Below are 54,941 nucleotides of genomic sequence, written 5' to 3' on the forward strand. Positions count from 1 at the left end.
CGGCGTGTCGGGGGCTTTTGCGTCTGGTCGCGAGGGAACGGGGTCAGGCCCACCTAGTCGATGACGGCGGCTTCCTTGCGCTCGGTGATCGGCCTGGCCAGCTCCTGCTCGTCGCAGATGCGTTGCAGCTTGTCCAGCGTCTCGTCCAGGCCGGCGCCGACGCGTCGGCCTGGCGTGAAGGTGGCCGGCAGCTTCCGCATCCCCTGGATGACGCCGATGGTCTCGTAGTGGACGGTCCCCTCGGGGTCGCACGTGTAGTCGGGCATCCGGTCCAGGACCGCGGTCAGCATCGACTTGAACACCGTGCGCGCCACGTTCGATCCGGCGCAGCGGTGCACACCGAGCCCAAAGCTGAAGTGCCGGTTGCCTTTGCGGTCGAGGATGATCTCGTCCGGGTCGTGGAACACCGCGGGGTCGCGGTTGGCCATGGCCCACGAAATCCACAGCCGCTCGCCCTCTTTGAAGCTGGTGCCGTCGAGCTCGACGTCATCGGAGAAGGTCCTGCCGTCGCCAGGGGCGGGGGTGAAGTAGCGCAGGAACTCTTCGGTCGCGGGATCGAGCAGCGTCTCACGCTGCTTGCTGAGCAGCTCGCGCTGATCGGGATGCTGTGAGAGCCATTCCAGCGAATGGGCCGTCAGCGCCGTGGTGGTGTCGAAGCCACCGCCGATGATCAACCCGAGATTCCCGATGATTTCCAGATCCGGCGCGGGCTCTCCGTCGATCCGCATCTCGAGCAGGGCATTGACCAGGCCGGGCCGCGGATTTTCGCGGATCTCGATCATGTTGTTGATCAGATCGATTCCCATCTGCCGGTGCATCTCGGTGACCTGCTGAATGTCAGGCGAATGCTCCGGGGTGTACACCGCGGCGTGCGTGGGCTCGCTGTACATCTGCCAGTTCTTCAGCGGGATGCCCATCATCGCCAGCGTCAGCACGGCAGGCACGATGTTGGCCAGGTCGTCGACGAAGTCGATGCGGCCTTCCTCGATCTTCTCGTCGAGGCAGGCGCGCGTCACGTCGTCGATGAACGGCTCCCAGCGCTTGACCGCGGCGGGCGACAGGTAGGGGTTGAGCACGGCCCGGTAGGTTTTGTGCTCAGGGTTGTCCATCTCCAGGATGCCGCCCCGAATGCCGTTGATGCGGCTCGCGGTCGGGATCGAAATGCCTTTGTAGCCGCGGCGTTCGTTGTTCACATCGTGGTCGTTGGACACCGCCGGGCAGCGGGCGAGCTCGAAGACCTCATGGCTGCCGGCCGCCACCCAATGTCCGCCGTAGGTGTCGCTCCAGGCCATCGGGCACCGGGCGTGCATCTCCTCGGTGATGTCTTTGAACCGCGAACGGTACTCCGGGGAGTGCCGATCGAAGTGATACCGGTTCCGCTTGCGGTCGCTGTCGCTGACCTGGTCATCAACGCTGTCGTCGACGCTCAAGGCGCTGTCTCCCTTTACGTTTCATCCGTGATGATGATGGCCTGCTCCGGGCAGGAGTGGGCGGCTTCGCGGACCTGATCCTCCTTGTCGGCCGGCACCACCTCGTCGATCGCCGACGAACTGCCGTCGATGTCGCTGAGCTGGAACGAATCCGGCGCGATCATCGCGCAGAGGGTGTGGCCCTGGCAGCGTTCCGAATCGACCCAGACCTTCACGGTGTCTCCTTGCGAGTTGTCTTAATTCTCGTAGTCGTACCACTTGAGGTAGCCACCGGCATCGACGCGCAACTGCACGCCGGTGACGTAGCGCGCCTCGTCGGAGGCCAACCACAGGACGGCGTTGCTGATGTCCTCGGGTTCGACGTAGGGGATTTTCATCGCCTGCTGCACGCCGAAAACCGGCTCGGCGTCGGCGCGCGTCGGGCGCTCCAGGTCCGGCCGGAACGAGCGGTACATCGGCTCGCTCTGCAGCATCGGGGTGTTGGTGTTGGTTGGGTGGATCACGTTGGCGCGGATGCCCAACGGCGCCAGCTCCGTTGCCAGGTCGTGAACATAATGCGACAGCGCCCGCTTGGAGTGGATGTAGGCCATGCCGCCCGGGTCGGTGCCGGGGTTGTCCTTCTTGGCGGTGTCCATCAGCGCCGCGGTGGATCCGGTGGCGACGATCGAGGCGCCCTCGCGCAGGTGCGGCAACGCGACCTGGATGGCGTTGATGGTGCCGATCAGGTTGGTGTTGATGACGTCGCACCACGCCTGCAGGGGCGGCTCGCCCTTCATGCCGGCGACTCCGGCCTGCGCCACGACGATGTCGAGCCTGCCGAACTCCGCGACCCCGTGCTCCAGGGCCGCGCTCAGTTGCCCGGCGTCGCGCACGTCGGCCTGGGCGATCACCGCGCCCTGTCCGGTCTTCTCGATGAGCCGGGCTGTCTCCTCGAGGTCCTCGGGTGCCGCCATGGGGTAACCGATGGTGTCGAGGTCACGGCACAGGTCGACCGCGATGATGTCGGCGCCCTCCTCGGCCAGCCGCACCGCGTGGCTGCGGCCCTGTCCACGCGCCGCGCCGGTGACGAAGGCGACCTTCCCCTTAACGCGCCCTGATGCGCCGTCTCCCACACTCTCTCCTTTTGTATCGATGCTCAGGTATTACGGCCGCCGTTGACGCCCAGTATCTGGCCGGTGATGTAGCCGGCCTCCTCGGAAATCAGAAAAGCGCACGCGGCCGCGATGTCTTCCGGCCTGCCCATCCGGCGCACCGGGGTCCGGGCGATGGTCGCCTCGATGTCGCCGAGGTGTCCGTGTTGTTCCGCGGCGCGCAGCATCGGCGTGTCGATGAACCCCGGCGGTACGGCATTCACGGTGATGCCGTTGGGCCCGTACTCGAGTGCCAGCGATTTGGTGAGGCCATTGACCGCGGACTTGGCAGCCACGTAGTGGCTCATGTAGGGCGCACCGGAATGGGTGCTCGACGACGAGATGTTGACGATCCGTCCCCACCCGGCCTCAACCATGTCGGGCAGCACCGCCTGGGTCACGTGAAAGACGCCGTTGAGGTTGACGTCGACCACCCGCCGCCACTCCTCGAAGGTGATGTTGGTGAAGCGCTTGAAGCCGTCCAGCCCGGCCGCGTTGACCAGGACCGTCACGGGCCCCAGTTGGGCGCGGATGGCCGCCAGCGCGGCATCCACCTGCGGCCGGTCGGTGACGTCGGCGGTGAAAGCGAAATCGGCTTCCGACGGCCTGAGGTCGATCGTGGCGACGTCAAGGCCGTCGGCTCGCAGGCGCTGCGCGACCGCTTGACCGATGCCGGATCCGCCGCCGGTGACCACCGCGGTCTTCACGTCGAGACCTCATCTCCAAATGGGCTCGTCTCAGCCACAAAGAATCTCCCTTACAATTATGAGAACCTTACTCTCGCCGCGAAGCGGCATGCAACATGGTCGTTAAACCTCGCGCGGCCTGCGCCAAGCGGCCCGTTACCCCGACATGTGCGCAATAACGCCGCTGGTCGGCGGCCTGGTCCCATTCCTGAGACTTTCTTGAATTATCGAGACCCGAATGTAAGATTCGCCGGGGAAGAGAATGAAATTTTCGTGACCGTCACCACATGAGGGAGTAGGGGATGCCAGTGCAGGACACGGCAGAGACCACCGCCGCGCCCGAGTCACAGGTTGATCGCCGACTGCTGATTGACGGCCGGCTCGTCACCGCCGACAAGACGTTCCCCTCGATCAACCCCGCCACGGGCGCGGTCATCGGGCACGCCCCGGACGCCCGCGTCGAGCAGGCCGAAGCGGCGATCTCGGCGGCCCGGCACGCCTTCGACACGACCGACTGGTCGACGAACGTGGCGCTGCGGATCCGCTGCCTCGACCAGTTGCACACGGCGCTCGTCGAGCACGCGGAGGAGCTGCGTGAGCTGACCATCGCCGAAGTCGGCGCGACGCGGGCGCTCACCCAGGGCGCTCAGCTCGACGACCCGATCAAGATCGTGCGCTTCTACGCCGACCTGCTGCGCACCTATCAGTTCTCCGAGGATCTCGGCGAGATCGAATCGCGGGGCATGCTGCACCACCGCTGGGTGGAGAAGGAAGCCGCGGGCGTGGTGGCGGCCATCATCGCCTACAACTATCCGAACCAGCTCGCGTTGGCCAAGCTGGCCCCGGCGCTGGCCGCCGGATGCACCGTGGTGCTGAAGGGGGCGCCGGACACCCCGCTGGTCACGCTGGCGCTCGGCGAGTTGATCGCCAACCACACCGACATCCCGCCCGGCGTGGTGAACGTCCTTACTTCCTCGGACGCGGCCACCGGGGTCGCGTTGACCACCAGCCCCGACGTCGACGTGGTGACCTTCACCGGATCGACGGCCGTCGGGCGCAAGATCATGGCCGCCGCGAGCGAGACCGTCAAACGCGTCTTCCTGGAGCTGGGCGGCAAGTCGGCCGTGATCATGCTCGACGACGCGGACTTCACAGGAGCAAGCATGTTCGCGGCGTTCAGCATGGTCACGCACGCCGGCCAGGGCTGCGCGCTCACCTCTCGGCTGTTGGTGCCCAGGTCGCATCATGACGAGATCGTCGAGCTGATCGCGCAGAACTTCGCCAAGGTGCGCCACGGCGACCCGGCCGATCCGAAGACGCTCATGGGGCCGCTCATCAACGAGCGCCAGCGCGACAAGGTCGACGGCATGGTCCAGCGGGCCGTCGCCGGGGGCGCGACCTTGGTCACCGGCGGTAAGCGGTTGGATCCCGGCTACTTCTATGCGCCCACGCTGCTCACCAACGTCGACCCGGACAGCGAGATCGCGCAGGACGAGGTCTTCGGCCCGGTGCTGGTGGTCATCGCGTTCGAGGACGACGACGACGCGGTGCGGATCGCCAACAACTCGATCTACGGGTTGGCCGGCGCGGTCTTCAGCCGCGACCAGGACCGCGCCCTGGCGGTGGCCCGTCGGATCCGCACCGGGTCGTTCTCCATCAACGGCGGCAACTACTTTGCCGCCGACAGCCCGTTCGGGGGCTTCAAGCAGTCCGGCGTTGGCCGTGAGATGGGCGTCGCCGGGCTAGAGGAGTCCTTGGAAGGCAAGACTTTTGCGGTTCCCGTTGTCGGGACGCCCGCATGAGGCCGCTGGAGGGCATCCGCGTTCTGGAGGTCGCCATGTACGGGTTCGTCCCATCGGCGGGCGCCGTGCTCGCGGAGTGGGGCGCCGACGTGGTCAAGGTCGAGCACGCCGTGACGGGCGACCCGCAGCGGGGGCTGCGCCAGACCGGCATGTTGCGCGTCGACGGCGACCCGAACCCCAACATCGAACACGCCAACCGTGGGAAGCGCAGCATCGGACTCGACATGTCCGTGCCCGAGGGCAAAGAGGTGCTTTACGAGCTGGCCCGCCGGTCTGATGTGTTCTTGACGAGTTTTCTTCCCGCTCACCGGAAGAAGTTCGGCATCGACGTCGAGGACATTCGTACGGTCAACCCGAAGATCGTCTACGCCCGCGGCAGCGCGCTCGGTCCGCGCGGCCCCGAGTCAGAAAAGGGCGGCTACGACATGACCGCTTTCTGGTGCCGGGCCGGAACCGCCGCGACCATCACGCCGGCAGGGATGCCCGGCATGATCGCGCCCCCCGGACCGGCCTACGGCGACACCATCTCCGGCACCAACCTCGCCGGCGGCATCGCGGCCGCGTTGCTCAAGCGCGAGCGCACCGGCGAGCCGTCGGTCGTCGATGTGTCGTTGCTGGGCAGTGGCTTCTGGGCAATGGGACACACGGTCGCGCTGACCAAGCATCTGGGTCAGCGGCTGGAAGCGCCGCCGCCCGGGGTGCATGGTGCGCCCAACAACCCGTTGGTGGGGCTGTACACCACGTCCGACGGACGCTACATCTCCTTCGTGATGATGCAGCCCACCAAGTTCTGGGCCGACGTTTGCCGGCACGTCGAGCTGCCGGAGCTGGCCGACGATCCCCGCTTCGCGACTGTCGAAGAAATCGCCGCAAATACACCGGAAGCCGTCGAGATCTTGACCAAGGTGATCGCAACCCGCACGCTTGCCGAGTGGAGCGAGCGCTTTGCCACGCTTGCCGGGCCGTGGGCGCCCGTGCAGGACACGTTGCAGGCGGTCGACGACGCCCAAATCCGTGCCAACGAGTACCTGGTTCGCGCAGGCGAACTCGATCTGGTTGCCAACCCGGTCCAGTTCGATGTCGCCCGGCCGCACACCGGCCCGGCGCCCGGATTCGCCGAACAGACCGAAGAAATCCTGATGGAAATCGGACTCGATTGGGACCGCATCATCGAGCTCAAGACGGCCGGCGCGGTCACTTGAGTGCTACAGGGACCGGAGCTGTGAGAAATGTGTGAGCCGAACGCCGCTTGTCATCCGATGGGCTGTCCGATAACGGTTTTGAATTTTCCATTCCGCCTGGACACCGCATGAGTCATAATCGCCGGACGCTTCAAGACACGAGGCCCCTCGTTTTGAAGCGCCAACTCACGCGACAGAACGGAGGAGTGGCGTGAGGATGGTAGTGGCAGCGACGCCGGAGGCGAATGCCGGAATGTGGCTGCCCGCTACGCATTTCGACTGTTCCAGCGCACGTTTGTGGCCGTCGGTCCAGCCAAATCTACAGCTTTCCGTTCAGCCGAACAAGACCATCGGTCTCGAAAATGCCGGAAGGAACTGAGGCCGATGGCGATTAAGCGTGCGGGCCCGGAGCGCTGGACCGGGGGCATATCGCTCGGCCGCGGCTCCAAGCCCATGGAAGCCGTCGGTGGCTTGTTCGCGATGTCGGCCGACGCGATCAAGTTCGTGTTCCGCCGGCCCTTCCAATGGCGGGAGTTCTTGGAGCAGTCGTGGTTCGTCGCGCGGGTGGCGCTCGCTCCCACCCTGCTGGTCGCCATTCCTTTCACGGTGCTGGTCAGCTTCACGCTCAACATCCTGCTGCGCGAACTGGGCGCAGCGGACCTGTCCGGCGCGGGTGCGGCCTTCGGCGCGGTGACCCAGGTGGGCCCGCTGGTGACCGTGTTGATCGTGGCCGGCGCCGGTTCCACGGCGATGTGCGCCGACCTGGGATCGAGAACGATCCGCGAAGAGATCGACGCGATGGAAGTGCTGGGCATCAACCCCGTTCAGCGCCTGGTGACCCCCCGCATGCTGGCCGCGGGTCTGGTGGCGCTGCTGCTGAACAGCTTGGTGGTCATCATCGGCATCGTGGGCGGCTACGTCTTCTCGGTGTTCGTCCAGGACGTCAACCCCGGGGCGTTCGCCGCCGGCATCACCCTGCTGACCGGCGTGCCCGAGGTGGTCATTTCCTGCGTCAAGGCAGCGCTTTTCGGCCTGATCGCCGGGCTGGTCGCGTGCTACCGGGGACTGACGGTGTCCGGCGGCGGCGCCAAGGCGGTCGGCAACGCCGTCAACGAGACGGTGGTGTACGCGTTCATGTCGCTGTTCGTCGTGAATGTGGTTGTCACGGCTATCGGTATCCGCATGTCGGCCAAGGGTCACTGAGGAGGTGTAGGGGCGAACCGTGATGACGCTGAGAGCCACGTACCCGCGACTGACGCGGCAGCTCGAAAAGCCGGTCGGCACCCTGAGCCGGATCGGCGATCACACGCTGTTCTACGGCAAGGCGCTTGCCGGCGTCCCCTTCGCGGTCCGCCACTATCGGCGAGAGGTCATCCGCCTGATCGCCGAAATCAGCATGGGTGCGGGAACTTTGGCCATGATCGGCGGCACGCTGGTGATCGTCGGCTTCCTGACGCTGGCTGCCGGCGGCACCCTGGCCGTGCAAGGCTATAGCTCACTGGGCAACATCGGCATCGAGGCGTTGACCGGGTTCCTGGCGGCCTTCATCAACGTGCGCATCGCCGCGCCGATCGTCGCCGGGATCGGTCTCGCGGCCACCTTCGGCGCGGGCGTCACCGCGCAGCTGGGTGCCATGCGGATCAACGAAGAGATCGATGCGTTGGAGTCCATGGCCATTCGGCCGGTTTCGTATCTGGTGTCCACCAGGATCGCGGCCGGAATGATGGCGATCACGCCGCTGTATTCCATCGCCGTCATCCTGTCGTTCTTCGCCAGCCAATTCACCACGGTGGTCCTGTTCGGCCAATCGGGCGGCTTGTATCAGCACTACTTCTCGACGTTCCTCAACCCGATCGACCTGTTGTGGTCGTTTTTGCAGGCCGTCCTCATGGCGATCACGATCTTGTTGATTCACACCTACTTCGGCTACTTTGCTTCGGGCGGACCGGCCGGTGTCGGCGTCGCGACCGGCAACGCGGTGCGAACCTCGTTGATCGTGGTCGTGTCGGTGACGCTGCTCGTCTCGCTGTCCATCTACGGCACCAACGGCAACTTCAACCTGTCGGGCTAGGAAGGTGGTGACAGGACAGTGACGCGTGACTTCGGTCCGGGCCCCATTCACCGGTCCGAAACCACCAGTGCCGCACGGCCCGTCGCGGCCTCGCCCGGGCGGCACTTCGGCGCGCAGTCGTACGCGCGGCCCCTGGCCGGCCTGGCGACCATCGTCCTCATCGGCCTGGTCTTCGCCGTCGCGATAGGCCTGTTCCGGGGTGACTTCACCACGAGCGTGCCCGTCACCGTCGTCTCACCGCGCGCCGGACTGGTGATGAACCCGGATGCCAAGGTGAAGATGCGCGGCGTCGAGGTGGGCAAGGTCGACTCAATCGACGTGCGGCCCAACGGCGAAGCCGTCCTGCACCTGGCGATGCAACCGTCGCAGATGCACCTCATCCCGGCCAACGTGCTCGTCGACATCGCGTCGACGACGGTGTTCGGCGCGAAGTTCATCGAGCTGGTACCGCCCGCCGAGCCGTCGCCGCAGTCACTGCGTGCGGGTCAGGTGCTGGAGGGCAAGCACGTCACCGTCGAAATCAACACGGTGTTCCAGCAACTCACGTCACTGCTGTCGACGATCGATCCCGCCAAACTCAACGAGACCCTGGGCGGCATAGCCTCTGCGGTCAACGGCCGGGGCCACAAGATCGGCCAAATGCTGCACGATCTCGACTCATTCCTGGCCACCCAGGAACCGAGCCTGCCTGCGCTGAGCCATGACCTCGAAGCCCTGCCCGTGGTGAGCAACGCCTATGGCGACTCGGCACAGGACCTGCTCGCCACCGCCGATAACGCGGTCCGAATCAGCAAGACGATCGTTGACGAGCAACAAAATCTGGATGCCTTCCTGATCAGCTCGATTGGCTTGGCGGACATGGGCAATGACGTGGTGGGCGGCAATCGGCAAGCGCTGACGGACGACCTGCACCTGCTGGTGCCGACCACCGATCTGCTCAACCAGTACCACCAGGCGCTGTACTGCGGCATCGCCGGATCACTGGGCAACCTGCACGCTCCGGACCTGCCCGAGCCGATGGTCAAGGTGACCGTCGTGATCGGCCTCGGCGCGGAGCGTTACCGCTACCCGTCCAACCTGCCCAAGGTGGCGGCGACCGGTGGGCCGCAATGCCAAAACCTTCCGGTGGTGCCCTTCGACGTTGCGCCGCCGTTCCTTGTGACCGACAACGGCTCCAACCCCACGGCGTACGGCAACCAGCAATTGCTGCTCAACTCCGATGCGCTCAAGCAGCTGCTGTACGGGCCGATCGATGGTCCGCCGCGCAACACCATGCAAATCGGGATGCCCGGATGACCGGCTCGCGCGGGATGATCATCAAGTTCGGGGCGTTCGCCACCGTGATGATCGTGCTGACCGTGTTCTTGTTCTTCATCTTCGGGCAGTACACCACCGGTTCGACGAACGGGTATTCGGCACTCTTCACCGACGTGTCGCGGCTGAAGACCGGGGAGACCGTGCGCGTCGCCGGCATCCGGGTCGGCACGGTCAACAGCGTCAAGCTACGCGCAGACAAGAAGGTCGAGGTGAAGTTCGACGCCGACCGCAGCGTCGTGCTGACCACCGGCACCCGCGCGGTGGTGCGCTACCTGAACCTGGTCGGTGATCGCTACCTCGAGCTGACCGACGGCCCGGGATCCACCAAGGTGCTGCCGGCCGGGTCGCAGATCCCGCTCGATCGCACGGCACCCGCCCTCGACATCGATCTACTGCTGGGCGGGCTGAAACCCGTTACCCAGGGCCTCAACCCGCAAGACGTCAACGCGCTGAGCGCGGCGCTCATTCAGGTGTTCCAGGGCGAGGGCGGAACCCTGCAGTCGCTGCTGTCGAAGACGTCGTCGTTCTCCAACACGTTGGCCGACAACAACCAGACGGTGCAGGAGCTGATCGACAACCTCAACACCGTGGTGGCCACCGTCGACAAGGACGGCACTAAGTTCTCCGGCGCCATTGACCGCCTCGAGAAATTGGTCAGTGGATTCGACCAGGACCGCGACACCATCGGGACCGCGATAACCGCCCTGGACAACGGGACCGCTTCGATCGCGGATCTGCTCACCCGCGCCCGCCCGCCGCTGGCCGCGACGGTGGACCAAGCGAATCGGCTGGCGCCGCTGCTCGATAAGGACAAGAACCTCCTCGACATCTCGCTGCAGAAGTTGCCGCACGACTACCGCAAATTGCTCAGGCTTGGCTCCTACGGCGCGTGGTTCCCCTACTACCTGTGCGGGCTGGCGCTACGGGTGTCCGACTTGCAGTACCGGACGGTGGAAGTGGGCATCAAACACCAGATCACCGGGCGGTGCACGGAACCGAAGGACCCCGATGAATAAGTACCGCGGAGCGGGCCTCATCAAGGCCGGATTCATCGGGGCCGTGCTCATCGCCCTGGTCATCGCCGTGGGGTTGAACCCCGATCAGCTGGTCCAGCGGGCCACCACGGTCCGCTACCAGGCGCTGTTCACCGACGCTGGCGGCCTCGCGCTGGGCAACGACGTGACGATCTCGGGGATCAAGGTCGGCAGCGTGACGGGCATGGAGCTGCAACACGGCGACGTGCTGGTGACGTTCACCGCCAAGGGGAACATCCTGCTCGGCTCGGCCAGCACCGCACACATCAAGACCGGGTCGCTGCTGGGCCAGCGGGTGCTCACGGTCGACTCCGCTGGCAGCGGCAACCTGCATCCGATGGCGGTCATCCCGGTGTCGCGCACCTCCTCGCCGTACTCGCTGTCCGAGGCCGTCAACGACCTGACGACCGACCTGCAGGGCACCAACACCGAGTCGCTCAACCAGTCCCTGGACACGCTGTCGGCGACCCTGAATCAGGTTGCGCCGCAACTGGGTCCCGCGTTCGACGGGGTCAGCCGGCTGTCCCAGACCCTCAACGCCCGCAACCAGACCCTCGGGCAGCTACTCAAGGGCGCCGCCGACGTCACCAGCGTCCTCGGGCAACGCAGCCAGCAACTCAACACGTTGATCCTCAACGCCAACGATTTGTTGTCGATGCTGGTGGCGCGGCGCCAGGCGATCGTGCGGCTGCTGGCCAGTACGTCCGCGGTGGCCAGGCAGCTCTCCGGCGTGGTGCATGACAACGAGGCGAAGCTGGCGCCGACGCTGGAGAAGCTGAACTCGGTGACGGCGGTGCTGGAAAAGAACCGCGACAACCTCGCCAAGGCGCTTCCGGGACTGGCGAAATACGAGCTGACGCAAGGGGAGACGGTTTCAAGCGGTTATTACTACAACCCGTTCATTCCCAACCTTTTCCAGCTGGAATTCTTCCAGTGGTTGTTCGACTACGCCTTCGGGTTCCGCGCTTACGGCGCGCCCGGCCAACCGCCGGACACCGCCGGGCCGCGCGCGTTCTTCCCGTGGCCGTTCAACCAGGACCCGGGAGGACGGCCATGACGGGGCTCGGGGCGATTCCGCGCAACAAGCTCAAGGTGGGGCTGGCGATCGTGCTGGCGGGCCTCGTCGTTGTCGGTGCGGCGATCGCCATCCGCAATACCTTCTTTCGCCCGACGACGATCACCGCCTACTTCCCCACGGCCACCGCGATCTATCCGGGCGACGACGTGCGCGTGTCCGGCATGAAGGTGGGAACCATCTCGTCCATTCAGCCGCAGGGGACCCGGGCGAAGCTGGTGATGCACGTCGATCGCAACATACCCATTCCGGCGGACGCGAAGGCGGTGATCGTCGCGCAAAACCTGGTGGCGGCGCGCTATGTGCAGCTCACGCCGGCCTACCGGTCGAGTGGTCCCACCATGCGCGACGGCGGGGTGATACCGATCGAACGGACGGCGGTGCCCGTCGAATGGGACCAGGTCAAAGACCAATTAATGCGCCTCGCAACGGAATTGGGCCCGAACAGCAAGGTGTCCACGCCGTCGGTGGCGCGGTTCATCGACAGCGCCGCCGACGCGCTGGGCGACGGCAACGGCGAGAAGCTGCACCAGACGCTGGCCCAACTGTCCGGCGTCGCCCGCGTGTTCGCCGAAGGCAGCGGCAACCTCGTCGACATCATCAAGAACCTGCAGGCCTTCATCGGGGCCCTGCGCGAAAGCAACGTCCAGATCGTGCAGTTCGACAACCGCCTGGCCACGCTGACCAGTGTGCTCGACGACAACAGGTCGGATTTGGACGCGGCGCTGACGGACCTGGCGAACGCGGTCGGCGAGGTGCAGCGGTTCATCGCCGGCAGTCGTGATGCGACCTCCGAACAGATTTCGCGGTTGGCCGACCTGACGCAGATACTCGTCGACCAAAAGATGGCGTTGAAAAACGTGCTGCACATCTCGCCGACCGCGCTCGCGAACGCCTACAACGCCTACGACCCGGACTCCGGCAACATCCGCGGCGGCGTCGGCCTGCAGAACTTTTCCAACCCGACGTTCGCCTGGTGCGCGGGCATCGGGGCCATCGAAAACGTCACCGCCGTCGAGACGGGCAAGCTGTGCGGCTTGTATCTGAGCCCGGCGTTGAAGGTGTTCAACCCGAACTTCCTCGTCAACTTCAACTACCTCCCGATTCCGGTCAACCCGATCCTGGCCCCGTCGTTCGCGCCGCAAAACGTTATCTACAGCGAGGATCGGCTGAAGCCCGGCGGGGAGGGTCCCAGGCCGGGGCCGCCTCTGCTGCCGCCGGCCGTTTCCGCGTACACCGGGCTACCGGGTGACCCCGTTGGGCCGCCGGGTTCGGTGCCGCTAGGCCGGATCCCCGGCGCGGCGATGCCGCAGCCCCCGCCGACGGAACCGCCGCCCGTCCCACCACCACCGGCGTCGCCGGCGCCGGCCGCCCCGGCGAACGTTCAGGACATGCTGCTCCCGGGTGACGGGGGGCAACCGTGACCGCCCGGATCGCGATGAGGCGCGTGCTCGGCATCGCCTGCTGCGTCATGCTCGCCGTGAGCGGATGCGCGTTCAACGGCCTGAACTCGCTGCCGCTGCCGGGCGCGGTCGGACGTGGTCCGGGTGCCACCACTTACCACGTGGAACTCGCCAACGTCGTTACGATGGAACCGAATTCGCCGGTGATGATCGACGACGTCATCGTCGGCAGCATCAGCAAGATGACGGTGCGGGGATGGCACGCGGACGTCGAAATCTCGGTGCGGCCCGGCACGGTGATCCCCGCCAACGCGGTGGCCAGTGTCGGCCAGACGAGCCTGCTCGGTTCCATGCATCTGGCGTTGAATCCGCCGCTGGGCCAACAGGGCGTCGGCCGGCTGCAACCGGGCGCCACGATCCCGCTGAACCGGTCGTCCACCTATCCGTCGACCGAACAGACCCTGTCGTCGCTATCGGTCATCCTGAACGCCGGGGGGCTGGGGCAGTTCGGGGACATCATCCACAACTTCAACGCCGCGCTATCCGGAAACGAAGGCGCCGTAAGGGATCTGCTCGAGCGCCTCGACCGGTTCGTGGGAACCCTCGATCAACAGCGCGACAACCTCGTCGCGTCGATCCGCGCTCTCAATCGCCTCGCCGGCACGTTCGCCGCCCAACGCGACGTGATCACCCAGGCGCTGTACAAGATTCCCCCCGCACTGGACGTGCTGATCAAGGAGCGCCCCCGCATCACGACCGCGCTGAACAAGCTCGGGACATTCAGCAACACCGCGACCAGACTCGTCAACGACGCGGGCGACGACTTGGTGAAGAACTTGACGAATCTCGCGCCGGCACTCGGTGCGCTCGCCGACATCGGCCCGGATCTGGACGCCGCCATCGCGTACGCGCCGACGTTCCCGTTCACCCAGGGCTTCATCGACCGGTACATCCGTGGTGACTACGTCAACGGCTACTTCATCATCGATTTGACGAACGCCGGTCTCCGCAAGGGCATCCTCCGCGGTACCCACTGGGAGCGGATCGGCGCCGAGGCCGTGCCCGGCCCCGCGGATCCGGAATACCTGCAATTCCGGTACGGGGCACCGCCCGGGGCGCCTGGGGCGCTGAGCAAGCCCGGCCCACGAGGGGAACCGGCACCGTTCGGGCCACCGCCACCCTGGGGGCGGCCGCTGCCGGGGCCGCCGCCGTCCGCGGCGCCGGGGCCGGTGAACCAGCAGTCGGGAGACACACCACCGTCCGCGCCCGCGCCACCGCCGCCGGTGTCGCCGTTGATCGCGGGCCTGACGTGGCTCGGCCCGGATGCGCAGAAGTCGCCCACAGCGACGCTGCCCGGACCGCCGCCGGCTGGGGCCGTGCCGCCGGCCGACCAGGGCGCCCCGGTGCCGGGCGCGACGCCGACGACCAGCCAGACGGACGGGGGCTCGTAGATGCTGACCCGATTTGTCCGCATCCAGTTGGCGATCTTCACGATCGTCGGGATCGCCGGTGTGGTGATCATGGCGCTGTGGTACGTCCAGGCGCCGACCCTGCTCGGCATCGGCAAGATGACGGTCACGCTGAAACTGCCCGCCACCGGCGGCCTCTACCGCTTCAGCAACGTGACCTACCGCGGGGTACAGATCGGCAAGGTGACCGCCGTGGGGCTGACCCCCGAGGGTGCGAAAGCCACGCTGTCCCTTGATACTTCGCCGAAGATACCGGCGGACTTGAAGGCGGAGGTGCTGAGCATCTCCGCGGTTGGCGAGTATTACGTCGATCTGCGGCCCCGCAACGACTCGCCGCCCTACCTGCACGACGGCTCGGTCATCGCGATGAACGACGCGACGATTCCCCAGCCGATCGGCCCCGTGCTGGACCAGTCCAGCAAGTTGATCAACAGCATCCCCAAGGGCAAGCTCGGTCAATTGCTCGACGAGTCGTACCAGGCGTTCAACGGCTCCGGTTACGATTTCGGATCGCTGTTCGACAGTTCGTCACGGCTCTCGGGTGACCTCAACGGCGTCGCCGACCAGACACGGAACCTGACCGAAGACACCGGGCCCTTCCTTGATGCGCAAGCCCAGACCGCGGATTCGATCCGAACGTGGGCACGCAGCCTCGCCGGATTCAGCGGCCAGCTGGCGAAGGACGACCCAGAATTTCGCACCCTGCTGCAACGGGGGCCTGGAGCCCTCAACGAGGCGTCCCGGCTGCTCGACCAGATCAAACCGACGCTGCCGGTGCTGCTTGCGAACCTGACCACGATCGGCCAAATCGGCGTGACCTATCACGCGTCGATCGAACAGCTCCTGGTCTTGCTGCCACCGTTCACCGCGGCGGTTCAGTCGTTCATCGGCAACAAGTCCCCAACGGGATTGGCCACGGGCGCCTTCAATCTCATCGTCAGTGACCCGCCCGCATGCACGGTCGGCTTCCTGCCGCCCAGCCAATGGCGTTCCCCCGCCGACACCCGCACCATCGACACGCCCGACGGGCTGTACTGCAAACTGCCCCAGGATTCGCCCATCGCGGTGCGCGGCGCCCGAAACTACCCCTGCATGGGACAGCCCGGAAAACGCGCGCCGACCGTCGAAATCTGCGAGAGCGACAAGCCTTTCCAGCCGCTGGCGATGAGACAGCACGTCTTCGGCACCTACCCGCTGGACCCGAACCTCATCGCGCAGGGCATCCCGCCCGACGACCGGATGAACTGGTACCGAGACAGGATCTTCGGGCCGGTTGAGGGAACGCCGCTGCCGCCGGGCGCGGTTCCGCGGGGAACGCCGCCTGCATCAGCGTTGCCGCCGCCCGCGGCGCCGCTCAGCCCGTTGGCGCAGATGGGGGACGTTTCACCGATAGCGCCGATCGACGTTCCCGCCGCCCCTGCCGCTGCGGCGCCCCCAGCGGCCAGCGCTCCGCCGGCCGAGCCACCGGCAGGCCCGTCGGCGGCGCCAAGTGCGTTCGGGCACAGCGAGACTCAGGCCGGTCCATCGGTGGCGATCGCCCAGTACAACCCGCGCACCGGCACTTACGTGACCCCGGATGGCCAGGTTTACCGACAGTCGGATCTGGTCAAGCCCACGTCGCCCAAGGCGCCGAAGACGTGGAAGGACCTGTTCGCCACCTGATGCCCGCGCGGGGCCATCGTCAGATGAACCGGGTCAGCTGATTTTGTCCAGCCTGAATGGCTGGTCGATGTACAGCGGCTTGTTGGTGCCGCAGGCACCGCTGGGGCCGGACGTCTGCTCCCGTCCGGCCAGGACCGGCGACCCAAACACTTTCTCGCCGGTCTCCGGGTTGGCGGGATAGAATTTGATGACGTCGTGGCCGACGTATGAGGTGCCGTCGGGACAGGTTGTCCAATTGGGAATGTCGCGTTTGACGAACCAGGTGGTTCCGTCGTTCATGAATATCGGTGCGGTCCAGCCCTGGTCGCTGACGACGGTGCCGTCGCACCGGTAGGCCGTGGAGCACGACGTCGTGATGGTCCACGTGCTGCGCACCACCGGCTCCTGGTGGAAAATCTCGTTGGTGCGGGCCCAGTCGCCGACCACGGTGGCGGTGTACGTCCCGTTGATGGCGGGGTCGTAGGCCCATGCCGACGGGGCCACGCCGACGCCGCCCGCCACGCCGACCGCTGCCACGGTTGCGCTTATCGCCATATTTGTCGGACGCATCACGTGCTCCTCGAGGCGTTAAATACCGCCAATTCCAAGCGAATCGAATTCACAGACTAACACCGCCCTGGCATCTCACGGAATGGTTTAGGTGGGGCGTTCAAGGACATCGAATTTATCGATTAGCCACGACCCATTGACCTTTGCCATCTCCACCTTCAGGCTGCTCGACGTCACCACAGGTTCCGGCTTCGCCTTGCTGGTGGTCTTCTGCCTTATGAAGACAAGCACCACAGCCGAATTCGGGTGCAGTTCCGACACCGCGGCCTTGACCACGCTGGCGGTCGTCGTGACCTCACCGCGTTGCGCCGACGGCCCAACGACCTGGTCGGCAAATCGTTGGTAGTAGGCCAGATAGTCCTCGGTGAGCCGGGATTTGGCGTTGGCGAAATCGCGATCAAGCGTTTCCGGCGAGTAGGACAGCAACGCCACCGCACCGTCACTGGCTGCACTGATTACCTGGTGCGCCGCGGCGCGGTCGGTCTGCAAATCCGGACGGTAATCGAAGTAAAAAATCCGGGCCGCGTTGCCGAGGGCGGCAATAAGCAGAAGCGTCAACAGGATTGACCGCCACCGCGCCAGGCAACGCCGCGTCCAGCGCCCGATCGCGCCGCCGCGGCGGGCGGGCGCCCGCTCCTCGTGCGCAGCGCTGTCGACCGTCACCGGACGAACTCGAGTCTGGAAATCTTGAGCTGCCCGGCATCGCGTTGAACGGTGACGACGATCCGCAGCTGGCGCGATTCCGGCTTAGTCTCACCGGGTTTGGTGATCTCGGATTTCGCCGCGATCAGCACAATCGCTGAATCCTGGGTCATGGACTGCACGGCGGCCGCTTGTACCGAGCCCTTGGAGACGACCTTGGACTCCTCCACCGCCTTCACGGCATCCTCGCCGCCCATCAAGATGCTGATTTTGAACGTCCCGGTTGTGTCGTCGGCGAAACGCTGCAGATCTTCCCTCGCCTTGGTCGGATCGATCGTCATCATCGTCACGATGGCGTTGCGGGCGGCCGCGGCGAACTCCGCGCTGCGACGCTTTTCCTGGTCGACGCCACGGTGATGCCACACCAGGTACCCGCTGCCCGCCAGCGAGGCGCAGCTGACCACAACCGCTGCGATCGCCGCCATGGCCTTCCGGCTCGGGCGACGGGGACGCAGCCGCCGCCGGCGCGACGGCGCCGCCTCGGGCTCCACGGTGTCGGCGCGTTTGTCGAGGTCGCCGGACGCCGCCTCGGCTTGTTCGCGCAACCGCAGGGCGCGGGCCCGAGCGGCGGCGGCGCGGGCGTCCGCCTCGGCGATCTCTGCGGCCACCGCAACTTCCGGAGACGAAGTTGACGGCGACGTGGATAGGGCCCCAATTCGTCGATTTTCGGCGACGGTCGCCCCAGCGGGATGCTTGCGCCGAGGCACTGGATCACCTCCTCGTCGCGCCTACAGGAGAGCCACATTATCACTGCCACGCGGGCGGCCCGGCGTCGGAGATCGCGGCTTTAGATGCAAGCCTTCTCCAAGTGAGAGAATTCTATTCCCACCGGTGGGCGAAGTAATTTAAAGTAATCCCGTGCGATTCATAGTGGCAGCGATCGCCGTGCTTTTGGGCCTCTCGCAGGGCCTGGGTGTCGCCGTGGCGCCGCAGGCCACCGCAGCGCCGGTTAATTGCGATTACCCGGATTGCACGCCGGGCATCATGCCGCACCAGGTGCTCGGCGCGCCGTGCGACAACACTACGTACTACGTATTTGGGACCGCCGACTATTACGTGTCTTTCGCCACGCAGCCGGGACGCCTGATGTTCTGCGGCTCGCCCAGGAGGTACGAGCCCCGCTGGTTCCGGTCGCCCCCGATGGCCGGTGTCAAGGTCGAGGGCTCGTCTTGCGTCGATTTCCCGGAGTACTACGTCGCGCAGGCGCCGGACGGCCTTTTCCTCGTCTGCAATGCGCATGACGGAACACAGATTTGGGAGCGCGGCGACACTTAGGCCGAGTCGGCTCGAATCACGGCCGGGTGTTCGGGATCTCCGGCCAATCTTGGAAGGGACTGGGTCCCCAGTAGTCGAAGTTATGGACCGTGCCGTCCATGTCGCGATGGTGCGCGTCGTGGCACGTGGTCGGGTCCCACTGCGGTCCCCACGACGGATCGAACATCTGGCCCGGGCACCAGTGATAGCCCACGAACGGCCACGGCGGATTGTCGGCGTGAGCGACCGTCGCGGTGCCCAAGCCGGCGCTGACCATGATCGCCGCGGCGGCGACACGCGCGACTTTGCTCATGGGAGAACCGTACCCGAGCGACCGCCGAACCGGACCAAAAAATTCCGTGGAAGTGCCGCGATCAGTCGCCCGCGTCGATCAGCCGGCGAGTAATGCGCCCCAGCTGCGTGCGCAGGGTGTCGTCGTCGATGTCGGCCACCAGAGGCGACACGACCCCGACCGCGATCGCACCCGAGAGCACGGCCGCCGACACCCGCGCGTCCTCGGCCGGATCGTCCAGCAGCACGCTGTAGAGCCGCTGGATGAATTGCTGGAAGGGTTCGTGTTCGCCCAGCAGTCGCACGACGACGGGGTCGAATTGCAGGGTGCTTGCGGCGCCGCGACGTTCGACGGCGAGGTCGATCACCCGGTCCAGCAGCAGCTCCCGTGCGGTGGACCGGTGATCGTGTGCCTCGGCCGCCTCCAAGGCCTCCTCGAGGCCGCCGAGTTCCCGCTCGGTCAACGCGATGACGATCTGCTCCTTGGTCTTGAACTGGTGGTAGACGGCCGCTTTCGTGACCCCGATGGCGTCGGCGATCATTTGCAGCGATGTTCCGCCGACACCGTGCTCGGCGATCAACTGCAGCGCGGCATCGAGGATTCGGGTCTGCGCGGCGCTGCGCGTGATGAAGCGGAACCGGCTCCTGGTCTGCGGGGAAACCACACCGGAAGCGTAGCCGATCGGCTATTGACCCGGGGATAGCCGATCGGCTAGTTTCGCTGACAACGGGGTATTGATTCATGCCGTCACAGCGAAGGAGTCAGGCGATGTCCGACGTCGGCGACAACGACGCAGCGGGCCGCCACTCGTCGCGAACCGCGTTGCGGCGTACCGACGGTGAGCTGATCTTGCTGTGGACGTTGCCGGTTACGGTGATCATCTGGATCGCGTGCTTTTTCCTGTTTCCGGGGTTCAATCCGCCGATGTCACCCAGCATGTCGGCCGAGCAGGTGGCCGCGTTCTATCGCGATCCCGCGCACCTGCCGCAGATCCGCTACAGCATGATCGTGTTCAACTGGTTCGGGGTCTGCCTCGTCCCGGTCCTGACTTTGATCGTGCTTCAGATCCGCAGAATGGCGCATCGGACGCCGATCTTCTCCTACGCGATGTTGGGTTGCGTGGCCGGCGGGCCGACGCTGTTTCTCGTCGCCAACGTCTGCTGGCTGCTGGCCGCCTTCCGCCCCGAGAGAAGCCCGGATCTGACCCAGCTGCTCAACGACTTTGGCTGGATCACATTCACCATCGTGGTCCCGTTCCTGATCGGGCAAAGCGTAATCCTGGCCATGGCAATCTATTTCGATGATCAGCCGCAGCCGATATTCAGCCGTTGGGTGGCTCACTTCAACCTTCTGGTGGCGGCTGCCCTGGTGCCCGCCGCCTTCGTCGGTGTGTCGTTGACCGGACCGCTCGCGTGGGACGGCTTCCTGACGTTCTGGGTGAAAAACGTCGCCATCGCCGTGTGGATCATCGTGATGGGCGTGGTTCTCGGCCAAGCCATCTACCGGGAGCGCGCCGAGAGCCTTGGGCGCGGCAACGAACTGGTCAGCGCATGAGTGCCCCAGCCGCACAGGCCGTTTCGCCGGAAACACCGCCCTCGGGACCGCTGCACCACCGGATCGCCTGGCACTTGCGGCACGGCCCTAAACGCGAGCTTTGGCTGGCGTGGGGAGCGCTGGTCGTCTTCTACAACGTCTTCTTCCCGGTGTTCTTCATCGTCGCGCAGGTCCAGCCGCCGCCGCAGCCCACCTGGGATCTCGCTACCCAGGCGCACTGGTTCGGTGAACGCCACCTCGGGATACCTATTGGATTCGGCGTCATCTTCGCCATCAGCGGCCTGATCGCGACCAACAACGCCCTGATCGCCTATTCGATGCGACGAATGTCGGTGAGCCGTGCGTTCGCGTACTCGTATCTGCTCATCTATACGTTCAGTGCGGTTCCCGGGATGCTGCTGCTCAACATCGCGCTGGTCGTTGGGGCGCTGCGACCGCAGCGAAACCACGAAGCGATCGGTTGGCTCTACGACTTCGCCTTCCTGTCCTTTGACGGAACCATGGGAGTCTTCCTGATCGGCTCGCTGATGTGGATGCTCGCGATTCTGCTCGATAAGAATCGGGTGTTCCCAAAGTGGTTCGGCTATCTCAACCTGTGCAACGCGCTGACCGAGGTAGTCGTGGCGCCGTGCTGGATCTTTCGCCGCGGCGTGCTGGCGTGGAACGGCCAGATCGCCTGGTGGCTGGACATGGTGGTGTTCGGTGTCTACCAAGTCACTTTCATCGTCATGCTGTTTCGGATGATCCAGCGCGAGGACTTCGGCGACGGCCCGTTGCCAGACCGCGTGAAGGCGTCGCAATGACCGCGCCGACAGACAAGCGCGTCAGGTTCGTGCCCGGCCAACCCGACATGTGGGCGTTCGTGTTGTTCGAGACGCTGGTCTTCACAGGCTATTTCGGCTTCTATCTGTTCTACCGCGCCCGAAGCCCCGAGCTCTTCCTGCACTCCCAGGCGCAGCTGGACCTGCGCATCGGGGTCTTCAACACGCTCGTCCTGCTGCTGAGCTCGTGGTCGGTGGCGCGGTGCGTCCAGTCGTCCCGCGCCGGCACCTACCGGGCGGCGCTGCGGGACGCCTTCATCACCGCCGGGTTCGCCGCAGTGTTCCTTTGTTTCAAGGTGTTCGAGTGGGTGCGGTTGGTCCGCATGGGAAATGGGTTGGACAGCAACGACTTCTTCACCTATTACTTCTTCCTCACCGGAATCCATTTCGTGCACCTGCTGATCGGCTTCGTCGTGCTCGGCGTTATCGTCTACCAACTTCGGAGTCGGGCGAGGCGATCCCAGGAGTTGGTCGAAACTTGCGCCACCTACTGGCACACCGTCGACTTCCTGTGGGTGCTCATCTTCGCGCTGCTGTACGTGGTGAGGTGATCGACATCAAATTCAACAAGAGGCTGCTGATCGTCTGGCTCGTGCTGGCGTCGTTGACGCTCGCCTACCTATGGATAGATCACTCGCTGGACGGAACGCTGAAGGCCAGCGCGGTGGTCACCTCGGCCGTCATCGTGATCGCACTCGTCAAGGTGCGCATCATCTTTCGGGAGTTCATGGAGGTCCGTCAGGCCCCCGCCCTGCTGTGCCGACTCACGGACGCCTGGGTCGTGCTGATGGCCGTCGCGCTGCTCGGCTGCTACTTCATCGGCAGGACGCTCGCCTGATAATTCGGACGCCACTGTCAATTGGCTTGACGTGAACACGCGTGGTGTCATGCAAATATACGCCTTGCATAACGGTTGGATAACGGTTGTCTGGTGGCGCCTTTGGCGTTTCGGCCACGCTCAATAGCATCGGCCAGATCTCGTAATACGCCGACGATCGGGTGGCGCCATGACGTTTCTCATTGCCGCGCCGGCGACGGTGGCCGCGGCGGCCACGGAGCTGGCGGGCATCGGTTCGACACTGACCGCGGCCCATGCGCTCGCGGCCGCCGGAACCACCGCGGTGCTGCCCGCCGCCGGCGATGAGGTGTCGGCCGCGATCGCGTCGCTGTTCTCCGGCTACGCCCGGGCCTATCAGTCGCTGAACACCCGTGCGGCGGCCTTCAGCCAGTGGTTCGTCCAGGCGTTGAACGCCGCGGGGAATGCCTACGTCGCTGCGGATGCTGCCAACGCCTCGCCGTTGCAGGCCCTGGAGGCGGACGTGCTGGGTCTGATCAACGCACCCACCAACGCGATGCTGGGTCGCCCGCTGATCGGCAACGGGGCCGACGGGGCACCGGGAACCGGGCAGCCCGGCGCCCCCGGCGGACTGCTGGCCGGCAACGGCGGCAACGGCGGATCCGGCGCCGCGGGAAAACCCGGCGGCCGAGGCGGTGACGCCGGCCTGCTCGGCAACGGCGGCCGGGGCGGCGCCGGCGGCCCGGGCACGGCCGGTGCCGCCGGCTCGCCAGGTGTGAACGGCGGCAACGGGGGAACGGGCGGCGCGGGCGGCCACGGAGGCCTGTTTGCCGGCGATGGCGGCGCCGGTGGCAACGGCGGTGACGGCGGTGACGGTGCCGTCGGCGGGATCGGCGGCGCGGGCGGTGCGGGCGGCCAAGGGTCGGCGATGTCCGGCCATCCGGGCGCCGACGGTGGCAAGGGCCACGACGGGACCAGCCTCGGCGGCGGCACCGGCGATCCCGGCAACGGTGGCCCCGGCACCGGCGGCACTGGTTCGGGCATCTACTCGCCCTACGTGGACATCACGCTCTGGCCCGACCCTAACGGATACGACTTTGCGACGGCCGCCCACAACGGAGTCAAAAACGCCACGCTTGCCTTCATCAACGCCGACCCGAACGGCAATGCCTCCTGGGGTGGCTATTCGGCGTACGACGTAACGGGCGGCACCCAAAGCGCTTTCATCGATAACCAAATCGCCAACATGAAAGCCGCCGGCATCAACGGGACCATCTCGTTCGGCGGCGCGTTCGGCACCGATCTCTCTGCCGTCAACGGCCAGACTCCAACCGCGTTGGCGCAGCAGTACGCGTCGATTGTGAACACCTACAAGATCTACAACCTCGACTTCGACGTCGAAGGTGCGTTGCAGGGCAACACTCAAGCGATGAACACCCAATCGAAGGCCATCGCCATCTTGCAGCAGCAGGAGGCGGCCAACGGCACGCCCGTGACCGTCTCGTATACGCTGCCGGTGCTGCCTACGGGCCTGGTCGAGGGGCAGGGGGGCGGGCTGAACGTCCTGCAGATCGCCGCGACCAATGGCGTGACCGTATCCCGAGTGAACATCATGGCCATGGACTACGGCAACGGTTTCGACCAGACCGGCAACCCCGGCATGGGCGCGTACGCGATGGATGCCGCGACGGCCACCCATACCCAGTTGATGACGCTCTACCCGTCGCTGACCAGCCAGCAGGCCTGGCACATGCTCGGGGTGACGCCCTTGATCGGAATCAACGACGACCCCAGCGAAATCTTCAGCCTCGCCGACGCGCAACAGCTGACCACCTTTGCCCAGCAGCACAACATCGGCGAGCTGTCGATGTGGGAACTCCCCCGCGACCTCACGGGCACGTTGGGCGCGGTGGACGCCGTCGACGGCAGCGGAATTGCGCAAACCCCGTTCCAGTTCTCCGGAATCTTCGAGCAGATCGAGACCGCACCGCAACCCTGACGTCCGCCCGGTTGGGCGAGCAGTCGCAAAAGCCCCAATTTTGTTGCGAAATGGGGCTTTTGCGACTGTTCGGCGGTTGGGCCGGCACCGCCCTTACCCGTTCGGGGTGAAGGTGAGGTGGAGTTCGCTGAGTCCGCGCAGGATATACGTCGGCTCATAGGTGTAGCGGCGATCGTCGGCCGGGCCGTGCTTGGCCTCGCTGATCGCGATGTCGCTCATCCGGTCCAGGATGCGTTCGATGGAGACGCGGCCCTCCACCCGGGCGAGCGGCCCGCCCGGACACGAGTGCACGCCGCGCGCGAAAGCCATGTGCTCGCGCACATTCTTGCGGCGCAGATCGAACTCGTGCGGGTTCTCGAACCGGCGTGGGTCGCGGTTGGCGGCGCCGGGCAACACCATGACGACGGTGCCGGCGGGGATGTCGACGCCGCCGACCGTGGTGGCCCTGCGGGCCAGCCGGGAGTCGCTCTTGACGGGGCTGTCCATCCGCAGCGATTCCTCGATGAACCCGGGGATCAGGCTGCGGTCGTCGCGCAGCTGCTGCTGGATGTCGGGCCGCTCGCCGATCACCTGCAGCGCGGCACTGAGCAGCTTGGCCGTGGTTTCCTGTCCGGCGGCGAAAAGGAATGTGGCGGAACGAACTACCTCGATGACCTCGGGCGTGGACCCGTCGGGATATTTCGCCGTGGCCAGGGAGGTCAGGACGTCGCTGCGCGGCTCGCGGCGCCGGTCCTCGATGTAGGCGCAGAACTTGTCGTCGAGCCACTCCAGTGGGTTGATGCCAACCGACTCGTGGTCCAAGGCGCCCACCCGCGCATCGGGACGGTCGGCGCCCAACACGACGCGGAACTCTTTGTGGTCCTCCTCGGGAACGCCGAGCAGGTCGGCAATCACCAACGTGGCGAACGGCTTTGAGTACTCGCTGATGAACTCACACTCGCCGTTGGTCAGAAACTCGTCGAGCTGACGGTCGGCGAGGCGCCACATGAACTCCTCGTTCTGCTTCAGTCTGCTCGGGGTCAGCAGCTTGCTCAGCACCGAGCGCGCCCGGGTGTGTTCCGGTGGATCCATCGTCACCATGTGCTCGAACATCGGGAAGTAACTGCGGTGCTGGTCGATCTGGGGGCTGATGTCGTCGCCCTCGGGCTGGAAAGGCAGCGGCGGGAACGGGCCGCCGAGCGCGACGATGTTCGAGAACGTGTCGGGGTCCTTATAGACCTCGCAGGCCTCCTCGTAGCCGGTGACGGCGACGACCCCGTGGTGCGGCAGCCGCAGCACCGGGTTTTGGCTGCGCAGGTAGTCGAAGTAGGGGTGCGGATCGGGCACCAGAGATTGATCGGTGAAGAAGTCGATCGTGTCGAAGGTGGTCATAGGACTGCGTCTCCCTGGGCTGGTCTACCGGTGAGGTTCGGCGGCAAGCGGCACCGCCGCCCAATTCCGAAAGCCAAAATGTGCTGAGCACCTGCTTAGCATGGCGGTATTGTCAGGGTCAAGGTCGCAACGCGGTGCCGCGATACGATCCGTGTGGTCGGCACCAACGCAGAAATACGGAGCAGGGATATGACTTCGGCCCGCAGAATCGGGGCGCCGGACGCGAAGAATCGCGCCCTGCTGCTCGACGCGGCCGAGCGGCTCATGATCGAAGAAGGCTACGCCGCGGTGACGTCGCGCCGTCTGGCGAGCAAAGCGGGTTTGAAACCACAGCTGGTGCACTACTACTTCCGGACCATGGACGAGTTGTTCCTCGAGGTCTTCCGCCGCCGTGCCGAAGAAGCCCTCGAGGTGCACGCGCAGCTGATGAAGTCGCCGCAGCCGCTCTGGGCGCTGTGGAGATTCGGCACCGATCCCGCGTTCACCCGCATCTCAATGGAATTCATGGCGCTGGCCAACCATCGCAAGGAAATGCGAGCCGAAATCGCTTATTACGCCGAGCGTTTGCGGGAAGGCGAGCGACAAGCGGTGACGACTGCGCTCCAGCGGTATGGAGTGGCAAGAGACGAGATGCCGCCGGCGGTGGTTGCCGTGCTCATGTCGAGCTTGTCGAGATTCCTGGTGCTCGAGCAGGCGGTCGGAATTTCCGGCGGCCACGCCGAAACCTTAGAGCTGGTCGAAAGTTACCTGCGCCGCCTGGAAGGCGAGCCGCAGCCCATCGAGGGCGTGCCGCAAAGCTGGATGGTTCACCAGGTCCGCAGCGAACAGAGCGCGCCCTTGGGGCCGATGTTGGAGACCACGACCTTGCCGTCCACCGACAGGTCGCACTGAATGCCGCCCTGCGCCAAGGGTTCACGACCGGTGGTGGCGGTGACCATCGCCCACTGATCGGGGTTCAACAGGTTCACCGGCTGGACCCACGGCTTACCCGGGGCGACGTCGGCGTGCACCTGCGGGGTGAATGAGTAGTTGTTGTGGCTGTAGTCGGAGAAGAGCGTCGGATCCTGATCCTGGTAGAAGATGTCGACGTAGGCCGGGCTCTTGGCCGAGACGATGTACACGACCTGATGCCAGACCGGGTCGGCATGTGCGCGTCCAGGGCTGACCAACGGACCCGTCAGCCCCAGCAACATCGCCGAGCCGACGCCCAACAGTTTCTTCGCGGTGCTGATCATGTCGCTCCTTCGGCTGCCGGGCGCGGACTGGCGGTGCGGTTCATCACCCGCTCTGCGGCCTGCCAGTGGGCGTCGGCAACCCACAGCCGTGCAAAGGATGCTATCGCTTCGTCCGGGGTAACGCCGCTGATTACGCGCTTTATCTCGGCCGCCGGGTGGCGGGCCAGCGACGTGGCGATCGATCGCCAGCCCTCGTCGAAGGAGGCGCGCGGAATCACCAAGTCCACCAAACCGATCCGCTCCGCTTCGGCGGCGTCGAGAGCGGTTCCGGTGCCCGCCAACAGCAACGCCTTGCTCTTGCCGACGATCGCGGCCAGCCGTTCGGCGCCGCCCCAGGCCGGCATGATCTCCAACGCCACCTGATTGAAGGCGATCTTGATGTCGTCGGCGGCCACCCGGATGTCGGCCGCCACCGCGACTTCGGCGCCGCCCCCGAAGGCGTGGCCGTTCAGGACGGCGACGACGGGGGCGGGGAACGCGGCGAGCTGATCGCAGATGGACCGCATCCGTTTCGCCATCGCCGCGGCGTCTTCTTCGGTCCGCAGGGCGCTCAGCTCCTTGAGGTCACCGCCGGAGACGAACGCCCGGTCGCCGGCGCCCTTGATGACCAGGGTTCGTGCGCCGGCCGCGGCATCGATCGCCTTCTCCAGCTGCCCCATGGTGTCGGGCGCGATGGCGTTGCGTGCGTGGGGGCGATCGATGGTGAGCACCGCAAGCCCATCATCGAACTCCAGGTCCACCATGGGTTATCGCTCCAATAAAAGGACAGCCGAAAAGCCGATATTGGCATTCTCTTTCGGGGAGAATAACATCATCGCAGCAGGTCCAGAAGCTCGTCGCCCAGGATCGAGGTGGCCCAGTGGGTAACCGAATGGTGGTCGTCGCCGTTGCCGCGCTCGCCGTCGCCGGCCTCGGCGCCTGCAGCCCCAAGGCGCAAACCCAGCTCTCCAGCACCGCGTCGGTGACCGTCAACGGAAACGACGCGAAGATCAACGTCGTCAAGTGCAGCCAGTTGGAGTGGTACCGCACGATCGACATCGGCGGCGACTTCGCCGGGGCCAAGGTCGTCATCGACCAACGAGCGCAGCCGCTGACCGCCCAATCGGTGCGCATCCAAAATCTGGGTGGCTTCACCGGCATGTATTCGAAGGACGACGGTGGCAACGCGGACATGAGCTTGAGCGGCGAGAAATTCACGATCACGGGCAAGGCAAACGGCTTCAAGACCGACAAGCCGAACGAACCGGCTTCCGCCACGTTCAAGATCATCGCCAACTGCTGACCGCGCAGGACAGAGCGCCCCAAGAGGGGGCACGTTGCCAACGGGCGCCTCGAGAGAATAGTATTCTCGCAAATTGCGAAGGAGGATCTCATGGGCCAGTTGTCACATCGGGAGGACGTCCCGTTTCCGATCTTTGACGCGGATAACCATCTCTACGAGCCGCCGGAGGCGCTGACCAAGTTCCTCCCCAAGGCCTACAAGGACTACGTCCAGTACGTGCAGATCAATGGGCGCACCAAGATCGCCATCCGCGGCCACATCAGCAACTACATTCCCAACCCGACGTTCGAGGTGGTCGCCCGGCCGGGTGCCTGGGAGGAGTACTTCAAGTACGGCAACCCGGACGGCAAGAGCAAGCGCGAGCTGTTCGGCGAGCCGATGCGCGCGATCCCGGCGTTCTTCGAGCCCGGCCCGCGCCTGGAGAAGATGAACGAGCTGGGGTTGGACCGCACCCTGATGTTCCCGACCCTGGCCAGCCTGCTCGAGGAGAGGCTGCGCGACGACCCGGTCGCCATCCACGTGCTGATCCACGCGCTGAACGAGTGGCTCGACGAGGTCTGGGGCTTCAACTACCAGAACCGGATCTTCACCACCCCGGTCATCACCCTGCCAATCGTCGAGAAGGCGATCGAGGAACTGGAATGGGCCGTCAAGCGCGGGGCCCGCTGCATCCTGATCCGCCCGGCCCCGGTCCCCGGCTTCCGTGGCCCGCGGTCGTTCGCGCTGCCCGAGTTCGACCCGTTCTGGGAGCGGGTCGTCGAGCACGACGTGCTGGTCGGCATGCACTCCAGTGACAGCGGCTACTCCCGCTACACCTCCGAGTGGGACGGCGCCGAACAGGAGATGTTGCCGTTCCAGACCAACGCGATGGGCATCCTCAACGAGTGGCGACCGATCCAGGACGCGGTGGGCTCGTGGGTGATCCACGGCGCGCTGTACCGCCACCCGAAGCTGAAGGTCGCGATCGTCGAGGCCGGTTCGAAGTGGATGACCCCGCTGCTGGACGGCCTGGCCGAGGTCTTCCGCAAGGCCCCGGAGGCGTTCCCGAGCGACCCGGTCGAGATGGTCAAGAACCGAATCCACGTCAGCCCCTTCTTCGAGGACGGCATCGACGATCTGGTCAACCTCGTCGGCGTGGACCGGGTGCTGTACGGCTCGGACTGGCCGCACCCGGAAGGGCTGGCGGAGCCGACCTTCTACGTCAACGCGCTGTCACACCTGCCCGTCGAGGATCAGGCAAAGATCATGGGCGGCAACCTCGGTCGGCTCGTCACGGTGTGACGCCGGCCGACCCTGCCGGGCGGTGACGATGCAGAGCGCGAAGCGCGATGAGGTGGGGGCACCTCCCGCTCGCGGGGGAGAGCCGGCCAATCCAAATTGGCTGACCATCCCCGAGATGGTCTTGAGCGCGGCGGACCGCTTCGGCGACGCGGAGGCGGTCGTCGACGGTCCGCTGCGCTTGACGTTCCACGAGGTCGTCGAGCGGATCCGTTGCGCCGCAGGCGCGTTCGCGAACCTCGGTGTCGATAAGGGCGACCGCGTCGCGATCTGGGCGCCCAACTCGGCGGAGTGGATCATCGCGGCGTTCGGGCTGCTGACCGCGGGCGGCGTGCTGGTGCCGGTCAACACGCGGTTCAAGACCGAGGAAGCCGGCGACATCATCGCCCGCAGCCAAGTCAAGGCCGTCCTGGTGCAGAAGGGATTTCTCGGCCAGGACTACACCGCACCGGCGGGGACGCCGGTCATCGACCTGAAGTCCGACTTTCTTTCCAGCGGTTCCCCGTTCGAGCGGGCGGTCAGCGGCAACGACATCTCGGACATCATCTTCACCTCAGGCACGACCGGCCGCCCGAAGGGCGCGATGATGAACCATCGCCAGACGCTGCGGATGTACGAGGAATGGGCCACGCTCGCCGATCTGCGCCGAGGCGACCGCTACTTGCAGATCAATCCGTACTTCCACACCTTCGGCCTGAAGGCGGGGCTGGTCACGTCCTTCCTGCGCGGCGCGACGATGCTGCCGGTCGCGGTGTTCGACGTCGACACGGTGGTGGATTTGATTGCGCGCGAAGGCATCACGATGCTGCCCGGGCCGCCGACGCTGTACCACTCGCTTCTGACGATTCAAGACAAGTCCAAGCTGTCGACGCTGCGGGCCGGTGTGACCGGTGCGGCGGACATCCCCGTCGAGCTGGTCCGTCGCATCCACGACGAATTGCCGTTCCAGACGCTGATGACCGGTTACGGGCTCACCGAGGCCGGCAACGTCACGCTGTCGCTGCCCGGCGATTCCTTCGAGGACGTGGCCACCACCGCCGGCGTGCCCTGCGAGGGAGCCGAGGTGCGCATCGCCGACGACGGCGAGGTGCTGGTTCGCGGCTACGGCGTTATGCAGGGCTATCTCGACGATCCCGTCGCCACGGCGGAGGCGATCGACGCCGACGGCTGGCTGCACACCGGGGATCTGGGCAACTTCACCGACGCGGGCCGCCTCCGGATCGTCGGCCGCAAGAAGGACATGTTCATCGTCGGCGGATTCAACGCGTATCCCGCCGAGATCGAAGGCTTCCTGATGAACCACCCGGCCGTCGCGCAGGCGGCGGTGATCGGCGTTCCCGACGAGCGGCTCGGCCAGGTGGGCAAGGCGTTCGTGGTCCGCAAAGACGGCGAAAACACGGTCAGCGCCGACGAATTGATCGGCTGGTGCCGCGAACGCATGGCGGGCTTCAAGGTGCCGCGTTCGGTGCAGTTTCTGGAGGCGCTGCCGCTCAACGCCACCGGCAAGGTGGTCAAGGACTTGCTGCGCTAGCCGCGTGCCGCCTCATCGTATGCTCGATCGGAGAACCACATTTCCACAGCTTGTTAGGCGTTTGTACAGCGACGCTACGGCGACACGGGCAGACCTCTCAGGCGAAGGTGATAACGTGGCTCTCCTGGTCGTCGCGACATTCGCGGCGGAAGAATATCGGCGCAGATGCTCGCCGCTAATGCGCTTCCCGAGTATGGTGGCCCAACGGCGACGACGCCCTGCTGGGACGCCGTGGCCAGCGCGGGCAAGCGGCAGAGGAGTTTGGCATTGAGTCACGAGCAGCCTCGTTCTCGGGCTGGTGAACGGTGAGTGGCGGCGCCCGCCAGAATGCCGCTGACACGAAATTGGTTCCGGTGAACGAAGACGAGACCCCGAGCACTGCCGCCGAAATCCGGGCGCTGGCCGAACAGGCCGAGGCGGAAGCCCAAGAAGCGGAAGCCCTTGCCGCCGCCGCCCGCGCCCGGGCCCGCGCCATCCAGTTGCGCCGCGAGGCCGAACTCGCGGAGGCCAAGCTCTCCGAAACCAAGCAAGCAGCCACCGAAGAACCCGTCGCGGCAGAAGATGCGGCGGACGCGACAGAATCCGTCCAGCCCGAGGTGTCCGACGTGGCGCCCGAGGTGAAGGCGGACCAGACCGAGGCCGCCGAAGACGCCGAAGCTGCGGACACCGAAGCTGCCGACACCGAAGAGCCGGTCGCCGAGGCCGACGAGGCCGAGGCGCCGGCGCCGGCCGGCCGCCGGCTCCGCCTGACCCGACGGCTTCGCCGCCCCAAGTGGTCCACCCTCGCCGCTTCCGTGGCGATCATCGTGATCCTCGTCGCGCTGGCGGGCAGCGGCTACATGATCAAGGAGCATCGCGACGCGGTCCGGCAGCGACAGCGCGCCGCCGAGTTCGTCGCCGCCGCGCGCCAGGGTGTCGTGACGTTGACGTCGTTAGACTTCAACAACGCCAAGCAAGGCGTGCAGCGAATCCTGGAGAACTCCACGGGCACCTTCAAGGACGACTTCCTGAAGATGGCCGACGATTTCACCAAGGTGGTGGAGCAGTCGAAGGTGGTGTCGCAGGGCAGCGTTCAGGCCGCGGCCGTGGAGCTGGACTCGATGACGAAGGATTCGGCGGTGGTGCTGGTGGCCTCGACCTCCGAGGTCACCAATGCGGCCGGCGCCAAACAGGATCCGCGTAACTACCGGCTCATCGTGACGGTCACTCGCGACGGTGGCCAGCTCAAGATATCGAAAGTCGAGTTTGTGCCGTGACCGCAGACGAAAAATCGGTCCAAGACACCACGGAAGTCGAGGAGACGGCGGACGCCGAAGAGGCGACCGAGGCAGCGGAGCAGGCGGAGCCCGCCGAGGACATCGACGATTACGGTAAAGCGCCCGGCCGCTGGAAGCGCCTTGCCGCCCAGGCGAAGAAACGATCGGCCGGCAAGGTGGTCCCGGCCGTGCTGGCCTTGCTCGTGGTCGCCTCGCTGGCACTGCTGGGCTGGCAGTACTGGTTCTCCTACCGGCCGGACCGCGCGACCGATGCGTCGGCCGCGAAGTCGGCCATCTCCGCCGCCAGCGACGGAACGGTGGCGGTGCTGTCGTATTCGCCCGACACCCTCGACCGCGATTTCTCTTCCGCGAAGTCACACCTGACCGGCGACTTCCTGTCCTACTACGACCAATTCACCCAGCAGATCGTCGCCCCCGCGGCCAAGCAGAAGTCGGTGAAGACCAGCGCCGTGGTGCTGCGCGCCGCGGTTTCCGACCTCCGCCCGGATGCGGCCACCGTGCTGTTGTTCGTCAACCAGAGCACGCAGAGCAAGGATCGGCCGGAGCCGACGTTCACCAACAGCAGCGTGACGGTCACGCTGACGAAAGCCAATGGGAAGTGGCTTATTTCGTCGTTCAACCCGGTTTAGGACACCACGTTGAGCACCGGTGACATTCACTCGATGGTGATCGCATCGGACTATCGCGTCCCCGACCCGACCCGGGTGTGGCCGCTGCTCGAGCGCAACAAGGCGGCGCTCGCCGACATCGGCGCCCACCACGTGCTGGTGTACACGTCCACCCACGAGCACGGGCGCGTGCTGGTGATGATCGGTGTGCACAGCCGTGAGCCCATCGTGGAGCTGCTGCGTTCGCGGGTCTTCTTCGACTGGTTCGACGCCGCCGGCGTCGAGGACATACCCGCGGTCTTTGCCGGCGAGATCATCGACAGATTTGTTCCGCAACCGTTGCCCAAACCTTCCGCGCCCGGCGTCGTGGTGTGCGCGATCGCGTCCGTCGAGGACGTGGCTACCCTGACTGCTGGATTCCGCTCGGCCATGGACGGGCTCGCCGGGGCCGGCGTCCGAAAGACATCGGTATTCCAGGCTTTTGACGACGATCACGAGGTGCTGATCCTGTCGGAGTTTCCCAACGAGGGCGCCGCCCAGCGGTGGATCGACCATCCCGACGCCGCGGCGCAATGGATGTCGGGCGTGGGCGTCGGCGCGCATCCACCGGTGTTCGTCGGCCGGCTTTACGACACGATGCGCATCGAGGACGACTGAGCGCGGCTGATGTTCGTCTGCCTGTGCAACGGCGTCACCAGCCAGACCGTCGCCGAATGCGTCGCCGCCGGGGCGTCCACGACCAAGGAGGTCGCCCAGGCGTGTGGGGCCGGCGCCGATTGCGGGCGCTGCCGACGCACCGTGCAGGCGATGCTGCGCTCGTCGACCCCGGACCGGTCCGGGCGCCCGCGCTAGGCTTTTGAGCGGCGCGCGTTGCCCTCCGGCGACATGGATCCGACGAGTTGGCCGAGCAGACGCGGGATCTCCAGCCGCGGCAGGACCACCTCGACGAACACCATGCGGTCCCGATGCTGCGCCGCCGCGGTGAACGCGTCGTCGAGTTCGCCGTAGGTCTGCGCGCGGAACGTCAGGTGGTTGGAAACCCCCAGCGCGCGAGGGACGTCGGTCCAACTCCAGCTCACGATGTCGTTGTAAGGGGCCGTCTTTCCGTGGATGGCCCGTTCGACGGTATAGCCGTCGTTGTTGACGACCACGATGACCGGGGACAGTCCCTCGCGGGAGAAGATGCCGAGTTCCTGCACGGTCAGCTGCGCCGCGCCGTCGCCGATCAGCAGCACCGTCCTGCGGTCCGGATGCGCCACCGCGGCCCCGACCGCCGCGGGCAGCGTGTAACCAATTGAACCCCAGAGCGGTTGGCCGATGAAGGTGACGCCGTGCGGCAACCGATGATCCGCCATTCCGTAAAACGAGGTGCCCTGGTCGGCCAGCACCACGTTGCCCGGCGTGAGCGCGACGCACAGCCGGTCCCAGACCATTTGTTGGGTGAGTGGTTGATCGCGCGGCGGGGGCGGCGGCAGGGGCTCGGCCGGCGGGGCCTGCACGGGGGGCGACGTGATCCCGCGCCGGACCAAGATGTCGGCCAGCGCCTCGAGCGCGGCGCCCATCTCCATCGGCGCGAAAACCTCACCGGCCACACTGCTTTGGTACTGCCCGACGTCGATGGTCCGCGCCGGGTCGATCCGCTGGCTGAAGAAGCCGCTGACCATGTCGGTGAACACCACCCCGGCCGTCACCAGCACCGGCGCGTCCTCGATCGCCGCGCGCACCCTTTCCGCGCTGGCCGAACCGGCGTATATGCCAAGGAAATTGGGGGAGCTCTCGTCGAGCAGGCTCTTTCCCCACATCAACGTGGCGTGCGGCACCACGTCCGCCGCCAGCAACGCCTCGAGCTCCTTGACGGCTTGCAGCCGGTGCACCAGCAGGTCGGCGAGGACGGTCAGCTGATGATCGCCGATGAGTTGGGTCGCGGCCTCGATGAACAGCGACAGCGCGCGGGGGCTGGTGCCCCCGGTGTAGCGCGGCAGCGGCGCGTCGGGCGGTTCGGTGGGGAAGCGGGCCACGTCGGTCGAGAGCAGCAGGTACCCGGGCCGTTTTTGTTCGCGCACCTCCGAGAGCACCCGATCGATCTCTCGGCACGCCGTAGCAGGCATGAGATTCGCCTGGGCGCAAGTGATTTCGCGGCTGATCCGAAAGAAATGCTCGAAGTCGCCGTCACCGAGGGAATGGTGCAGCGCGCGGCGGGCGCCCTGGGCATCTTTGGACGGGCCGCCGACAATGTGCACGACGGGCACATGCTCGGCGTAGCTGCCGGCGATCGCGTTGGTGGCCGAGAGCTCACCCACCCCGAATGTCGTTACCACGGCCGACATTCCGCGCAGCCGACCGTACCCGTCGGCCGCGTAGCCGGCGTTGAGTTCGTTGGCGCTGCCCACCCACCGAATGGTCGGATGGGCGACGATGTGGTCCAGGAATTCCAGGTTGTAGTCGCCGGGAACGCCGAAGATCTCGGAGACACCGAGTTCGGCGAGGCGGTCCAGCAGGTAGTCACCGACGGTGTAGACGAGGGGATCAGTCACAAGCACGACGGTACGCCCGGTCCAAACCGTTCCGGCCGACACGCCGGTTCGCCTATTGTGCGGGCATGGCTATCAAAGAATCCCGCGACATCGTCATCGAAGCCGGCCCCGAGGAGATTCTGGACGTCATCGCCGACTTCGAAGCGATGCCCGAATGGTCGGACCCCCATCAGAGCGCGGAGATCCTCGAGACCGGGGACGACGGGCGGCCCAGCAAGGTGAAGATGAGGGTCAGGACCGCGGGCATCACCGACGAACAGGTGGTGGCTTACACCTGGAGCGGCAACGACGTGAGCTGGACGCTGGTCAGCTCGGGCCAGCAGAAGTCGCAGGACGGCAAGTACACCTTGGTTCCCCAGGGGGAGAGCACCCTGGTCAAGATGGAAATCACGGTCGACCCCAACGTGCCGCTGCCCGGCTTCGTGCTCAAGCGGGCCGTCAAGGGCACGATCGATTCCGCGACCAAGGCCCTGCGCGAGCGGGTGCTTGCGGTCAAGAAGGGCAATTAGTCGCGGTGACGAGCGAGGGTCCCCTGGCCGGGGTGCGGGTGATCGAACTCGGCGGCATCGGGCCGGGGCCGCACGCCGGGATGATGCTCGCCGACCTCGGCGCCGACGTGGTGCGCGTGCGCCGGCCCAGCGTGGCGATCGCGAGCGCGGCGAAGCCGGGCGAAGCGGGTCGCCACCAAGGGGGCGGGCTGACGATGCCGCCGGAGGACCGCGACCTGCTGCACCGCGGGAAGCGGATCGTCGACCTCGACGTCAAGTCGCCGCCTAAGGCGCTGCTGGACCTCGCCGCCAAGGCCGACGTGCTCCTCGACTGCTTCCGGCCCGGCACCTGCGAGCGACTCGGCATCGGACCCGAGGACTGCGCGGCCGTGAATCCGCGGCTGATCTTCGCGCGCATCACCGGCTGGGGGCAGCACGGTCCGGTGGCTCACACGGCGGGCCACGACATCAACTACCTGTCGCAGACCGGCGCGCTCTCGGCGCTCGGGCATCGGGACCGGCCGCCGACGCCGCCCCTGAACCTGGTCGCCGACTTCGGCGGCGGTTCGATGCTGGTGCTCCTGGGCATCGCCGTCGCGCTGTACGAGCGGGAACGGTCGGGCCGGGGCCAGGTCGTCGACGCCGCGATGGTCGACGGGGTCAGCCTGCTCGCCCAGATGATGTGGACCATGAAGTCGACCGGTTCGCTGCGCGACGAGCGCGAATCGTTCCTGCTCGACGGCGGCGCCCCGTTCTACCGGTGCTACGAGACCGCCGATGGCAAGTACGTCGCCGTCGGCGCCATCGAGCCGCAATTCTTCGCGGCGCTGCTCGACGGGCTCGGCCTGTCGCCCGACGAGGTGCCTGCCCAGCTCGACATCGGTTCGTATCAACGGATGTACGACGTCTTCGCGAAGCGCTTCGCCAGCCGGACCCGCGACGAATGGACGGAGGTCTTCGCGGGCACCGACGCGTGTGTCACCCCGGTGTTGACCTGGAATGAGGCGGCCGCCGACGAGCATCTGAACGCCAGGTCGACGTTGATCACCGCGCACGGCGTGAAACAGGCCGCTCCCGCGCCGCGCTTCTCCCGGACGCCGGCCGGACCGGTCGGGCCGCCGCCCGCGGCAACCACTCCGCTCGACGAAATCGGCTGGTAAGTAGAGATTTACGCGAACCCCACCCGCGGGTGGGGCGCTGGGGTTACTTTGTTCTGTAGTGGCCGTAAAAGCATCACGGGAATTCGTCGTTGACGCGCCGCCGGAAGTGGTCATGGAGGCGCTGACAGACGTCGGCGTCCTTTCATCCTGGTCGCCGCTGCACAAAGACATCGAAGTGATCGACCGTTATCCCGACGGGCTCCCACACCACGTCAAGACCAAAATCAAGATTTTGGGTCTGGTCGACAAAGAGATCCTGGAATACCACTGGGGTCCCGACTGGGTCGTCTATGACGCGAAGGGCACCGCGCAGCAGCACGGCCAGCACATCGAGTACAACCTCAAGCCCGAGGGCCTCGACAAGACGCGGGTGCGTTTCGACATCACCGTCGAGCCGGCGGGGCCCATTCCGGCGTTCGTCGTCAAGCGGGCCACCGAACGGGTTCTCGACGCCTCGGTGAAGGGGCTGAGCGAGCTGGTCGCGGGCGGTCGCGGATCGGGCGGTGCGACTTAGCCAGTGGCCGTACAAGCATCGTCGGAAATCGTCATCGACGCGCCCCCGGAAGCCATCATGGACGCGCTCGCCGACATGGACAACGTTCCGTCGTGGTCCGCGGTGCACAAGAAGGCCGACGTCATCGACACCTATCCGGACGGGCGACCGTGCCACGTGAAGATGACGATCAGGGTGATGGGCATCTTCGACACGCAGCTCCTCGAGTACCACTGGGGTCCGGACTGGATGGTGTGGGACGCCAAAAAGACCATCCACCAACATGGCCAGCACGGCGAGTACAACCTGACCCGCGAGGGCGACGACAAGACCCGGGTGCGATTCGGCATCACGCTCGAACCGTCGGCGCCGCTGCCCGAGTTTTTCATCAACCGGGTTCGCAAGAAGATCCTGCACGCCGCGCTGGAGGGACTGCGGAAGCGGGTTATGGGCCCCCCAGCGCCGCCAGGCGCCTGATTGCCTCGTCGAGGGTGGCCTCGCGTTTGCAGAATGTGAAGCGCACCAGGTGATTCCACACGTCGGCGTGGGGTGCCGCGGGATCGCAGAACGCCGACATCGGGATGGCGGCCACGCCGACCTTCTCCGGTAGCGCCGCGCAGAAGGCGGTGCTGTCGTCGTAGCCGAGCGGGCGCGGGTCGGCGCACAGGAAGTAGGTGCCGTCGCTTTCGTGCACCGCAAAGCCGATCTCGCTCAGCCCGGCGGCCAGCCGGTCCCGCCTGCCCTGCAGGGAGCGGCGCAGCTCGGCGACCCAGGCGTCCTCGGTGTCCAGCGCGAGAGCCACCGCGGGCTGGAACGGCGCGCCGCCGACGTAGCTCAGATACTGTTTGGCCGCGCGCACCCCGGCGATGAGTTGCGCTGGGCCGCAGGCCCACCCGATCTTCCACCCGGTGCAGTTGAACATCTTGGCCGCGCTGGAGATCGTGATGGTGCGCTCGGCCATGCCGTCGAAGCCGGCCAGCGGGAGGTGGCGGTTGGCGTCGAACACCAGGTGCTCGTACACCTCGTCAGTGATCACCAAAAGGTCTGCGGCCACCGCGATCTCGGCGATCGCGGTGAGATCAGTCGCGCTCAGCACCGTGCCGGTTGGGTTGTGCGGCGAGTTGACGATCAGCGCGCGGGTCCGTGGCGTCACCGCCCGGCGCAGGGCGTCGGCGTCCAGCGCGAAGCCGCGGCCGTCGGGCACCAGCGGCACCACAACCCGATGCGCGCCGGCCATCGCGACCACCGGCGAGTAGGAATCGTAGAAGGGTTCGATGAGCAACACCTCCGAGCCCGGCTCGACCAGCCCGATCACCGACGCGGCGATGGCCTCGGTGGCCCCGACCGTCACCAATATCTCGGTGTCGGGCTCGTAGGCGATCCCGAAGTGCCGCCGCCGATGGGCGGCGATGGCCTGGCGCAGCGGCGCGATGCCGATGCCGGGCGGGTACTGGTTGACGCCCGCGGCGATGGCGTCCTGGGCGGCCTTCAGCAGCGCGGGGGGCCCGTCCTCGTCGGGGAAGCCCTGGCCGAGGTTCACCGCGCCGATCCGCGCGGCCAGCGCCGACATCTCGGCGAAGACCGTCGTCGCGTAGGGCCGCAATCGCGACACCGTCATGGGGGACGAGCTTAAGGCCGCGCCCTTGGCGGGCTGCGCCTTGGCGGGCTTGTCACAGGCGCCACATTGGCCCCTGGCCGGGAGCTCCATCGGTTGTGCCTGCCTCAGAGCGACAATGCGCGCGGGTTCTTGGCGGTGTCGCTGTGAGGCGGGCAGTTCGCGCATCGGCCGGCGCAGAGAGTGGAGAGACTGATGTGACTAGCGCGGCCAATGCGGCCAAGTATCAGTGGCGAGTTGACTGCACCGTCGCGTCCGTCCTTCTGACCAGCAGCATTCCGCCCAACCAACAGGTTGGACGGGCGCCCTGTTAGGGTGGCCGGTACTGGACCTAGTGTTTTAGGACGGACCCAAACCAATCTTCGAAGAGGAAGTCGACATGTCCGAAGAAGCCTTCATCTACGAGGCGATCCGCACGCCCCGCGGCAAGCAGAAGAACGGGTCGTTGACCGAGGTCAAGCCGTTGAACCTGGTCGTCGGCCTGATCGAGGAGCTGCGCCGGCGCCACCCCGACCTGGACGAGAGCCTGATCAGCGACGTCGTATTGGGTTGCGTATCACCCGTCGGTGACCAGGGCGGCGACATCGCCCGCACCGCGGTGATCGCGGCCGGCATGCCCGACACGGTCGGCGGCGTGCAGCTCAACCGCTTCTGCGCCTCCGGCCTGGAGGCCGTCAACACCGCCGCGCAGAAGGTCCGCTCCGGCTGGGACGACCTGGTGCTCGCCGGTGGTGTGGAGTCGATGAGCCGCGTCCCGATGGGCTCGGACGGCGGCGCCATGATGGCGGACCCGGCCACCTCCTATGACGCCTACATCGTGCCGCAGGGCATCGGTGCCGACCTGATCGCGACCATCGAGGGCTTCTCCCGCGAGGACGTCGACGCCTACGCGCTGCGCTCCCAGGAGCTGGCCGCCGCGGCGTGGTCGGGTGGCTACTTCGCCAAGTCAGTGGTCCCGGTCCGCGACCAGAACGGCCTGCTGATCCTCGACCACGACGAGCACATGCGCCCCGACACCACGATGGAGGGCCTCGCCAAGCTGAAGCCCGCTTTCGAGGGGCTGGCGGCGATGGCCGGCTTCGACGACGTGGCGCTGCAGAAGTATCACTGGGTCGAAAAGATCAACCACGTCCACACCGGCGGCAACAGCTCGGGCATCGTCGACGGCTCCGCGCTGGTGCTCATCGGCAACGAGAAGGCGGGCACCTCGCAGGGCCTGACGCCGCGCGCGCGCATCGTGGCAACCGCCACCACCGGCGCCGACCCGACCATCATGCTGACCGGCCCGACGCCGGCCACCCAGAAGGTGCTCGACCGGGCGGGGCTGACCGTCGACGACATCGACCTGTTCGAGTTGAACGAGGCGTTCGCCTCCGTCGTGCTCAAGTTCCAGAAGGACCTGAACATCCCCGACGAGAAGCTCAACGTCAACGGCGGCGCCATCGCGATGGGCCACCCGCTGGGCGCCACCGGCGCCATGATCCTGGGCACCATGGTCGACGAACTCGAGCGCCGCAATGCGCGTCGCGCGCTGATCACACTGTGCATCGGCGGCGGCATGGGCGTCGCGACCATCATCGAGAGAGTGTAGGGCCGAAAAATGACAGTAGAGAACACCATTCAGTGGGATAAGGACGCAGACGGCATCGTCACGCTGACGCTGGACGACCCCACCGGGTCGGCCAACGTGATGAACGAGCACTACAAGGAGTCCATGCACAAGGCCGTCGAACGCCTTGTCGCCGAGAAGGACTCGGTCACCGGTGTGGTGATCACCAGCGCCAAAAAGACGTTCTTCGCCGGCGGTGACCTCAAGCACATGATCACCGCGGGCCCGGAGAACGCCGGCGAGGTCTTCGCCGAGGTCGAGGACATCAAGCGTGACCTGCGCACCCTGGAGACTCTCGGCAAGCCGGTGGTGGCCGCCATCAACGGCGCCGCGTTGGGCGGCGGCCTGGAAATCGCGCTGGCCTGCCACCACCGCATCGTCGCCGACGTCAAGGGCGTCCAGATCGGGCTGCCCGAGGTCACGCTGGGCCTGTTGCCCGGCGGCGGCGGCGTCACCCGCACCGTGCGGATGCTGGGCATCCAGAACGCCTTCGTGAACGTGCTCAGCCAGGGCACCCGCTTCAAGCCGGCCGCGGCCAAGGACAACGGCCTGGTGGACGAGATCGTCGGCAGCGTGGACGAATTGGTGCCGGCGGCGAAGGCGTGGATCAAGGCCAACCCGGAGGCGCACACCCAGCCGTGGGACGTCAAGGGCTACAAGATTCCCGGCGGCACCCCGTCGTCTCCGGCGCTGGCGGCCATCCTGCCGTCGTTCCCGTCGCTGCTGCGCAAGCAGCTCAAGGGCGCGCCGATGCCGGCGCCGCGGGCCATCCTGGCCGCGGCCGTCGAGGGCACGCAGGTGGACTTCGACACCGCCACCCGCATCGAGAGCCGCTACTTCACCGAGTTGGTGACCGGCCAGGTCGCCAAGAACATGATCCAGGCCTTCTTCTTCGACCTGCAGCACATCAACGGCGGCGGGTCGCGGCCGGACGGCATCGAGCCGGTCAAGATCAACAAGATCGGTGTGCTGGGCGCCGGCATGATGGGCGCCGGCATCGCGTACGTGTCGGCCAAGGCCGGCTTCGACGTGGTGCTGAAAGACGTCAGCATCGAGGCCGCGGAGAAGGGCAAGGGCTACTCGGAAAAGCTCGAGGCCAAGGCGCTCGAGCGGGGCAAGACCACCGAGGAGAAGAGCAAGGCGCTGTTGGACCGCATCACTCCGGCGGCCGACCCCGCCGACTTCAAGGGTGTCGACTTCGTGATCGAGGCGGTGTTCGAGAACCAGGACCTCAAGCACAAGGTGTTCCAGGAGATCGAGGACATCGTCGAACCCAACGCGCTGCTCGGGTCGAACACCTCCACGCTGCCGATCACCGGTCTGGCGAGCGGCGTGAAGCGGCAGGAGGACTTCATCGGGATCCACTTCTTCTCCCCGGTCGATAAGATGCCCCTGGTCGAAATCATCAAGGGCGAGAAGACTTCTGACGAGGCGCTGGCCCGCGTGTTCGACTACACGCTGGCCATCGGCAAGACCCCGATCGTCGTCAACGACAGCCGCGGCTTCTTCACCAGCCGCGTCATCGGCACGTTCGTCAACGAGGCGCTGGCGATGCTCGGCGAGGGCGTCGAGCCGGCGTCCATCGAGCACGCCGGCACGCAGGCCGGCTACCCGGCGCCGCCGCTGCAGCTGTCCGACGAGCTCAACCTCGAGCTGATGCACAAGATCGCCACGGCCACCCGCAAGGGCGTCGAGGATGCCGGTGGCACCTACGAGCCGCACCCGGCGGAGGCCGTCGTCGAGAAGATGATCGAGCTCGGCCGCCCGTCGCGGTTGAAGGGCGCGGGCTTCTACGAGTACGTCGACGGCAAGCGCACCCAGCTGTGGCCGGGCCTGCGCGAGACGTTCAAGTCCGGTTCGTCGCAGCCGCCGCTGCAGGACATGATCGACCGGATGCTGTTCGCCGAGGCGCTGGAAACCCAGAAGTGCCTCGACGAGGGCGTCCTGACGTCGACCGCCGACGCCAACATCGGGTCGATCATGGGCATCGGATTCCCGCCGTGGACCGGTGGCAGCGCGCAGTTCATCGTCGGCTACCAAGGTGCCGGCGGAACGGGCAAGGACGCCTTCGTGGCCCGGGCCCGCGAGCTGGCCGCCAAGTACGGCGACCGCTTCCTGCCGCCGGACTCGCTGACCTAACCTTCGCCACAGACGCAAAAGCCCCCGAAACCTTATGTTTTCTGGGGCTTTTGCGTCTGCTCGCGCTCAGAGTGCCGCGGCGATTCGGCGCCATTGCTCGCGCGGGAACGCGCTCGGGTCGGCCAGCAGCACCTGGACGCAGACGTGGTCGGCGCCGGCCGCCTGATGCTCGGCCACCCTGCGCATGACGGCGCCTTCGTCGCCCCACGCGATGATCGCGTCGAAGAGCCGGTCGCTGACCTGCGCCAGGTCGTCCTCGGTGAACCCGCTGCGCAGCAGGTTGTTCGCGTAATTGGGCAACGCCAAATACGCACGCAGCCAATCGGTTCCGATGCGGCGCGCCTCGTCGGCGCTGTCACACAGGATCACGGTTTGCTCCGGCAGCAGCAGCGGGCCCTCGCCCAAAGTCGAACGGGCGGAAGCGGTGTGGTCGGGGGTGACGAGGTAGGGATGCGCGCCGCGGGCGCGCGTCGCCGACAGTTCGAGCATCTTCGGACCGAGCGCGGCGAGCACGCGGGCCGCGGCGGGTACGGGATGCGGTGCGGCGTCCAGCCCGTCGAGGAACGACGCCGTCGCCGCCAGCGGCTTGCGGTACCGGCCGGGCTGGCCGGCGTCGATCAGCGGGGCGTGGCTGACGCCGATCCCCAGCAGGAAACGGTCGCCGTGTTCAGCGGTCAGGGCGGCATAGGAGTCGGCGACATCGCCGGCCGCGTGCATCCAGAGATTGAGGATCCCGGTGGCGATCACGGTCCGCGCCGTCGCAGTCAGCAGCCGCCCCACCGCGTCGAACACCGGCCCGCCCACGTCGGGGATCCACAGCGCGGTGAAGCCAAGCTCGTCCAATTCCGATGCAGCGTCCGCGATTTCGGCGGCATCGCCGTAGCGCAGCTGGCTGCTCCAGATACCCACACCGGCAAGGTCCACCGGCGATCATCCCCTTCGCGTCAAACTTCGACTTCGCTGTAGTCGGGCACCCGCATCGAGTCGTACATGCGCACGCCCTTGGTGTTCAGCCTCGCCAGCGACCTGGAGAGCGACCCGGGCATCAACGAGATCAGTTGGACCCCACGGGTTAACGCCCAGACACCCGCCCGGGAGCCGGGGATGATGGTCCTGGCGGCGCCCCGCGCGAAGGACCGGCTGCGATGCACCGGTTCGCGCATCTGAAGCTCGTAGGCCGCGAACGCGCGCAGGTGATCGCCGTCGGCCCGGGCGAGTTCGCCGGCCAGCACGTAGGCGCCCAGGACGGCGAGGCTGGTGCTGCCGCCGACAGCGGGGCCGGGGCAGTACCCGGCATCTCCGACCAGGGTGACCCGTCGCCGCGACCAGATGTTCATCCGCAGCTGGCTGATCGCGTCGAAGTAGAACGTCGGCGTCCGGTCGATTTCCCCCAGCCAGTCGTCCACCTGGGGATGCATCCCCGCGAAAGCGTCGCGCAGTAATTCCTTCTGCCGCAACGAATCCCGATAATCGTAGTCGAGCTCCTCCTTGCTGCGGAACATGAACACCAGCCGGGCGTCGTCCAGATGATCCGCGGTGTAGACGGCCACGAGCCGACCGACGCCGATGTGGCCGAGCATCTCGCCGGGGACGGCCAGCGTCTTGGGCGCCGACACCACCGCCAGGTAGCCGCCGATGAAGCGGGTGAGGCCGGCTTCGTCGCCGAAAGTTATCCGCCGGACATTGGAGTGCAGCCCGTCGGCGCCGACAATGACGTCGAAGCTGCGGGCAGGCGAGCGCTCGAAGGTGACCTCGCCGTCGGGCTCGATCGCCGTGATGGAGTCGCCGAAGAGGTATTCGACGTCGTCGCGGCCGGCGTCGTAGTAGACCTCACTGAGGTCGTCGCGCATGATCTCCACGTGCCGATCGGATGCGATGCCGACCAGCTTGGTGAGGTCGACCTCGGTGGGCTGGGGCCGGCCCTCCCGATACATCGTCAGGCGGTCGGTTCCCGTGGCGAGTGCCTCGATGCGGGGCAAGACGCCCATCTTCGCCGAGATCTCCATCGCCGGGCGGAACAGGTCGACGGCGTGGCCGCCCGTCTTGCGCAGCGTCGCCGCGCGCTCGACCACGGTGACGTCGAAGCCATGGCGGGTAAGCCAGTACGCCAGCACCGGCCCGGCGATGCTGGCACCGGAGATCAGAACCCGCATAGCGGGTAAGCCTAATGGCCGGTACTGGCGCGGGGAGCAGCGCTAGTTCTGGTCCTGAGCGTTCTGGGTGAAGATGTCGCCCGAGGTCTGGCCGTTGTCGTTGACGAAATTCGTGTCGTCGGTGGCGAAGGGCGCTGTGGCCGACGGGCCGGATGCTGCGTCGGTCGCGGTCTTGCAAGGCGGCGAGGCGATGAACAGTGTGAGCGCCGCAATGGCCGCGGCACCCGCGAAGATCAGTCGGAGCGCACGGACTTTGCGGTGGCGAGCGTGCCCGAGGTTTGTCATGCGTCATGTCTAAGGCCCGGTTGTCGGCGACGGCTGGGCCCACGCTATGCATCGCCTATGAGGTGCAGTTGTCGCCGGGCTAAGTTTGATTGCCCGCTTCCTCCTCGGTCCGTTCCGGGCCGCATCGTCACCGGGCTAGGTTTGATTGCCCGCTTCCTCCTCGGCCCGTTCCGGGCCGCATCGTCACCGGGCTAAAGTCCCTTGCTATGCGCTTCGGTCTCTTCATTCCGCAAGGCTGGCGGATGGATCTCGTCGGCATCGAACCCGAAAAACACTGGGCAGTGATGCGCGAGTTGGCAGCCCACGCCGACAACGGCGCATGGGACTCGCTGTGGGTCTACGACCACTTCCACACCGTCCCGATGCCAACGGGCGAGGCCACTCACGAGGCGTGGTCGCTGATGGCGGCTTACGCGGCGACGACGTCGCGGATCAAACTCGGTCAGATGTGCACGGCGATGAGCTACCGCAATCCGGTGTACCTGGCCAAGGTGGCCGCGACGGCCGACATAATTTCCGGCGGCCGGATCCAGATGGGAATCGGCGGCGGCTGGTACGAACACGAGTGGCGCGCTTACGGTTACGGATTCCCGTCGGCCAAGGTGCGGTTGGCCCGGCTGGACGAGGGCGTACAGATCATGCGCGACGCCTGGCGCGACGGCAAGGCCAGCTTCGATGGCGAGCACTACCAGGTCGACGGCGCGATCGTCGCCCCGAAGCCTTTGCAGAACAACGGCATACCGCTGTGGATCGCCGGGGGCGGGGAGAAAGTGACACTGCGCATCGCCGCGAAATACGCGCAGTACACCAACTTCACCCCGGAGCTCGAGGCGTTCGCCCACAAGTCGTCGGTGCTGGAAGGGCATTGCCGCGAGGTGGGCACCGACTTCGGGGCGATCGTGCGTTCGGTGAACGTCAACGCGATCATCGGAACATCGGACGACGACGTCAAGGATCGGCTGCGCCGCGTGCGCGACCGGTTGGTCGGCTATGTGCCCGAGGCCGCCGCCGATGCGATGATCGCCGGCACCACCGGGCCGGACTCGGCGGTGGGCACCGCGGAACAGGCGATCGAACGGCTCCAGAAGATCCGCGACCTGGGCTGTGAGTACGCGATCTGCTATTTCCCGGAGGCCGCGTACGACCGTTCGGGCGTCGAGCTGTTCGAACGGGAAGTCATCCCCGCGCTGAGCTAGATGTCGGTGGTCGCGTACCGCGTCTTGACGGGGGGCGCGGCGAGCAGCGGCGGCAGTTCGGCGATCTTGCCCTCTCCGGCCCGGAAGGCGCGGTAGGCCTCGTCGTGCTCGACCGTGTCCCAGAGTTCGTAGACCACCCAGTGCGCGTCGTCGTCCTCGTCGACGAGCACGTCGGTGACGAGGTTCCCGTCGAAAGCCCGGGTGACTTGCAGCGCCCGGCCCATGACCTCGCGCGCCGCGGACACCGACTCGGGCTTCAACCTGAGTTCGAGCAGCACCGTGACCGGCATAGTGGTCTCCTTATCGTCGACTCGGGGCTCCGACACCATAACGTGTCGGCGACGGTCACACCCGCCCCACCAGTCTCTCGCCGAGGCGATGTCCCCTGTGCCCGCCTCATAGCGACAATGCCAGGGGAGGCGGCAGACCGCGGACAGGGTTGTCGCTCGGAGGCGGGCAAAACGTCGACCGCCTCCGCCAGGGGCTGTGGGCCGCATTTCCGAAAGAGATCCGGATAGGCGACAATGAGAATGCGGTTTCCACTTTTCGGAAAGCTGTTATACGGTTCAGTTGGCATTGTTCCGTTCGGACGCTGGAGGATCCTCAATGCAGAAGGCGCTGGCCCCTGAAATCTCCACCTGGCCCGACGAGAACCCGCAGCTGATCGGGAGTCGCTGCGGCAACTGCGGTGCCACGACCTTCCCGGTGCAGCAGTGGTGTCCACGCTGCAGCGGCGGTGAGATGACCGAGTTGCTGTTGCCGCGCCGCGGCACCCTGGTGGCGTGGACCACCCAGGGCTTCCCGCCCGGCGCCCCCTACGCCGGCCCGACCGGCAACGATTTCGTGCCCTTCGGCGTCGGCTTGGTGCAGCTGGGCGACATCATCCGAGTCGAGGCGCGGCTGACCGAAAACGACCCGGCCAAGCTGCAATTCGGTCAAGAGGTCGAGCTGACCATGGTGCCGTTGACCACCGACGACGAGGGCGCCGAGGTCATGACGTTTGCGTTCCAGCCGGTGTAGTGGCGATCGCGAGCGCGGCCGTGGCGATCGCGAGCGCGGCGAAGCCGGGCGAAGCGGGTCGCCACCAGAAGGCGGAGCCGGGTGAAGCGGGTCGCCACCAATAATCAAAAGGAGTCTGAGATGACTAACGACGTTGCCATCATCGGTGTGGGCCTGCACCCGTTCGGCAGGTTCGACAAGACCGCGATGCAGATGGGGGCCGAGGCCATCCAGTCCGCGCTGGCCGACGCCCACGTGGAGTGGAAGGACATCCAATTCGGCTTCGGCGGCAGCCACGAGGTGTCCAACCCGGACGCGGTGACCCGCCTGGTCGGGCTGACCGGCATCACGTTCACCAACGTGTTCAACGCCTGCGCCACCGCCGCCAGCGCGATTCAGCAGACCGCCGACACCATCCGGCTGGGCAAGTACGACCTCGGTATCGCGATCGGGTTGGACAAGCACCCGCGCGGCGCCTTCACCGACGACCCCGCCAAACTGGCCCTGCCGCAGTGGTACGCCCAGAACGGGCAGTTCGTCACCACCAAGTTCTTCGGCATGAAGGCCAACAAGTACATCCACGACCACAACATCTCCCAGGCCACGCTGGCCAAGGTGGCGGCGAAGAACTTCCGCAACGGCGCTCTAAATCCGAATGCGTTCCGCCGCAAGCCAATTCCCGAAGAGGAGATCCTTAACTCTGCCGTCCTCAACTACCCGCTGACGCAGTACATGTTCTGCGCGCCCGACGAGGGCGCCGCCGCGGTGATCATGTGCCGGGCCGACATGGCGCACAAGTACACCGACAAGCCGGTGTATGTGCGGGCCTGCGAGATCCGTACCCGGCGTTATGGCGCCTACGAGGTGCACGCCACCTTCGCTCCCCTGGACGAGGATGTCTCCCCGACGGTGTACGCCGCCAAGGCGGCCTACGAGGCCGCCGGCATCGGGCCCGAGGACGTCGACGTGGCCCAACTCCAGGACACGGACGCGGGCAACGAGGTCATCCACATGGCCGAGACCGGCCTGTGCGCCGACGGTGAGCAGGAGAAGCTGCTGGCCGACGGCGCCACCGAGATTCACGGCTCGATGCCGGTCAACACCGACGGCGGGTTGATCGCCAACGGCGAGCCGATCGGCGCGTCCGGCCTGCGGCAGATGCACGAGCTGGTGCGTCAGCTGCGCGGCGAGGCGGGCGAGCGTCAGGTGCCCGGCAACCCGCGCGTCGGCCTGGCCCAGGTGTACGGCGCACCCGGTACGGCTTCGGCGACGATCCTGTCGCTCTAGCGATTGGCTCGCGGTTAAATCGCCGGGCCCAGTAGGTCGTCCGCGTCGCGGATGATGTAGCCGTAGCCCTGCTCCGCGAGGAAGCGCTGCCGGTGCGCCGCATAATCGGCGTCCAGGCTGTCGCGGGCCACCACCGAATAGAACATGGCGCCGCCGCCGTCGTGCTTGGGCCGCAGTAACCGGCCCAGCCGCTGGGCCTCCTCTTGGCGCGAGCCGAAGGTCCCCGAAACCTGCACGGCCACCGACGCTTCCGGCAAATCGATGGAGAAGTTCGCCACCTTGGACACCACCAGGGTGGACACCTCGCCGCGGCGAAAGGCGTCAAACAACGCCTCCCGTTCCTTGGTTCGCGTCGACCCCTGGATCACCGGGGCATTGAGCTCGGCGCCGAGTTCGTCGAGTTGATCGAGGTAGGCGCCGATCACCAGCGTCTGCTCGCCGGGATGCTTTTCCAGAATCGACTTGACCACAGCGATTTTGGTGTGCACCGTCGAGCACAGCCGGTATCGCTCTTCGGGTTCGGCGGTGGCGTACATCATCCGCTCGTTGTCGGTCATGGTGACCCGCACCTCGACGCATTCCGCCGGCGCGATCCAGCCCTGCGCCTCGATGTCCTTCCACGGCGCGTCGTAGCGCTTCGGGCCGATCAGGGAAAACACGTCGCCCTCGCGGCCGTCTTCGCGGATCAACGTGGCGGTCAGGCCAAGTCGCCGCTTGGACTGCAGGTCGGCGGTCATCCGGAACACGGGTGCCGGCAACAGGTGCACCTCGTCGTAGATGATCAATCCCCAGTCGCGACTGTCGAAGAGCTCCAGGTGACGGTATTCGCCCTTGGTGCGCCGGGTGATCATCTGGTACGTCGAGATGGTGACGGGCCGAATCTCCTTGCGCTCGCCGGAGTATTCGCCGATCTCGTCCTCGGTCAGCGAGGTGCGCGCGACGAGCTCGCGTTTCCACTGCCGGGCGGCGACGATGTTGGTGACCAGAATCAGCGTCGTCGCACCGGCTTTGGCCATCGCGGCCGCGCCGACGAGTGTCTTGCCGGCGCCGCAGGGCAGCACCACCACCCCGGAACCGCCCGCCCAGAACGAGTCGGCGGCCAGCTGCTGGTAGTCGCGCAGGTGCCAGCCGTCCTGCTCGAGGCTGATCGGGTGCGCCTCACCGTCGACGTAGCCGGCGAGATCCTCTGCGGGCCAGCCGATCTTGAGCAGCATCTGCTTGACCCGGCCACGCTCGCTGGGGTGGACGACGACGGTGTCCTCGTCGATTCGCGCACCAAGCATCGGCGCGATCTTCTTGTTGCGCAGCACCTCCTCGAGCACCGCGCGGTCGAAGCTGACCAGCGTCAGGCCGTGCGCGGGGTGCTTGACGAGCTGCAGCCGGCCGTAGCGGGCCATGGTGTCGACGATGTCGACCAGCAGCGGTTGGGGCACCGCGTAGCGGGAGAAGCTGACCAGCGCGTCGACGACCTGTTCGGCGTCGTGGCCGGCGGCGCGGGCGTTCCACAGCGCAAGGGGCGTGATGCGGTAGGTGTGCACGTGCTCGGGCGCCCGCTCCAGTTCGGCGAACGGCGCGATGGCGGCGCGCGCGGCGCCGGCCAGCTCGTGATCCACTTCGAGCAGCACCGTCTTGTCGGACTGCACGATCAATGGTCCGTCGGACATGTGACCCATTATCCGGACTCCGCCGACACCACCGACGTGATGCGGTGGATGGCGAAGTCGCGGAGCCGGCCCGACGCCGAATCGAAGGCAACCAGCTGACCGCCCCGCACGGAGATCGGCGACACGACCCGCTGGGTGGCCACGCCGGCGGCGTCGAGGTAGCCGATCACCAACGTGTCCTGGTCCTTGGCCGCACGCTGCAACATCGACATAGTGACCGCGGGGTCGACGCGGATATTCCCGAACGGCGCGGCGGTCACCTTGCGCAGCACCGAGACCACGGCGTTCAGCGTCTCGCCGCTGGGGCGCGGCGCGGGCCGGTAGGGCCGCCGCTGCTGCGGGGTGGGCACCCTCGCTCCGCGAGGTCGGACGTCGACGATCGAACCGGAGGAGTCCTCGGCGGCCGGGGCAAAGCCCGCCTGCCGCAACCTGACGAGCACCTCGGCGATCGGCGCCGGCGACACCGCGACCGTCGGCGCCAGCGCGCGCAACTGCAGGTCCTCCGCGGCCGCGACGGCCTGGGCGAGCAGCACCGGGTCCTCGCACCGCACGAACGATGCGGCCATGCCGATTCGGAGCTGGCCATGCCGACGGGCGACGTCGTCGATGAGGTACGTGAGCCCTTGCGGCACCGGGGTTTTGGAGTGCTTGGTGAAGATGTCGTGCATCCAGTCGCGGGTCTTGCCGATGTCGAGGGCGTGCCGGATGGACTGCTCGCTGATGCGGTACACCATCGCCGTGCCGGCCGATTCGACGGTGGCGACGGTGGCCAAATCCTCGGCGAGGTCGCGTTGCAGTGGGCCGGGCACCACGACGGTCAGGTCGGCCTGCAGCAGGAAGTGGTCGATCGGTGCGGGCATCGCGCGCGTCATCGCCTGCACGGCGAGCTCCGGGTCGCCGGCGTCGTCCAGCAGCGCTCGCCCGGGCGTGCTGAGCGCTCCGCGACCGACCAGGCCCAGCGCGTGGCATTCGGTCAGCAGATCGGAAACGGGTTGCGGCTGCAGCCGTCTGGCCCAGCGCGGACGGCGCCAGATCAACGCGGCCGAGGCGGTGACGGCGTCGACACCGGCCCCGGGCGGCAGCTCGGACAGCATGCCCAGCAGCAGTCGCCGGTCCAGCGGCGCGGCCGTCGAGTATAACGAATCAGTCAGGGCGCCATAGGGTTTGGCGTCGGGACCGCGGGTGCCGATTAACGCGGGACGGCCCGGCAGGTCGAGCCAGGTGCCGGCCAGCAGGTGCCAACGCTCGGCGGCGGTCATCGCGGAGAATCGCTCGGTGGCCGCTGTCGGCGCCCAATATGGTCCCTCGCCCTCGGTGGGTTCCGGGTCGGGCATGCCGCTGGCGATCAATCCGGCCGCGGCGGCGACCTCGAGGATCAGGCCCAGGCGCGCTTCCTCGACGCCGGTCGTCTTGGCCAGCCGTTTGAGGTCGCGAATTCCCAGTCCGCCGCTGCGAAGCTCGGAAACGGGTGCGGCGCCTAGGGTTTGAAGCAGCACGTCGAACTCGCGAAGCAGGTCGATGACGGCTCCCGCGGCGACCGCGTCCACGTCGTCCGCGGTGGTGGTCGACACCACCGGGTCGGGGGCCGTCAGCTGCATGGGGCCGGGGTCCTCGCCCCGCAGCACCTGCCCGACGTGCCGGGGCAAGATCACGGTCTCGGCGTCGATGCGCCGCAGCAGACCCGTCGCCAGCAGCTGTGGCACCGGGCGATCCGCCGGGGCGCCGGGGGCGGCGTCGCGGGTGCGGCCCATCGGCGAACCCTCGAGCAGCTTTTGCAGGACGTCGAGCTGGGCCTGGTCGAGGGCGTCGATGAGGCCGGCGATTTCCTCGCCGGTGCGGGAGCTGTCCTCGAGCGTGACCTGCCCCGGGTGCCACGGCAGGGCCGTGCCGGCGTCGGCGGCCACCCGCACCGCGGCTTCGCCCCAGACCAGCGCGCGCTGCCGCAGGTCGTCCAGCGCGCCGAGCACGTCGGCTTCGGGGGCCCGGTCGCCGATGAGCGCGAGCAGCTTGGTGATTTGCACCGGGGCGGAATCGGCCTGCAGCACCAGCAGCGCGTCGAGCACCGCCAGCCGCAAGAAGTCCAGGTCGTCGGTGGCGGCCTTGACCGACTGGCGCGCCTGGGCGCGCGCGGCCAGCGCCGCGATGCTGCCAGGCGGGGGCTGCGCGAGGTCTGGCCGGAGTTCCAGCAGTCGGATCAGCCGCTCGTCGGGCAAGTCGGCCAGCCAGGACCCCAGTGGGATGTCCGGGGTGTTATCGGTCATTGCTGACCAGCGTAAAGCAGTCCTCGCGACCCGCTGGTATGCAAATCCCACGGTCAGCGTGGCCTTGCGCCGCGGGCGTTGGCGCCACCTGTCAGAATGGACCCCGTGGCTGACTCTGCTGAAGGCAAGGCGCGCAAGACCAACTACGTCGACAACGGCTGGCCGACGACGGACCCGGACGACCACGCCGTGAGCGAACTGGTGAGCGACCGGACGGGTGCGCTGTCACCCTTCGGGGAGCTGGTCTTCCCGTTGCCCGCGACCGACCTGCCCTACGTTCACCCGGTCACGGTCGTCAACCGATAACCCATGGCTGGGGCCCCAGAGGCCGCCAAGGCCTCGGCAGGCACGCTCTCGCACCTGGACGAGCGGGGCGCGGCGCACATGGTCGACGTCACGGAAAAGGACGCCACTCGGCGTACCGCCGTCGCGGCGGGCGCCCTGCGCACGTCGCCGGAGGTGGTGGCGCTCGTCTCGACCGGTGGCCTGCCGAAGGGCGACGCGCTGGCTACCGCGCGGGTGGCGGGCATTCTGGCGGCAAAGCGCACCAGCGACCTGATCCCGCTCTGCCATCAGCTTGCGCTCACCGGGGTGGACGTCGATTTCACCGTCGGCGAGTCGGACATCGAGATCACCGCGACCGTGCGCAGCACCGACCGCACGGGCGTGGAGATGGAGGCGTTGACCGCCGTCAGCGTGGCAGGGCTCACGCTGTACGACATGATCAAAGCTGTTGACCCGGCCGCCCGTCTCGATGACATCCGGGTGCTTCGCAAGCAGGGCGGCAAGACCGGAACCTGGGAGCGGTGATGGGCACGCGATCCGCACGAATAATCATCGCCTCGACGCGTGCGTCGTCCGGCGTGTACGACGACCGATGCGGGCCCATCATCGCGGAATGGCTTGAACAGCATGGTTTTTCGCCCGTGCAGCCTGAGGTGGTGGCCGACGGGGAGCCGGTCGGTGAGGCGCTGCGTGGGGCGCTCGACGCCGAGGTCGACCTGATCATCACCTCGGGGGGCACCGGTATCTCGCCCAGCGACGTCACCCCGGACCAGACGGTCGCGGTGCTGGACTACATGATCCCCGGGCTCGCCGACGCGATTCGCCACTCGGGCCTGCCGAAGGTGCCGACGTCGGTGCTGTCGCGCGGCGTATGCGGTGTGGCCGGCCGCACGCTGATCGTGAATCTGCCGGGATCACCCGGCGGGGTGCGCGACGGGCTCGGCGTGCTCGCCGACGTGCTCGACCACGCACTCGACCAACTCGCCGGCGGGGATCACCAGGGATGACCCGCGTTCTGCGCGCCGCCATGACTGAAGAGCCGATCGTCCTGGCGGAGCACGAAGAGCTGGTGGGCCATCAGTCGGCCGGGGCGATCGTCGGCTTTGTCGGCATGATTCGCGACCACGACGGTGGGCGCCGGGTGGTGCGGTTGGAGTATTCCGCGCATCCTTCGGCCGAGCAGGTGCTGGCCCAGGTCGTCGGCGAGGTCGCCGAGTTGTCCAGGGGGGTGCGCGCGATCGCGGCCAGCCACCGCATCGGCGTGCTGCACATCGGGGAGGCGGCGCTGGTGGCCGCGGTGGCCGCCGACCATCGGCAGGAGGCGTTCGACACCTGCGCGCAGCTGGTGGACACCATCAAAGCGCGGTTGCCGGTGTGGAAGCACCAGTTCTTCGACGACGGCACCGAGGAATGGGTGGGCTCAGCCTAGAGACGACCCGGGCGCCCTCCCGCAATCGGCAGGTTTAGCGGGAGAGCGCCGGGCGTCTGGGATAAGTGGAGGCGTCAGCTGGCCTGGGGCGGCTGCCCCAGGGCGTCCAGCGCGTCGTTCCCGTGGATGTCGGCGCCGCGGATCGCTTCCAACAATTGCTGGGTGAAGCCCACGTCCGCAGTGCGGGGTGAGTCGGCCGGCGGCGGCACATCCGCGGGCGGCGCGGGCGGCACGGCGTCCGCGGGAGGCGCCGGGGGCGTCGCGTCCGCCGGGGGCGGCGTCGGTTGGCCGAACGACGTCAGCGTCACCGGCGGGGCCGGGTCGGCGGGCGGCGGGGGAGGAGGCGGAGGCGCGTCCGGCGGCGGGGCGTCCGCGGGCGGCGGAGCCAGCGGCGGCAAGCCGTTGAGGCCGGGCAAATCGATCGGGTTGTCCATGCCCGCGGGTGCGGGCGCGGGAACCTGGCGTGGAGTGGGGCCCGACAGCGGACCGCCGCACACGGGCCACGCGCCGCGACCCTGGGTCGCTAGCACGCGCT

The 54,941-nt window shown here is 66.8% G+C and carries 58 protein-coding genes (1 of these 58 running past the window's edge); 37 read left to right on the plus strand and 21 right to left on the minus strand.

The window, feature by feature from the left end:
* Positions 1-53: 53 nt before the first annotated feature.
* The 4 genes from AC5Y4S_RS27565 to AC5Y4S_RS27580 all read right to left on the minus strand — a co-directional run bounded on the left by AC5Y4S_RS27565 (position 54) and on the right by AC5Y4S_RS27580 (position 3,267).
* Complete coding sequence (locus tag AC5Y4S_RS27565; protein WP_500035790.1) at positions 54-1,310, minus strand: cytochrome P450; 1,257 nt, start codon at positions 1,308-1,310, stop codon at positions 54-56.
* A 134-nt stretch (positions 1,311-1,444) separates the two neighbouring features.
* Positions 1,445-1,645, minus strand: a complete 201-nt coding sequence (locus AC5Y4S_RS27570; protein WP_067152992.1) for a ferredoxin — start codon at positions 1,643-1,645, stop codon at positions 1,445-1,447.
* A gap of 21 nt (positions 1,646-1,666) precedes the next feature.
* Positions 1,667-2,542 (minus strand): mycofactocin-coupled SDR family oxidoreductase, encoded by an 876-nt coding sequence (locus tag AC5Y4S_RS27575; protein ID WP_500035737.1) that lies wholly within the window; start codon positions 2,540-2,542, stop codon positions 1,667-1,669.
* A 23-nt stretch (positions 2,543-2,565) separates the two neighbouring features.
* Complete coding sequence (locus tag AC5Y4S_RS27580; protein WP_068186734.1) at positions 2,566-3,267, minus strand: SDR family NAD(P)-dependent oxidoreductase; 702 nt, start codon at positions 3,265-3,267, stop codon at positions 2,566-2,568.
* Positions 3,268-3,548: 281 nt separating this feature from the next.
* Between AC5Y4S_RS27580 and AC5Y4S_RS27585 the strand changes: the two genes are divergently transcribed.
* The 10 genes from AC5Y4S_RS27585 to AC5Y4S_RS27630 all read left to right on the plus strand — a co-directional run bounded on the left by AC5Y4S_RS27585 (position 3,549) and on the right by AC5Y4S_RS27630 (position 16,260).
* Positions 3,549-5,048, plus strand: a complete 1,500-nt coding sequence (locus tag AC5Y4S_RS27585; protein WP_500035738.1) for an aldehyde dehydrogenase family protein — start codon at positions 3,549-3,551, stop codon at positions 5,046-5,048.
* Complete coding sequence (locus AC5Y4S_RS27590) at positions 5,045-6,250, plus strand: CaiB/BaiF CoA transferase family protein (RefSeq protein WP_500035739.1); 1,206 nt, start codon at positions 5,045-5,047, stop codon at positions 6,248-6,250. The genes AC5Y4S_RS27585 and AC5Y4S_RS27590 overlap by 4 nt, the downstream gene beginning before the upstream one ends.
* A gap of 363 nt (positions 6,251-6,613) precedes the next feature.
* A complete protein-coding gene (locus AC5Y4S_RS27595) occupies positions 6,614-7,432 on the plus strand; it encodes an MlaE family ABC transporter permease (protein ID WP_067011023.1) in 819 nt (272 codons plus the stop codon).
* A 22-nt stretch (positions 7,433-7,454) separates the two neighbouring features.
* Positions 7,455-8,300 (plus strand): MlaE family ABC transporter permease, encoded by an 846-nt coding sequence (locus AC5Y4S_RS27600; RefSeq protein ID WP_067011277.1) that lies wholly within the window; start codon positions 7,455-7,457, stop codon positions 8,298-8,300.
* A gap of 18 nt (positions 8,301-8,318) precedes the next feature.
* Entirely contained in the window at positions 8,319-9,596 is a 1,278-nt protein-coding gene (locus AC5Y4S_RS27605) for an MCE family protein (RefSeq protein WP_500035740.1), read from the plus strand.
* Entirely contained in the window at positions 9,593-10,633 is a 1,041-nt protein-coding gene (locus tag AC5Y4S_RS27610) for an MCE family protein (RefSeq protein ID WP_500035741.1), read from the plus strand. The genes AC5Y4S_RS27605 and AC5Y4S_RS27610 overlap by 4 nt, the downstream gene beginning before the upstream one ends.
* Positions 10,626-11,708: an MCE family protein gene (locus AC5Y4S_RS27615; RefSeq protein ID WP_500035742.1), complete on the plus strand. Its 1,083-nt coding sequence runs from the start codon at positions 10,626-10,628 to the stop codon at positions 11,706-11,708. The genes AC5Y4S_RS27610 and AC5Y4S_RS27615 overlap by 8 nt, the downstream gene beginning before the upstream one ends.
* Entirely contained in the window at positions 11,705-13,150 is a 1,446-nt protein-coding gene (locus tag AC5Y4S_RS27620; protein WP_500035743.1) for an MCE family protein, read from the plus strand. Before AC5Y4S_RS27615 ends, AC5Y4S_RS27620 begins: the two co-directional genes overlap by 4 nt.
* Complete coding sequence (locus tag AC5Y4S_RS27625) at positions 13,147-14,580, plus strand: MCE family protein (RefSeq protein WP_500035744.1); 1,434 nt, start codon at positions 13,147-13,149, stop codon at positions 14,578-14,580. The genes AC5Y4S_RS27620 and AC5Y4S_RS27625 overlap by 4 nt, the downstream gene beginning before the upstream one ends.
* A complete protein-coding gene (locus AC5Y4S_RS27630; RefSeq protein WP_500035745.1) occupies positions 14,581-16,260 on the plus strand; it encodes an MCE family protein in 1,680 nt (559 codons plus the stop codon).
* Positions 16,261-16,293: 33 nt separating this feature from the next.
* Here the strand turns inward: AC5Y4S_RS27630 and AC5Y4S_RS27635 are convergent, their stop codons facing one another.
* The 3 genes from AC5Y4S_RS27635 to AC5Y4S_RS27645 form a co-directional block, all read right to left on the minus strand.
* A complete protein-coding gene (locus AC5Y4S_RS27635) occupies positions 16,294-16,809 on the minus strand; it encodes an Rv2253/PknI dimerization domain-containing protein (RefSeq protein WP_500035746.1) in 516 nt (171 codons plus the stop codon).
* Positions 16,810-16,896: 87 nt separating this feature from the next.
* Entirely contained in the window at positions 16,897-17,472 is a 576-nt protein-coding gene (locus AC5Y4S_RS27640; RefSeq protein ID WP_500035747.1) for a twin-arginine translocation pathway signal, read from the minus strand.
* The gene (locus AC5Y4S_RS27645; RefSeq protein WP_500035748.1) at positions 17,469-18,119 is read right to left on the minus strand and encodes an Rv1363c family protein; all 651 of its coding nucleotides are present in this window, start codon (positions 18,117-18,119) and stop codon (positions 17,469-17,471) included. Before AC5Y4S_RS27645 ends, AC5Y4S_RS27640 begins: the two co-directional genes overlap by 4 nt.
* Positions 18,120-18,369: 250 nt before the next feature.
* Here AC5Y4S_RS27645 and AC5Y4S_RS27650 point away from each other — a divergent pair, with 250 nt between their 5' ends.
* The gene (locus AC5Y4S_RS27650; protein ID WP_068109803.1) at positions 18,370-18,786 is read left to right on the plus strand and encodes a hypothetical protein; all 417 of its coding nucleotides are present in this window, start codon (positions 18,370-18,372) and stop codon (positions 18,784-18,786) included.
* 16 nt (positions 18,787-18,802) lie between these two features.
* Here the strand turns inward: AC5Y4S_RS27650 and AC5Y4S_RS27655 are convergent, their stop codons facing one another.
* Both AC5Y4S_RS27655 and AC5Y4S_RS27660 read right to left on the minus strand, forming a co-directional pair.
* Complete coding sequence (locus AC5Y4S_RS27655; protein ID WP_068138371.1) at positions 18,803-19,078, minus strand: Mtp family mycobacterial-type pilin; 276 nt, start codon at positions 19,076-19,078, stop codon at positions 18,803-18,805.
* A gap of 61 nt (positions 19,079-19,139) precedes the next feature.
* Positions 19,140-19,721: a TetR/AcrR family transcriptional regulator gene (locus AC5Y4S_RS27660; protein ID WP_068109797.1), complete on the minus strand. Its 582-nt coding sequence runs from the start codon at positions 19,719-19,721 to the stop codon at positions 19,140-19,142.
* Between the two features lie 104 nt (positions 19,722-19,825).
* On the opposite strand from AC5Y4S_RS27660, the gene AC5Y4S_RS27665 reads away from it, so the two are divergent.
* The 5 genes from AC5Y4S_RS27665 to AC5Y4S_RS27685 all read left to right on the plus strand — a co-directional run bounded on the left by AC5Y4S_RS27665 (position 19,826) and on the right by AC5Y4S_RS27685 (position 24,227).
* On the plus strand, positions 19,826-20,611 hold the full coding sequence (locus tag AC5Y4S_RS27665) for a hypothetical protein (protein ID WP_500035749.1): 786 nt from the start codon (positions 19,826-19,828) through the stop codon (positions 20,609-20,611).
* Positions 20,608-21,414 carry a hypothetical protein gene (locus tag AC5Y4S_RS27670; RefSeq protein WP_500035750.1) on the plus strand — a complete coding sequence of 269 codons (807 nt, stop codon included), beginning with the start codon at positions 20,608-20,610 and terminating at the stop codon, positions 21,412-21,414. The genes AC5Y4S_RS27665 and AC5Y4S_RS27670 overlap by 4 nt, the downstream gene beginning before the upstream one ends.
* Positions 21,411-21,983, plus strand: a complete 573-nt coding sequence (locus AC5Y4S_RS27675) for a cytochrome c oxidase subunit 3 family protein (RefSeq protein WP_500035751.1) — start codon at positions 21,411-21,413, stop codon at positions 21,981-21,983. The genes AC5Y4S_RS27670 and AC5Y4S_RS27675 overlap by 4 nt, the downstream gene beginning before the upstream one ends.
* Positions 21,983-22,270, plus strand: coding sequence for a cytochrome C oxidase subunit IV family protein (locus AC5Y4S_RS27680; protein ID WP_500035791.1), 288 nt, complete (start codon positions 21,983-21,985; stop codon positions 22,268-22,270). The genes AC5Y4S_RS27675 and AC5Y4S_RS27680 overlap by 1 nt, the downstream gene beginning before the upstream one ends.
* Positions 22,271-22,439: 169 nt before the next feature.
* Positions 22,440-24,227, plus strand: coding sequence for a PE domain-containing protein (locus tag AC5Y4S_RS27685; protein ID WP_500035752.1), 1,788 nt, complete (start codon positions 22,440-22,442; stop codon positions 24,225-24,227).
* 93 nt (positions 24,228-24,320) lie between these two features.
* Here AC5Y4S_RS27685 and AC5Y4S_RS27690 read toward each other — a convergent pair whose 3' ends face one another.
* On the minus strand, positions 24,321-25,598 hold the full coding sequence (locus AC5Y4S_RS27690) for a cytochrome P450 (protein ID WP_500035753.1): 1,278 nt from the start codon (positions 25,596-25,598) through the stop codon (positions 24,321-24,323).
* A gap of 189 nt (positions 25,599-25,787) precedes the next feature.
* Here AC5Y4S_RS27690 and AC5Y4S_RS27695 point away from each other — a divergent pair, with 189 nt between their 5' ends.
* The gene (locus AC5Y4S_RS27695) at positions 25,788-26,489 is read left to right on the plus strand and encodes a TetR/AcrR family transcriptional regulator (protein WP_500035754.1); all 702 of its coding nucleotides are present in this window, start codon (positions 25,788-25,790) and stop codon (positions 26,487-26,489) included.
* On the opposite strand, the gene AC5Y4S_RS27700 is transcribed toward AC5Y4S_RS27695, so the two are convergent.
* Together AC5Y4S_RS27700 and AC5Y4S_RS27705 are read right to left on the minus strand one after the other, a co-directional pair.
* On the minus strand, positions 26,405-26,833 hold the full coding sequence (locus AC5Y4S_RS27700) for an Rv2576c family protein (RefSeq protein ID WP_500035755.1): 429 nt from the start codon (positions 26,831-26,833) through the stop codon (positions 26,405-26,407). The two genes, AC5Y4S_RS27695 and AC5Y4S_RS27700, sit on opposite strands and share 85 nt — an antisense overlap.
* Positions 26,830-27,576, minus strand: a complete 747-nt coding sequence (locus AC5Y4S_RS27705) for an enoyl-CoA hydratase/isomerase family protein (protein ID WP_500035756.1) — start codon at positions 27,574-27,576, stop codon at positions 26,830-26,832. Before AC5Y4S_RS27705 ends, AC5Y4S_RS27700 begins: the two co-directional genes overlap by 4 nt.
* 116 nt (positions 27,577-27,692) lie before the next feature.
* On the opposite strand from AC5Y4S_RS27705, the gene AC5Y4S_RS27710 reads away from it, so the two are divergent.
* From AC5Y4S_RS27710 to AC5Y4S_RS27740, 7 genes are all read left to right on the plus strand, one after another.
* Positions 27,693-28,115: a lipoprotein LpqH gene (locus tag AC5Y4S_RS27710; protein WP_500035757.1), complete on the plus strand. Its 423-nt coding sequence runs from the start codon at positions 27,693-27,695 to the stop codon at positions 28,113-28,115.
* 90 nt (positions 28,116-28,205) lie between these two features.
* Positions 28,206-29,396 (plus strand): amidohydrolase family protein, encoded by a 1,191-nt coding sequence (locus tag AC5Y4S_RS27715; RefSeq protein WP_500035758.1) that lies wholly within the window; start codon positions 28,206-28,208, stop codon positions 29,394-29,396.
* A gap of 28 nt (positions 29,397-29,424) precedes the next feature.
* Positions 29,425-30,924 (plus strand): FadD3 family acyl-CoA ligase, encoded by a 1,500-nt coding sequence (locus AC5Y4S_RS27720; RefSeq protein ID WP_500035792.1) that lies wholly within the window; start codon positions 29,425-29,427, stop codon positions 30,922-30,924.
* Between the two features lie 353 nt (positions 30,925-31,277).
* Positions 31,278-32,180 carry an Rv1363c family protein gene (locus tag AC5Y4S_RS27725; RefSeq protein ID WP_500035759.1) on the plus strand — a complete coding sequence of 301 codons (903 nt, stop codon included), beginning with the start codon at positions 31,278-31,280 and terminating at the stop codon, positions 32,178-32,180.
* Entirely contained in the window at positions 32,177-32,830 is a 654-nt protein-coding gene (locus AC5Y4S_RS27730; protein ID WP_500035760.1) for a twin-arginine translocation pathway signal, read from the plus strand. Before AC5Y4S_RS27725 ends, AC5Y4S_RS27730 begins: the two co-directional genes overlap by 4 nt.
* A 9-nt stretch (positions 32,831-32,839) precedes the next feature.
* Complete coding sequence (locus tag AC5Y4S_RS27735) at positions 32,840-33,466, plus strand: fatty-acid--CoA ligase (RefSeq protein WP_500035761.1); 627 nt, start codon at positions 32,840-32,842, stop codon at positions 33,464-33,466.
* 9 nt (positions 33,467-33,475) lie between these two features.
* Positions 33,476-33,661: a (2Fe-2S)-binding protein gene (locus tag AC5Y4S_RS27740; RefSeq protein WP_500035762.1), complete on the plus strand. Its 186-nt coding sequence runs from the start codon at positions 33,476-33,478 to the stop codon at positions 33,659-33,661.
* Here AC5Y4S_RS27740 and AC5Y4S_RS27745 read toward each other — a convergent pair.
* Positions 33,658-35,349 (minus strand): alpha-keto acid decarboxylase family protein, encoded by a 1,692-nt coding sequence (locus AC5Y4S_RS27745; RefSeq protein WP_500035763.1) that lies wholly within the window; start codon positions 35,347-35,349, stop codon positions 33,658-33,660. The genes AC5Y4S_RS27740 and AC5Y4S_RS27745 overlap by 4 nt on opposite strands.
* Before the next feature lie 59 nt (positions 35,350-35,408).
* Between AC5Y4S_RS27745 and AC5Y4S_RS27750 the strand changes: the two genes are divergently transcribed.
* From AC5Y4S_RS27750 to AC5Y4S_RS27765, 4 genes are read left to right on the plus strand one after another with little or no spacing between them, the layout of a single operon-like run.
* The gene (locus AC5Y4S_RS27750) at positions 35,409-35,852 is read left to right on the plus strand and encodes an SRPBCC family protein (protein WP_500035764.1); all 444 of its coding nucleotides are present in this window, start codon (positions 35,409-35,411) and stop codon (positions 35,850-35,852) included.
* A 5-nt stretch (positions 35,853-35,857) separates the two neighbouring features.
* Entirely contained in the window at positions 35,858-36,991 is a 1,134-nt protein-coding gene (locus AC5Y4S_RS27755) for a CaiB/BaiF CoA transferase family protein (protein WP_500035765.1), read from the plus strand.
* Between the two features lie 58 nt (positions 36,992-37,049).
* On the plus strand, positions 37,050-37,505 hold the full coding sequence (locus AC5Y4S_RS27760; protein ID WP_068113331.1) for an SRPBCC family protein: 456 nt from the start codon (positions 37,050-37,052) through the stop codon (positions 37,503-37,505).
* 3 nt (positions 37,506-37,508) lie between these two features.
* A complete protein-coding gene (locus tag AC5Y4S_RS27765) occupies positions 37,509-37,961 on the plus strand; it encodes an SRPBCC family protein (RefSeq protein WP_500035766.1) in 453 nt (150 codons plus the stop codon).
* Here AC5Y4S_RS27765 and AC5Y4S_RS27770 read toward each other — a convergent pair.
* Positions 37,930-39,102 (minus strand): pyridoxal phosphate-dependent aminotransferase, encoded by a 1,173-nt coding sequence (locus AC5Y4S_RS27770; RefSeq protein ID WP_500035767.1) that lies wholly within the window; start codon positions 39,100-39,102, stop codon positions 37,930-37,932. The two genes, AC5Y4S_RS27765 and AC5Y4S_RS27770, sit on opposite strands and share 32 nt — an antisense overlap.
* Positions 39,103-39,478: 376 nt before the next feature.
* Between AC5Y4S_RS27770 and AC5Y4S_RS27775 the strand changes: the two genes are divergently transcribed.
* Positions 39,479-40,690: an acetyl-CoA C-acetyltransferase gene (locus AC5Y4S_RS27775; RefSeq protein ID WP_500035768.1), complete on the plus strand. Its 1,212-nt coding sequence runs from the start codon at positions 39,479-39,481 to the stop codon at positions 40,688-40,690.
* Between the two features lie 9 nt (positions 40,691-40,699).
* Positions 40,700-42,847, plus strand: coding sequence for a 3-hydroxyacyl-CoA dehydrogenase NAD-binding domain-containing protein (locus AC5Y4S_RS27780; protein WP_500035769.1), 2,148 nt, complete (start codon positions 40,700-40,702; stop codon positions 42,845-42,847).
* 66 nt (positions 42,848-42,913) lie between these two features.
* Here AC5Y4S_RS27780 and AC5Y4S_RS27785 read toward each other — a convergent pair whose 3' ends face one another.
* From AC5Y4S_RS27785 to AC5Y4S_RS27795, 3 genes are read right to left on the minus strand one after another with little or no spacing between them, the layout of a single operon-like run.
* Complete coding sequence (locus AC5Y4S_RS27785) at positions 42,914-43,771, minus strand: LLM class F420-dependent oxidoreductase (RefSeq protein ID WP_500035770.1); 858 nt, start codon at positions 43,769-43,771, stop codon at positions 42,914-42,916.
* Positions 43,772-43,791: 20 nt separating this feature from the next.
* Positions 43,792-45,000 (minus strand): FAD-dependent monooxygenase, encoded by a 1,209-nt coding sequence (locus AC5Y4S_RS27790; protein WP_500035771.1) that lies wholly within the window; start codon positions 44,998-45,000, stop codon positions 43,792-43,794.
* Between the two features lie 42 nt (positions 45,001-45,042).
* A complete protein-coding gene (locus AC5Y4S_RS27795) occupies positions 45,043-45,285 on the minus strand; it encodes a hypothetical protein (RefSeq protein WP_500035772.1) in 243 nt (80 codons plus the stop codon).
* A gap of 206 nt (positions 45,286-45,491) precedes the next feature.
* Between AC5Y4S_RS27795 and AC5Y4S_RS27800 the strand changes: the two genes are divergently transcribed.
* Positions 45,492-46,481, plus strand: coding sequence for an LLM class F420-dependent oxidoreductase (locus AC5Y4S_RS27800; RefSeq protein ID WP_500035773.1), 990 nt, complete (start codon positions 45,492-45,494; stop codon positions 46,479-46,481).
* Here AC5Y4S_RS27800 and AC5Y4S_RS27805 read toward each other — a convergent pair.
* Positions 46,478-46,771, minus strand: a complete 294-nt coding sequence (locus tag AC5Y4S_RS27805; protein WP_068187291.1) for a putative quinol monooxygenase — start codon at positions 46,769-46,771, stop codon at positions 46,478-46,480. The two genes, AC5Y4S_RS27800 and AC5Y4S_RS27805, sit on opposite strands and share 4 nt — an antisense overlap.
* 316 nt (positions 46,772-47,087) lie before the next feature.
* Between AC5Y4S_RS27805 and AC5Y4S_RS27810 the strand changes: the two genes are divergently transcribed.
* The gene (locus AC5Y4S_RS27810) at positions 47,088-47,501 is read left to right on the plus strand and encodes a Zn-ribbon domain-containing OB-fold protein (RefSeq protein ID WP_067152828.1); all 414 of its coding nucleotides are present in this window, start codon (positions 47,088-47,090) and stop codon (positions 47,499-47,501) included.
* A 120-nt stretch (positions 47,502-47,621) separates the two neighbouring features.
* A complete protein-coding gene (locus tag AC5Y4S_RS27815) occupies positions 47,622-48,767 on the plus strand; it encodes a thiolase family protein (protein WP_500035774.1) in 1,146 nt (381 codons plus the stop codon).
* Positions 48,768-48,781: 14 nt separating this feature from the next.
* Here AC5Y4S_RS27815 and AC5Y4S_RS27820 read toward each other — a convergent pair whose 3' ends face one another.
* The gene (locus tag AC5Y4S_RS27820; RefSeq protein ID WP_500035775.1) at positions 48,782-50,431 is read right to left on the minus strand and encodes a DNA repair helicase XPB; all 1,650 of its coding nucleotides are present in this window, start codon (positions 50,429-50,431) and stop codon (positions 48,782-48,784) included.
* 8 nt (positions 50,432-50,439) lie between these two features.
* Positions 50,440-52,692: a helicase-associated domain-containing protein gene (locus AC5Y4S_RS27825; RefSeq protein WP_500035776.1), complete on the minus strand. Its 2,253-nt coding sequence runs from the start codon at positions 52,690-52,692 to the stop codon at positions 50,440-50,442.
* A 105-nt stretch (positions 52,693-52,797) separates the two neighbouring features.
* On the opposite strand from AC5Y4S_RS27825, the gene AC5Y4S_RS27830 reads away from it, so the two are divergent.
* From AC5Y4S_RS27830 to AC5Y4S_RS27845, 4 genes are read left to right on the plus strand one after another with little or no spacing between them, the layout of a single operon-like run.
* A complete protein-coding gene (locus tag AC5Y4S_RS27830; RefSeq protein WP_173817347.1) occupies positions 52,798-52,998 on the plus strand; it encodes a hypothetical protein in 201 nt (66 codons plus the stop codon).
* A 3-nt stretch (positions 52,999-53,001) separates the two neighbouring features.
* Positions 53,002-53,502: a cyclic pyranopterin monophosphate synthase MoaC gene (gene moaC / locus AC5Y4S_RS27835; RefSeq protein ID WP_068107508.1), complete on the plus strand. Its 501-nt coding sequence runs from the start codon at positions 53,002-53,004 to the stop codon at positions 53,500-53,502.
* On the plus strand, positions 53,502-53,984 hold the full coding sequence (locus AC5Y4S_RS27840; RefSeq protein ID WP_068107510.1) for a MogA/MoaB family molybdenum cofactor biosynthesis protein: 483 nt from the start codon (positions 53,502-53,504) through the stop codon (positions 53,982-53,984). The genes moaC and AC5Y4S_RS27840 overlap by 1 nt, the downstream gene beginning before the upstream one ends.
* The gene (locus tag AC5Y4S_RS27845) at positions 53,981-54,406 is read left to right on the plus strand and encodes a molybdenum cofactor biosynthesis protein MoaE (protein WP_068107512.1); all 426 of its coding nucleotides are present in this window, start codon (positions 53,981-53,983) and stop codon (positions 54,404-54,406) included. Before AC5Y4S_RS27840 ends, AC5Y4S_RS27845 begins: the two co-directional genes overlap by 4 nt.
* A 74-nt stretch (positions 54,407-54,480) precedes the next feature.
* Here the strand turns inward: AC5Y4S_RS27845 and AC5Y4S_RS27850 are convergent, their stop codons facing one another.
* Positions 54,481-54,941, minus strand: partial view of a transglycosylase family protein gene (locus AC5Y4S_RS27850; RefSeq protein WP_500035777.1) — the 3' portion only. 298 nt of this gene lie beyond the right edge of the window; the window shows 461 of its 759 coding nt (coding positions 299-759); the start codon falls outside the window, past its right edge — the gene reads right to left on this strand; it ends in the stop codon at positions 54,481-54,483.

Source organism: Mycobacterium sp. NGS64 (genome assembly GCF_059812245.1).

Coding starts and splice junctions, on each gene's coding strand:
- AC5Y4S_RS27565 (WP_500035790.1), bottom strand. CDS start 1,310: ATGCACGCCCGGTGCCCGATGGCCTGGAGCGACACCTACGGCGGACAT.
- AC5Y4S_RS27585 (WP_500035738.1), top strand. CDS start 3,549: ATGCCAGTGCAGGACACGGCAGAGACCACCGCCGCGCCCGAGTCACAG.
- AC5Y4S_RS27590 (WP_500035739.1), top strand. CDS start 5,045: ATGAGGCCGCTGGAGGGCATCCGCGTTCTGGAGGTCGCCATGTACGGG.
- AC5Y4S_RS27595 (WP_067011023.1), top strand. CDS start 6,614: ATGGCGATTAAGCGTGCGGGCCCGGAGCGCTGGACCGGGGGCATATCG.
- AC5Y4S_RS27600 (WP_067011277.1), top strand. CDS start 7,455: ATGACGCTGAGAGCCACGTACCCGCGACTGACGCGGCAGCTCGAAAAG.
- AC5Y4S_RS27610 (WP_500035741.1), top strand. CDS start 9,593: ATGACCGGCTCGCGCGGGATGATCATCAAGTTCGGGGCGTTCGCCACC.
- AC5Y4S_RS27615 (WP_500035742.1), top strand. CDS start 10,626: ATGAATAAGTACCGCGGAGCGGGCCTCATCAAGGCCGGATTCATCGGG.
- AC5Y4S_RS27620 (WP_500035743.1), top strand. CDS start 11,705: ATGACGGGGCTCGGGGCGATTCCGCGCAACAAGCTCAAGGTGGGGCTG.
- AC5Y4S_RS27630 (WP_500035745.1), top strand. CDS start 14,581: ATGCTGACCCGATTTGTCCGCATCCAGTTGGCGATCTTCACGATCGTC.
- AC5Y4S_RS27635 (WP_500035746.1), bottom strand. CDS start 16,809: ATGCGTCCGACAAATATGGCGATAAGCGCAACCGTGGCAGCGGTCGGC.
- AC5Y4S_RS27655 (WP_068138371.1), bottom strand. CDS start 19,078: ATGAGCAAAGTCGCGCGTGTCGCCGCCGCGGCGATCATGGTCAGCGCC.
- AC5Y4S_RS27665 (WP_500035749.1), top strand. CDS start 19,826: ATGTCCGACGTCGGCGACAACGACGCAGCGGGCCGCCACTCGTCGCGA.
- AC5Y4S_RS27670 (WP_500035750.1), top strand. CDS start 20,608: ATGAGTGCCCCAGCCGCACAGGCCGTTTCGCCGGAAACACCGCCCTCG.
- AC5Y4S_RS27675 (WP_500035751.1), top strand. CDS start 21,411: ATGACCGCGCCGACAGACAAGCGCGTCAGGTTCGTGCCCGGCCAACCC.
- AC5Y4S_RS27685 (WP_500035752.1), top strand. CDS start 22,440: ATGACGTTTCTCATTGCCGCGCCGGCGACGGTGGCCGCGGCGGCCACG.
- AC5Y4S_RS27690 (WP_500035753.1), bottom strand. CDS start 25,598: ATGACCACCTTCGACACGATCGACTTCTTCACCGATCAATCTCTGGTG.
- AC5Y4S_RS27695 (WP_500035754.1), top strand. CDS start 25,788: ATGACTTCGGCCCGCAGAATCGGGGCGCCGGACGCGAAGAATCGCGCC.
- AC5Y4S_RS27700 (WP_500035755.1), bottom strand. CDS start 26,833: ATGATCAGCACCGCGAAGAAACTGTTGGGCGTCGGCTCGGCGATGTTG.
- AC5Y4S_RS27705 (WP_500035756.1), bottom strand. CDS start 27,576: ATGGTGGACCTGGAGTTCGATGATGGGCTTGCGGTGCTCACCATCGAT.
- AC5Y4S_RS27715 (WP_500035758.1), top strand. CDS start 28,206: ATGGGCCAGTTGTCACATCGGGAGGACGTCCCGTTTCCGATCTTTGAC.
- AC5Y4S_RS27720 (WP_500035792.1), top strand. CDS start 29,425: ATGCAGAGCGCGAAGCGCGATGAGGTGGGGGCACCTCCCGCTCGCGGG.
- AC5Y4S_RS27740 (WP_500035762.1), top strand. CDS start 33,476: ATGTTCGTCTGCCTGTGCAACGGCGTCACCAGCCAGACCGTCGCCGAA.
- AC5Y4S_RS27750 (WP_500035764.1), top strand. CDS start 35,409: ATGGCTATCAAAGAATCCCGCGACATCGTCATCGAAGCCGGCCCCGAG.
- AC5Y4S_RS27770 (WP_500035767.1), bottom strand. CDS start 39,102: ATGACGGTGTCGCGATTGCGGCCCTACGCGACGACGGTCTTCGCCGAG.
- AC5Y4S_RS27775 (WP_500035768.1), top strand. CDS start 39,479: ATGTCCGAAGAAGCCTTCATCTACGAGGCGATCCGCACGCCCCGCGGC.
- AC5Y4S_RS27780 (WP_500035769.1), top strand. CDS start 40,700: ATGACAGTAGAGAACACCATTCAGTGGGATAAGGACGCAGACGGCATC.
- AC5Y4S_RS27790 (WP_500035771.1), bottom strand. CDS start 45,000: ATGCGGGTTCTGATCTCCGGTGCCAGCATCGCCGGGCCGGTGCTGGCG.
- AC5Y4S_RS27795 (WP_500035772.1), bottom strand. CDS start 45,285: ATGACAAACCTCGGGCACGCTCGCCACCGCAAAGTCCGTGCGCTCCGA.
- AC5Y4S_RS27800 (WP_500035773.1), top strand. CDS start 45,492: ATGCGCTTCGGTCTCTTCATTCCGCAAGGCTGGCGGATGGATCTCGTC.
- AC5Y4S_RS27805 (WP_068187291.1), bottom strand. CDS start 46,771: ATGCCGGTCACGGTGCTGCTCGAACTCAGGTTGAAGCCCGAGTCGGTG.
- AC5Y4S_RS27810 (WP_067152828.1), top strand. CDS start 47,088: ATGCAGAAGGCGCTGGCCCCTGAAATCTCCACCTGGCCCGACGAGAAC.
- AC5Y4S_RS27815 (WP_500035774.1), top strand. CDS start 47,622: ATGACTAACGACGTTGCCATCATCGGTGTGGGCCTGCACCCGTTCGGC.
- AC5Y4S_RS27820 (WP_500035775.1), bottom strand. CDS start 50,431: ATGTCCGACGGACCATTGATCGTGCAGTCCGACAAGACGGTGCTGCTC.
- AC5Y4S_RS27825 (WP_500035776.1), bottom strand. CDS start 52,692: ATGACCGATAACACCCCGGACATCCCACTGGGGTCCTGGCTGGCCGAC.
- moaC (WP_068107508.1), top strand. CDS start 53,002: ATGGCTGGGGCCCCAGAGGCCGCCAAGGCCTCGGCAGGCACGCTCTCG.
- AC5Y4S_RS27840 (WP_068107510.1), top strand. CDS start 53,502: ATGGGCACGCGATCCGCACGAATAATCATCGCCTCGACGCGTGCGTCG.
- AC5Y4S_RS27845 (WP_068107512.1), top strand. CDS start 53,981: ATGACCCGCGTTCTGCGCGCCGCCATGACTGAAGAGCCGATCGTCCTG.